General features: G+C 34.4%; 56 protein-coding genes (2 of these 56 cut by a window edge). 27 read left to right on the forward strand and 29 right to left on the reverse strand.

Translation table 11 applies throughout. The annotated features are described in order from the left end of the window. The 3 genes in view from tsf to AS161_RS07085 are tightly spaced (at most 37 nt apart) and all read right to left on the reverse strand, a layout consistent with a single transcriptional unit that may run on beyond the window. Positions 1-96, reverse strand: partial view of a translation elongation factor Ts gene (gene tsf, locus AS161_RS07075; protein ID WP_011993389.1) — the start only. It extends 498 nt beyond the left edge of the window; the window shows 96 of its 594 coding nt (coding positions 1-96); the start codon lies at positions 94-96; the stop codon falls past the left edge of the window. A gap of 37 nt (positions 97-133) precedes the next feature. Further along, positions 134-856 carry a PHP domain-containing protein gene (locus tag AS161_RS07080; protein WP_011993388.1) on the reverse strand — a complete coding sequence of 241 codons (723 nt, stop codon included), beginning with the start codon at positions 854-856 and terminating at the stop codon, positions 134-136. Then, positions 856-2,433, reverse strand: a complete 1,578-nt coding sequence (locus AS161_RS07085) for a CTP synthase (RefSeq protein WP_164542286.1) — start codon at positions 2,431-2,433, stop codon at positions 856-858. Before AS161_RS07085 ends, AS161_RS07080 begins: the two co-directional genes overlap by 1 nt. 139 nt (positions 2,434-2,572) lie before the next feature. Between AS161_RS07085 and uvrC the strand changes: the two genes are divergently transcribed. The 5 genes from uvrC to AS161_RS07110 all read left to right on the forward strand — a co-directional run bounded on the left by uvrC (position 2,573) and on the right by AS161_RS07110 (position 8,652). After that, the gene (gene uvrC / locus AS161_RS07090; RefSeq protein WP_164542287.1) at positions 2,573-4,264 is read left to right on the forward strand and encodes an excinuclease ABC subunit UvrC; all 1,692 of its coding nucleotides are present in this window, start codon (positions 2,573-2,575) and stop codon (positions 4,262-4,264) included. Positions 4,265-4,446: 182 nt separating this feature from the next. Beyond that, a complete protein-coding gene (locus AS161_RS07095) occupies positions 4,447-5,484 on the forward strand; it encodes an ABC transporter permease (protein ID WP_164542288.1) in 1,038 nt (345 codons plus the stop codon). A 14-nt stretch (positions 5,485-5,498) separates the two neighbouring features. Further along, on the forward strand, positions 5,499-6,431 hold the full coding sequence (locus tag AS161_RS07100; protein WP_164542289.1) for an ABC transporter permease: 933 nt from the start codon (positions 5,499-5,501) through the stop codon (positions 6,429-6,431). Further along, positions 6,431-7,462: an ABC transporter ATP-binding protein gene (locus AS161_RS07105; RefSeq protein WP_206518796.1), complete on the forward strand. Its 1,032-nt coding sequence runs from the start codon at positions 6,431-6,433 to the stop codon at positions 7,460-7,462. Before AS161_RS07100 ends, AS161_RS07105 begins: the two co-directional genes overlap by 1 nt. Then, positions 7,459-8,652 carry an oligopeptide/dipeptide ABC transporter ATP-binding protein gene (locus AS161_RS07110; protein ID WP_241241354.1) on the forward strand — a complete coding sequence of 398 codons (1,194 nt, stop codon included), beginning with the start codon at positions 7,459-7,461 and terminating at the stop codon, positions 8,650-8,652. Before AS161_RS07105 ends, AS161_RS07110 begins: the two co-directional genes overlap by 4 nt. Positions 8,653-8,708: 56 nt before the next feature. Here AS161_RS07110 and AS161_RS07115 read toward each other — a convergent pair whose 3' ends face one another. From AS161_RS07115 to rnr, 11 genes are all read right to left on the reverse strand, one after another. After that, positions 8,709-9,341 (reverse strand): TetR/AcrR family transcriptional regulator, encoded by a 633-nt coding sequence (locus AS161_RS07115; protein ID WP_164542291.1) that lies wholly within the window; start codon positions 9,339-9,341, stop codon positions 8,709-8,711. After that, complete coding sequence (locus AS161_RS07120; RefSeq protein WP_164542292.1) at positions 9,338-10,138, reverse strand: ABC transporter permease subunit; 801 nt, start codon at positions 10,136-10,138, stop codon at positions 9,338-9,340. Before AS161_RS07120 ends, AS161_RS07115 begins: the two co-directional genes overlap by 4 nt. A gap of 41 nt (positions 10,139-10,179) precedes the next feature. After that, positions 10,180-11,070: an ABC transporter ATP-binding protein gene (locus AS161_RS07125; RefSeq protein WP_164542293.1), complete on the reverse strand. Its 891-nt coding sequence runs from the start codon at positions 11,068-11,070 to the stop codon at positions 10,180-10,182. Positions 11,071-11,227: 157 nt separating this feature from the next. Next, the gene (locus AS161_RS07130; RefSeq protein WP_011993378.1) at positions 11,228-12,490 is read right to left on the reverse strand and encodes an ABC transporter substrate-binding protein; all 1,263 of its coding nucleotides are present in this window, start codon (positions 12,488-12,490) and stop codon (positions 11,228-11,230) included. 85 nt (positions 12,491-12,575) lie between these two features. Then, positions 12,576-12,821, reverse strand: a complete 246-nt coding sequence (locus AS161_RS07135; RefSeq protein ID WP_164542294.1) for a hypothetical protein — start codon at positions 12,819-12,821, stop codon at positions 12,576-12,578. A gap of 32 nt (positions 12,822-12,853) precedes the next feature. Further along, complete coding sequence (locus AS161_RS07140; RefSeq protein WP_164542295.1) at positions 12,854-13,534, reverse strand: phosphoribosyltransferase family protein; 681 nt, start codon at positions 13,532-13,534, stop codon at positions 12,854-12,856. Continuing rightward, positions 13,512-14,006, reverse strand: coding sequence for a metallophosphoesterase (locus tag AS161_RS07145; RefSeq protein ID WP_164542296.1), 495 nt, complete (start codon positions 14,004-14,006; stop codon positions 13,512-13,514). Before AS161_RS07145 ends, AS161_RS07140 begins: the two co-directional genes overlap by 23 nt. Then, complete coding sequence (locus tag AS161_RS07150; RefSeq protein WP_011993374.1) at positions 13,999-15,075, reverse strand: lysylphosphatidylglycerol synthase transmembrane domain-containing protein; 1,077 nt, start codon at positions 15,073-15,075, stop codon at positions 13,999-14,001. Before AS161_RS07150 ends, AS161_RS07145 begins: the two co-directional genes overlap by 8 nt. A gap of 16 nt (positions 15,076-15,091) precedes the next feature. Next, positions 15,092-15,823, reverse strand: a complete 732-nt coding sequence (locus AS161_RS07155) for an IspD/TarI family cytidylyltransferase (protein WP_164542297.1) — start codon at positions 15,821-15,823, stop codon at positions 15,092-15,094. Further along, the gene (gene ligA, locus AS161_RS07160) at positions 15,787-17,832 is read right to left on the reverse strand and encodes an NAD-dependent DNA ligase LigA (protein ID WP_164542298.1); all 2,046 of its coding nucleotides are present in this window, start codon (positions 17,830-17,832) and stop codon (positions 15,787-15,789) included. The genes AS161_RS07155 and ligA overlap by 37 nt, the downstream gene beginning before the upstream one ends. 44 nt (positions 17,833-17,876) lie before the next feature. Further along, entirely contained in the window at positions 17,877-20,177 is a 2,301-nt protein-coding gene (gene rnr / locus AS161_RS07165; RefSeq protein ID WP_164542299.1) for a ribonuclease R, read from the reverse strand. 218 nt (positions 20,178-20,395) lie between these two features. On the opposite strand from rnr, the gene AS161_RS07170 reads away from it, so the two are divergent. Genes AS161_RS07170 through AS161_RS07210 form a run of 9 tightly spaced genes read left to right on the forward strand, consistent with a single transcriptional unit; the run spans position 20,396 to position 28,400 of the window. Beyond that, positions 20,396-21,538 (forward strand): hypothetical protein, encoded by a 1,143-nt coding sequence (locus AS161_RS07170; protein ID WP_164542300.1) that lies wholly within the window; start codon positions 20,396-20,398, stop codon positions 21,536-21,538. Positions 21,539-21,562: 24 nt separating this feature from the next. Then, positions 21,563-22,168 carry an MBL fold metallo-hydrolase gene (locus AS161_RS07175; RefSeq protein ID WP_011993369.1) on the forward strand — a complete coding sequence of 202 codons (606 nt, stop codon included), beginning with the start codon at positions 21,563-21,565 and terminating at the stop codon, positions 22,166-22,168. A gap of 55 nt (positions 22,169-22,223) precedes the next feature. After that, positions 22,224-23,168 (forward strand): ribonuclease, encoded by a 945-nt coding sequence (locus AS161_RS07180; RefSeq protein ID WP_011993368.1) that lies wholly within the window; start codon positions 22,224-22,226, stop codon positions 23,166-23,168. A gap of 28 nt (positions 23,169-23,196) precedes the next feature. Continuing rightward, positions 23,197-23,766 (forward strand): Maf family protein, encoded by a 570-nt coding sequence (locus AS161_RS07185; RefSeq protein ID WP_011993367.1) that lies wholly within the window; start codon positions 23,197-23,199, stop codon positions 23,764-23,766. Then, positions 23,757-24,434, forward strand: a complete 678-nt coding sequence (radC, locus tag AS161_RS07190) for a DNA repair protein RadC (RefSeq protein WP_164542301.1) — start codon at positions 23,757-23,759, stop codon at positions 24,432-24,434. Before AS161_RS07185 ends, radC begins: the two co-directional genes overlap by 10 nt. After that, positions 24,424-25,605, forward strand: coding sequence for a hypothetical protein (locus AS161_RS07195; RefSeq protein WP_241241355.1), 1,182 nt, complete (start codon positions 24,424-24,426; stop codon positions 25,603-25,605). The genes radC and AS161_RS07195 overlap by 11 nt, the downstream gene beginning before the upstream one ends. 22 nt (positions 25,606-25,627) lie before the next feature. After that, positions 25,628-26,758, forward strand: coding sequence for a DegT/DnrJ/EryC1/StrS family aminotransferase (locus AS161_RS07200; RefSeq protein ID WP_164542302.1), 1,131 nt, complete (start codon positions 25,628-25,630; stop codon positions 26,756-26,758). A gap of 17 nt (positions 26,759-26,775) precedes the next feature. Further along, positions 26,776-26,994, forward strand: coding sequence for a hypothetical protein (locus AS161_RS07205; protein ID WP_011993363.1), 219 nt, complete (start codon positions 26,776-26,778; stop codon positions 26,992-26,994). Between the two features lie 50 nt (positions 26,995-27,044). Next, positions 27,045-28,400 carry an NCS2 family permease gene (locus AS161_RS07210; protein ID WP_164542303.1) on the forward strand — a complete coding sequence of 452 codons (1,356 nt, stop codon included), beginning with the start codon at positions 27,045-27,047 and terminating at the stop codon, positions 28,398-28,400. Positions 28,401-28,463: 63 nt separating this feature from the next. Here AS161_RS07210 and AS161_RS07215 read toward each other — a convergent pair whose 3' ends face one another. Next, a complete protein-coding gene (locus AS161_RS07215) occupies positions 28,464-29,156 on the reverse strand; it encodes a hypothetical protein (RefSeq protein ID WP_011993361.1) in 693 nt (230 codons plus the stop codon). Positions 29,157-29,269: 113 nt separating this feature from the next. On the opposite strand from AS161_RS07215, the gene AS161_RS07220 reads away from it, so the two are divergent. The 3 genes from AS161_RS07220 to AS161_RS07230 all read left to right on the forward strand — a co-directional run bounded on the left by AS161_RS07220 (position 29,270) and on the right by AS161_RS07230 (position 31,784). After that, positions 29,270-31,084 (forward strand): heme NO-binding domain-containing protein, encoded by a 1,815-nt coding sequence (locus tag AS161_RS07220; protein ID WP_164542304.1) that lies wholly within the window; start codon positions 29,270-29,272, stop codon positions 31,082-31,084. A 78-nt stretch (positions 31,085-31,162) separates the two neighbouring features. Then, complete coding sequence (gene rpmE, locus AS161_RS07225) at positions 31,163-31,375, forward strand: 50S ribosomal protein L31 (protein WP_011993359.1); 213 nt, start codon at positions 31,163-31,165, stop codon at positions 31,373-31,375. 49 nt (positions 31,376-31,424) lie between these two features. Then, positions 31,425-31,784 (forward strand): S1 RNA-binding domain-containing protein, encoded by a 360-nt coding sequence (locus AS161_RS07230; RefSeq protein ID WP_164542305.1) that lies wholly within the window; start codon positions 31,425-31,427, stop codon positions 31,782-31,784. Between the two features lie 78 nt (positions 31,785-31,862). Here the strand turns inward: AS161_RS07230 and AS161_RS07235 are convergent, their stop codons facing one another. Genes AS161_RS07235 through AS161_RS07245 form a run of 3 tightly spaced genes read right to left on the reverse strand, consistent with a single transcriptional unit; the run spans position 31,863 to position 35,132 of the window. Continuing rightward, positions 31,863-33,044 (reverse strand): MFS transporter, encoded by a 1,182-nt coding sequence (locus AS161_RS07235; protein WP_164542306.1) that lies wholly within the window; start codon positions 33,042-33,044, stop codon positions 31,863-31,865. A gap of 25 nt (positions 33,045-33,069) precedes the next feature. Beyond that, a complete protein-coding gene (locus AS161_RS07240) occupies positions 33,070-33,651 on the reverse strand; it encodes a TetR/AcrR family transcriptional regulator (RefSeq protein ID WP_164542307.1) in 582 nt (193 codons plus the stop codon). 32 nt (positions 33,652-33,683) lie between these two features. Beyond that, a complete protein-coding gene (locus AS161_RS07245) occupies positions 33,684-35,132 on the reverse strand; it encodes a radical SAM protein (RefSeq protein WP_164542308.1) in 1,449 nt (482 codons plus the stop codon). 223 nt (positions 35,133-35,355) lie between these two features. Here AS161_RS07245 and AS161_RS07250 point away from each other — a divergent pair, with 223 nt between their 5' ends. The 3 genes from AS161_RS07250 to AS161_RS07260 all read left to right on the forward strand — a co-directional run bounded on the left by AS161_RS07250 (position 35,356) and on the right by AS161_RS07260 (position 37,550). Further along, complete coding sequence (locus AS161_RS07250) at positions 35,356-35,619, forward strand: type II toxin-antitoxin system Phd/YefM family antitoxin (RefSeq protein ID WP_164542309.1); 264 nt, start codon at positions 35,356-35,358, stop codon at positions 35,617-35,619. A 42-nt stretch (positions 35,620-35,661) separates the two neighbouring features. Further along, the gene (gene ugpC, locus AS161_RS07255; RefSeq protein ID WP_164542310.1) at positions 35,662-36,771 is read left to right on the forward strand and encodes a sn-glycerol-3-phosphate ABC transporter ATP-binding protein UgpC; all 1,110 of its coding nucleotides are present in this window, start codon (positions 35,662-35,664) and stop codon (positions 36,769-36,771) included. Between the two features lie 92 nt (positions 36,772-36,863). Then, positions 36,864-37,550, forward strand: coding sequence for a 16S rRNA (uracil(1498)-N(3))-methyltransferase (locus tag AS161_RS07260; protein WP_241241356.1), 687 nt, complete (start codon positions 36,864-36,866; stop codon positions 37,548-37,550). On the opposite strand, the gene AS161_RS07265 is transcribed toward AS161_RS07260, so the two are convergent. Genes AS161_RS07265 through AS161_RS07315 form a run of 11 tightly spaced genes read right to left on the reverse strand, consistent with a single transcriptional unit; the run spans position 37,528 to position 49,997 of the window. Further along, positions 37,528-38,937, reverse strand: coding sequence for a radical SAM protein (locus tag AS161_RS07265; protein WP_011993351.1), 1,410 nt, complete (start codon positions 38,935-38,937; stop codon positions 37,528-37,530). The genes AS161_RS07260 and AS161_RS07265 overlap by 23 nt on opposite strands. Before the next feature lie 35 nt (positions 38,938-38,972). Next, positions 38,973-39,371 (reverse strand): hotdog domain-containing protein, encoded by a 399-nt coding sequence (locus tag AS161_RS07270; RefSeq protein ID WP_011993350.1) that lies wholly within the window; start codon positions 39,369-39,371, stop codon positions 38,973-38,975. A 52-nt stretch (positions 39,372-39,423) separates the two neighbouring features. Continuing rightward, positions 39,424-41,268 (reverse strand): ATP-dependent zinc metalloprotease FtsH, encoded by a 1,845-nt coding sequence (gene ftsH / locus AS161_RS07275; protein ID WP_011993349.1) that lies wholly within the window; start codon positions 41,266-41,268, stop codon positions 39,424-39,426. Beyond that, the gene (gene tilS, locus AS161_RS07280; protein WP_164542312.1) at positions 41,258-42,598 is read right to left on the reverse strand and encodes a tRNA lysidine(34) synthetase TilS; all 1,341 of its coding nucleotides are present in this window, start codon (positions 42,596-42,598) and stop codon (positions 41,258-41,260) included. Before tilS ends, ftsH begins: the two co-directional genes overlap by 11 nt. 4 nt (positions 42,599-42,602) lie before the next feature. After that, positions 42,603-45,938, reverse strand: a complete 3,336-nt coding sequence (locus AS161_RS07285) for an LptF/LptG family permease (protein ID WP_164542313.1) — start codon at positions 45,936-45,938, stop codon at positions 42,603-42,605. A gap of 30 nt (positions 45,939-45,968) precedes the next feature. Beyond that, positions 45,969-46,667 carry a phosphate uptake regulator PhoU gene (locus AS161_RS07290; RefSeq protein ID WP_164542314.1) on the reverse strand — a complete coding sequence of 233 codons (699 nt, stop codon included), beginning with the start codon at positions 46,665-46,667 and terminating at the stop codon, positions 45,969-45,971. A 24-nt stretch (positions 46,668-46,691) separates the two neighbouring features. Beyond that, positions 46,692-47,483, reverse strand: a complete 792-nt coding sequence (locus AS161_RS07295; protein WP_011993345.1) for an NAD(+) kinase — start codon at positions 47,481-47,483, stop codon at positions 46,692-46,694. Continuing rightward, positions 47,484-47,780 carry a YggT family protein gene (locus AS161_RS07300; RefSeq protein ID WP_011993344.1) on the reverse strand — a complete coding sequence of 99 codons (297 nt, stop codon included), beginning with the start codon at positions 47,778-47,780 and terminating at the stop codon, positions 47,484-47,486. Position 47,781: 1 nt separating this feature from the next. Beyond that, the gene (locus AS161_RS07305; RefSeq protein WP_011993343.1) at positions 47,782-48,489 is read right to left on the reverse strand and encodes a YggS family pyridoxal phosphate-dependent enzyme; all 708 of its coding nucleotides are present in this window, start codon (positions 48,487-48,489) and stop codon (positions 47,782-47,784) included. Beyond that, positions 48,467-49,477: a Holliday junction branch migration DNA helicase RuvB gene (ruvB, locus tag AS161_RS07310; RefSeq protein ID WP_187146497.1), complete on the reverse strand. Its 1,011-nt coding sequence runs from the start codon at positions 49,475-49,477 to the stop codon at positions 48,467-48,469. Before ruvB ends, AS161_RS07305 begins: the two co-directional genes overlap by 23 nt. Before the next feature lie 16 nt (positions 49,478-49,493). Beyond that, positions 49,494-49,997 (reverse strand): hypothetical protein, encoded by a 504-nt coding sequence (locus AS161_RS07315; RefSeq protein WP_011993341.1) that lies wholly within the window; start codon positions 49,995-49,997, stop codon positions 49,494-49,496. A gap of 223 nt (positions 49,998-50,220) precedes the next feature. Here AS161_RS07315 and AS161_RS07320 point away from each other — a divergent pair, with 223 nt between their 5' ends. The 7 genes from AS161_RS07320 to AS161_RS07350 form a co-directional block, all read left to right on the forward strand. After that, entirely contained in the window at positions 50,221-50,685 is a 465-nt protein-coding gene (locus AS161_RS07320; protein ID WP_011993340.1) for a MarR family transcriptional regulator, read from the forward strand. Beyond that, a complete protein-coding gene (locus AS161_RS07325) occupies positions 50,679-52,433 on the forward strand; it encodes an ABC transporter ATP-binding protein (protein WP_011993339.1) in 1,755 nt (584 codons plus the stop codon). The genes AS161_RS07320 and AS161_RS07325 overlap by 7 nt, the downstream gene beginning before the upstream one ends. 11 nt (positions 52,434-52,444) lie before the next feature. Then, the gene (locus AS161_RS07330; protein WP_164542315.1) at positions 52,445-54,331 is read left to right on the forward strand and encodes an ABC transporter ATP-binding protein; all 1,887 of its coding nucleotides are present in this window, start codon (positions 52,445-52,447) and stop codon (positions 54,329-54,331) included. Between the two features lie 247 nt (positions 54,332-54,578). Further along, a complete protein-coding gene (locus AS161_RS07335; protein WP_164542316.1) occupies positions 54,579-55,187 on the forward strand; it encodes a uracil-DNA glycosylase in 609 nt (202 codons plus the stop codon). Positions 55,188-55,210: 23 nt separating this feature from the next. Further along, complete coding sequence (locus AS161_RS07340; protein ID WP_164542317.1) at positions 55,211-55,729, forward strand: metal-dependent transcriptional regulator; 519 nt, start codon at positions 55,211-55,213, stop codon at positions 55,727-55,729. Beyond that, positions 55,722-56,657 carry an SDR family oxidoreductase gene (locus AS161_RS07345; RefSeq protein ID WP_164542318.1) on the forward strand — a complete coding sequence of 312 codons (936 nt, stop codon included), beginning with the start codon at positions 55,722-55,724 and terminating at the stop codon, positions 56,655-56,657. Before AS161_RS07340 ends, AS161_RS07345 begins: the two co-directional genes overlap by 8 nt. 16 nt (positions 56,658-56,673) lie before the next feature. Beyond that, positions 56,674-57,671, forward strand: the 5' portion of a protein-coding gene (locus tag AS161_RS07350) for a replication-associated recombination protein A (protein WP_241241358.1). The gene runs 175 nt beyond the window's last position; the window shows 998 of its 1,173 coding nt (coding positions 1-998); its start codon is at positions 56,674-56,676; its stop codon lies beyond the right edge, outside the window.

Raw genomic sequence — 57,671 nt, forward strand, 5'->3', positions numbered from 1 at the left:
ATCACCGTTTGCTTCAGCAAGTGCGTTTTTACAATCCATCATACCTGCGCCAGTTCTTTCCCTAAGTTCCTTAACCATTTGTGCACTAATTTCCATAGAACATACCTCCTCTATTGTGATTTATAAAAATTTTTTATTTTATCTTAACCTCACGCCATTCAGTGTCTAACACCAAGATATAATTGTAACCTAATTCCGAAAGTATTTCAATACCTTTTTCTATTCCTTTGCCAATATCTTCCAACTTATGCGCGTCAGAGCCTATCGTTATATTCCTCCCACCAAGCGATTTATACAACTTTAGAATATCGATACTTGGATTTGGTTCACCGTACAATTTGATAGGTGAAACGTTAACCTCTAACATTTTTCCATTTGATATAACTATTTTTAGTATTTCGGTTATTATATCGTACAATTCTTTTGAAAATTCTTCTCTTTGTGGATGATATCTTCTTGGAAAGTCTAAATGTGCCAATGCATGGTAACTGTCGAATCGTTTTACAATATCTAGCAACCTTAATAAGTAATTCTTATAACTTTCCTGCGTTATAGGTTCTTCCACGTAGTGATGTGCAAGTAATACATAATCAAATTTTGTCGTATCTATGTTGAGTTCTTTTATGCCATCCCAACCAAGTTCTACGCCAACAGGTAGCGAGTATTTTTCCATTTCTTTTCGATATGTCTCAATATCTATAACGTTGAAATGGCTATCGGCTAACTCATAATGGTCGGTAATAATTATATGTTCAATCCTCTTTTCTCTTGCCGTTTCCAATATTTCTTCTATAGTGCTATTGGAATCCGGTGAATAATTACTATGAATGTGATAATCAGCAATTATTTTTCGCATTAACTATTAACCTCCTCAATAGCCCTTATCAATTCTAAGAAAATTTGGTGTGGTTGTCCAACTTTTGATTTGTATTCTGGGTGGTATTGTACGCCGATAAAGAATGGATGACCTTCAATTTCTATCGCTTCAAGGAATTCGGATTCACCAGATATTACAAATTTGTATCCTTCTTCACCAGGTCGTTTAAACATCTCTGAAAATCTCTCTGTATCAACTTCATATCTGTGCCTGTGTCTTTCAAAAACTTCCTCTTGGTTGTAAATGTTATAAAGTTTCGTACCTTTAAGCACTCTCATCTTTTGCGCACCAAGTCTCATCGTACCACCAAGGTTCATTATTTTCTTTTGCTCTTCCATCATATTTACAACCGGATAAGGAGTCGATTCATCGAATTCTGTAGAGTTTGCGCCTTTTAACCCCATAACATTCCTTGCAAATTCGATAGCCATGAGTTGCATACCTAAGCAAATACCTAAAATCGGTTTTTTGTTCTCTCTTGCATATTTTATTGCCTTTATTTTTCCTTCTATTCCCCTTCTTCCAAAACCTCCTGGAATTATTAATGCATCAAATGTGCTCAATTTCTGAGCAACGCCATTATCATCAAGCTCTTCTAATTCTTGTGCATCGACGACAACCGGTTTTTGAACTCCTGATAAAAATATCGATTCAATTATGCTTTTGTATGCATCGTCTGTCCCGAGATATTTACCAATTAGTGCTATCCTATATGGTTTAAATGACTTTGGATATACCCAATTAAGTGGACCTTCATTTATTTCAATTCCCAGTTTTTTTGCGACAAGCTTGTGCACGCCTGCTTCGTACAACGTTTCTGGAATTTGGTAAACATTTCCGATGTCTGGAAGATTTATAACCATTTCTCTTGGCACGCCACTGAAGAGAGCTATTTTATACAAACTTTGAGAATCAATTGGTAATTCGCTCCTGACAACTATAATGTCCGGTTGGATACCTATTTTTCTTAAAAGCTGAACAGATTGTTGGGTAGGTTTAGTTTTGAACTCATTCGTTACTCTCAGATATGGAACATACGTGACGTGAACAAACAGGAAATCATTTCTATTTTTTTCAAACGCGAGTTCTCTGACAGCTTCTAAGAACACTTCACCTTCGATGTCTCCAACAGTTCCACCGATTTCTATAGATAGTACTTTTCCTGGCATTGTCGTTATTCTTTCTTTTATCTCCGATGTAACGTGTGGAACAACCTGAACTGTTGAGCCTAAGTATTTTCCCTCGCGCTCTCTTTGAATTATAGTAGAATATACCTGACCTGCGGTGATGTTGTTTTTTCTTGTCATACTGACACCTAAGAATCTTTCGTAATGTCCCAAATCAAGGTCAGCTTCGTATCCATCATCAGTTACGAAAACCTCACCATGTTGATTTGGATTCATCGTCCCAGCATCCACGTTTAAGTACGGATCTATCTTGAGAACATTTATATCAACTCCAACTTCTTTTAATACTCTTGAGAGTGATGCGGAAAAAATACCCTTACCTATACCGCTTAAAACACCACCAGTAACAACTATGTATTTCTCGGGCATTTTAATCCCCCCAAATCGAATTTTATTTTTGAATTTTCTAGCTGACAATTAACTGAAAGTAGTTTATAATTATTTCTGACAATTTTCAAGCAATATCATATGAAGATAAAGTTAAAATTAGATACCTGGGGTGTTTTTTATGTTAGATTTTAAAATTTTGGAAAAAATACCGAACAAATCTGGAGTTTACATATTCAAAAAAGGTGAAGAATTCATATACATTGGCAAAGCAAAAGAGCTGAAAAAAAGATTAACCTCACATTTTAAAGCTAAAGATGGTAAAAGCAAGTTAATAGTTGAAGAAGCTGATGATTTACAAGTTATATTACTTGATAATGAGAAAGAAGCACTAATACTTGAAGCTAATATGATATACAAATACAAACCAAAATACAACGCCATGTTAAAAGACACGCAGGTTTATCCATATATAAGGATAAGCAATGATGAAATTCCATATCTTGAAATTGTTCGCAATCGCAAAGGTGATGGTGAATTTTACGGACCTTTTACAAATGTATATTTTACAAGGCAACTCTTCGAAGTGCTGAGAAAAGTATACAAATTCAGAACGTGCAAACGTGATATTACAAAATTGAAAAAAACTTGCATGGATTATCACTTAGGTTTGTGTTCTGGCGTATGCATCAACGAAGAGAGTCCAGAAGATTATAAAAAGAAAATTAACGAGGTTAAAAATGTTCTCAAAGGGCAATTTAGCGCTGTTATTTCTTTTATAAAGTTAAAAATGGAGCAACATGCCAGATTACTCGATTTTGAAAACGCGGCAAAGTATAGGGATATATTGTTGAATTTTAATAAAGTCATGGAATCTCAAGGCGTAGTTTTACCAGAATCTGTAAACATCGATTTAGTCGTTGGGAAACATAAAACTTTCCTCGTTTTCAAAATACGCTCCGGATACCTTATCTCTAAGCTTGTGTATGAATACGATGGTCATATAGTAGATTTCATAGAATTATTCTATACACAAAACACTTTAGATATACCAGAAAAGATAATCGTCGAAAAAGAGAATAAAGAGCTTAAAAACATAGCCAAAATATTAGGAATAAAAGTATCCCAAGCTAAAGAAGATGTTGAAATGCAATTACTCAACAAAGCTATAGATAACCTAAATTATGAGATAGGACTTATTTTGACTAACAAGAGTATTCTAAAACAAATGAAGGAATTACTTGGACTCATGAAGTTGCCAAACAGGATAGAGGGAATAGACATTTCGCACTTGGCTGGCAAAAATACGGTGGCTTCGCTTGTTGTTTTTGAAAACGGTGAAATCAAGAAGGAAGAATACAGAAGATACAAACTTGGTGATATTTTGGACGATTTTGAAAGTATTCGTATCGTTGTCAAAAAAAGATATACAAAGCATAACGTCCCAGATTTACTTTTCATAGATGGTGGAATTGGGCAAGTAAATGCCGCTTACCAGTCTCTAAAAGAAATTGGAAAAGAAAAAGAATGTGATGTAATAGGCTTGGCCAAAGAAGAAGAAACTATAGTAACTTTGCACGGAGAAATAAGGTTGGCTTTCGACCATCCTGTTTTAAGGTTACTTGTAAAGATACGCGATGAAACGCACAGGGTAGCAAATGAGTTTACAAGGAATTTATCCACAAAAAAATCACTTAGAAGCATTCTAGATGAAATAAAATGGATAGGTCCCAAAAGAAAAAAGACGCTGCTTGAACGTTACACTTCTATTGAAGAAATACTCTCGGTGTCAAGGAGCGAAATTGAGCAATTAATTGGGAAAAAAGCCGCTGAAAGTTTGTTAAATGAACTATCGTATCGTAGAAACCTTTAAATTCGTGTTAAATAAGTTGATAAATGTAATTTGAGCGTTATAATTTTCCTTAGGACATATAAAATATTAACCTTATTATAATTAACATACATATTTAAGAAATCTTCTTTAAGAAATCTTCTTAAATCAACTTTTTCGAGCGTTCAATTATTTATTTAGATTATCACAGGAGGTGGAGGTAGTTGACAACCTTTATCATCAGAAGACTGCTTTTGTTACCACTCATAGTCTTAGGAGTCTCACTGATTATATTTAGTTTGTTCCAGATTTTGGGTCCAGATAAACTTCTTGCTTCATACGTAAACCCAAACGTATTTGATAAGCTTTCAAACGCAGAGCTCGACGCTTTAAAAGAAAAGTACGGTTTGAACAAGCCATTTGTAGAAAGATATGGAAAATGGCTTTTTAACGCTTTAAAAGGAGATTTAGGTTGGTCACAGGTTGGTAAAGAACCTGTATTAAAAGCTATTTGGAGTAGGTTTCCATATACATTTGAACTTGCTTTATACGCTCTCTTCCCAGTTGTTGGAGTTGGTATATGGCTTGGAGTAATGGCTGCAGTTAAAAGGGATAAATTCTTAGACCACTTTATAAGAATTGTTGCTATAATCGGTTGGTCATTCCCAGACTTCGTCTTTGGACTTCTCGTATTAATGGTCTTTTATTCAGTGCTCGGTTGGTTCCCTCCGGGAAATCTTTCACAATGGGCTGAAGAAGTAGTTAAATCATCATCATTTATTAAGGCAACGCATCTTTTAACTATCGATGCGCTCATAAATGGTAGACTTGATATATTTTGGGACGCATTAAGACACATAATTGGACCCGTTATGACACTTTCATTCTTGTGGTGGGCATACTTACTTAGAATCACAAGGTCAAGTATGCTTGAAGTTCTTTCAAAAGAATACGTCAGGACTGCTCGTGCAAAAGGTGTTCCTGAAAAAGAGGTTATTCACAAACATGCAAAGCGAAATGCTATGATTCCGGTAGTTACAGTTGCAGGTGCAATGGTTATCGGTTTACTTTCTGGTACAGTTATAATCGAAGTTATATTCAACCGAACAGGTATAGGAAGATTGGCGGCAGAAGCGGCTGTTGCACTTGATTATGCAACTGTTCTGGGAACAACTCTGTTCTATTCAACGTTACTTGTACTTGGTAACCTCATTATAGATATCTTATACGCAGTATTTGACCCAAGAGTCAGACTTGGTTAAGGAGGTGCCAAAAGATGAGTGAAAATAAAAAGCAAAATACAGAATTTAAACGTGTAATGCGCAAGATTTTTAGAAATCCTTCTGCAGTATTGGGATTTTCTCTGTTAATATTCTTTATAATCATTGCTATTCTTGCACCTGTTATAGCTAAACCAGTTAACCCAATGATGTTAGACGATAACGGTAACCCAACGAAATTAGATAATCCTTACATTATGCCCATTATAACTTGGAGTTCTGAGCCAGTTCCTCCATCGGCAGAGCATCCATTTGGTATGATCCAAGGTAGAGATATATTCTACGGTGTTGTTTGGGGTACAAGAACAGCATTTTACATCGGGCTTACGGTTACAATTATTTCTACACTATTTGGTATAATAATCGGTGCAATCGCCGGGTATTATGGTGGATGGATAGACGAGATTTTGATGAGGATTACAGATGTGTTCATGTCTATTCCATTTTTGCTTGCCGCGATGGTTTTAACAACTATCCTTGGTAACGGCTTGGATAAAGTTATGATTGCAATGACCGTTTTTGGTTGGATGGGTGCTGCAAGGCTTATAAGGGCAAATATTTTACAAGTTAAAGAAGAGCAATTTGTCTTGGCTGCAAAAGCACTTGGAGTAAAAGATTTCTTTATAATTATTAGGCACATATTGCCAAATACAATTTTCCCAGTCTTGATTCAAGCATCAATGCGTATGGGTTCGCTTGTTATAACCGCTGCTGGTTTATCATTTTTAGGCTTAGGTGCTCCACTTGGGTACGCTGACTGGGGTTCAATGCTTAACTTCACACGTAACTGGATACTTGGTACAAGTGGTTCAACATTCTCATACTGGTACGCAGTCTTTTATCCAGGTATGGCTATGGTGTTATTTGTTCTTGCGTGGAACCTCGTTGGCGACGCTCTCAGAGACGTATTCGACCCAAGGTTGAAGTAATGGAGGTGGACAAGTTGGATAAAAAACCGCTATTAACTGTTAGAAATTTGAGAACATATTTTTATACAGAAGATGGTGTCGTAAAAGCAGTCGATGGGGTAGATTTTGAAGTATATGAAGGCGAAACATTAGGTATCGTTGGTGAATCTGGAAGTGGAAAGAGCGTCACTTCGCTAACCATATTAAGATTACTTGACCCAAAGGGCAAGATAGAAGAAGGTAGCGAAATCATATTCAACGGAAAGAATTTATTAGAACTCAACGACGATGAAATGCGTAAAATCCGTGGTAACGAAATAGCAATGATATTCCAAGAACCAATGGTTGCACTTAACCCTGTCTTTACTATTGGCGAACAGATTATGGAAGCTATTTTGCTACACCAAGACGTTGATAAAAAAACAGCAAGGCAAATGGCTATTGATATGTTAAGAAAAGTCGGTATTCCTGAACCAGAAAAACGTGTTGACGAATATCCACATGAACTCTCCGGTGGTATGAGACAAAGAGCAATGATAGCGATGGCTCTTTCTTGTAGACCAAAACTTCTCATAGCAGATGAACCAACAACAGCCCTTGATGTCACTATTCAAGCACAAATACTCGAACTAATGAAAGAATTACAGAGAGAATACGGAATGGCTATTATACTTATCACACACGATGTTGGAGTTATAGCGGAAAATGCTGATAGAGTAGTTGTTATGTACGGTGGAAAAGTTATGGAAACAGCCGATGTAAAAACTGTCTTTAAAAAGCCTAAACATCCATACACATGGGGACTGTTGAACGCAATCCCAAGGTTGGATATTGAACAAGACAGGCTTTACAGTATACCGGGTATGGTTCCAGACCCATTACACTTCCCACCGGGATGCAGATTCAGTAATAGATGTGAATTCAAAGAAGAAAAATGTACTATAGAAATGCCAGACCTTGTACAAGTTGAAGAAGGGCACTATTCAAGGTGTTTCTTCTACAAAAAAGTTGAAGAAGCACAGAAAATAGCAAAGGCTGGTGAAGGCGCATGAGCGAAAACAAAATAACACAAGCTGTTCAAAATACAACTTTCCAAAATCAAGACACACAAAAAGAGGTTATCTTAAGGATAGATAATCTTGTTAAACACTTTCCTATCAAAGCGGGAGTTTTTAAAAGAATAGTTGCTTGGGTAAAAGCTGTTGACGGTGTAAGTTTTGAAGTTTACAAAGGCGAAACGGTTGGCCTTGTCGGTGAATCTGGCTGTGGAAAGACAACAGTTGGTATGACACTTTTGAGACTTTACGAGCCTACGTCAGGTAGAATTATAGTGAATGGTGAAGATACAACACACTATTTCTTACCTTCATGGAAGGCTAAAAAATATGTACAAAAAACATACATCGAAAAATTCAGAAATAGCAATTTCGTTCCTAAAGACGATGTTGATGCTAAATATTTAAAAATATTCAAGGAAAAAGGCGAAGAAGGGCTAATTAAATACCTTGTTGATAATTTGGAAGAAAAGCGTTTACAATTCAGAAGAGATATCCAAATAGTTTTCCAGGATCCATACAGCTCGCTTGACCCAAGAATGCGTATAAAAAATATCCTTGCCGAAGGTCCTTTAGCTCACAAAATGATTACGAAATCGCAGGCAATTGATAAAGTTGGAAAAGCGCTTGAAGAAGTTGGAATTCACCCAACACACATGTACAGATTCCCACACGAATTTTCCGGTGGCCAGAGACAGAGAATTGGTATAGCAAGAGCTTTGCTAATGAATCCAAAGCTTATAATCGCAGACGAAGCCGTTGCTGCACTTGACGTTTCAATCAGATCGCAGGTTATAAACCTTATGATGGATTTACAAAAAGAACATAACTTAACGTATCTTTTCATATCGCACGATTTGTCCTTGATTAAGTATATTTCCAGTAGAGTTGTTGTTATGTACCTTGGAAAGGTTGTTGAGACTGCGCGTAAAAAAGACTTGTTCGATGAACCTTTGCATCCATATACAAAAGCGCTTATGAGCGCTATACCAGTTCCAAACCCAGACTTTAAAAAACAAAGAATAATACTTCAAGGAGACGTTCCAAGTCCGGTTAATCCACCAAGTGGATGTCCATTCCACCCAAGGTGTCCAGTTGCAAAACCAATTTGTTCAAAAGAAAAACCTGAGCTAAGGGAAATTAAACCTGAACACTTCGTTGCTTGTCACTTCCCAGGAAGTTTATAATACCCAAAATGAAAAAACAATCGACCCAATTAATTGGGTCGATTGTTTTTTGTATATCAGAGAATTCCATATTTTATAAACTCTATAACTTTTTTTAACTCGTCCAAAATTTTGTTCATACCATCTTCCATATCTTTTTGGAGACTATATTTATTCAACAATAAATTTCCATATGATTTGAGCACAGTAAACGTGAACTCAAAAGCGGAGTTTCTATCAATACCATCTTTAAGTTTGATATTTGAAAACTTTTCCCATAAAATGTTGTAACTTTTCTTTTCTTCGTTCATCATTAATTCTATCAATTTCTTTTTCATTTCTGTGGTGAAAACTTTTGAATTAACGTTCTCTAAATCGTTTCTCAAGATTTCAAGAAATTTAAACTCAAGTGGATGTACGATAAAATATTCAATCTTTGATTTAGTCACCTCTATCAGTGAATCAAAAAAGTCATTACAAACTTCTATTTTAGGTAAAACAACTGAATATAATTCGGATATAAGTTGTTCAAAAACTGAAAAGTACAATTTTTCTTTACTTTTAAAGTATTTAAATATCAATCCTTTAGAAATGCCAGCTTTTTTTGCTATCCTGTTGGTAGATGCCGCCACAAAACCGTAATTAGCGAATTCTTCTAAGGCTATTTTCAATATTAAATCTTTCTTTGTTTCGTTTTTAACTTCTTTCATGAGTATATATCTTTCCTTTCGTAGTAATAAACTCCAAAAAATAAAGTAGTGATGTAAATTAGTATAATTACAACAAATGCAGTTACATTAAAATTTTTACCTTTTATAAGCATCGCTGGGTCAAATATTCCAAATGGCGTGAAATTTTTTATATATTCGTACTTTTCATACACACGTGAAATAAGTGAAAGTACATAGAAAAATCCAAGAACAAACAAAGAACCTGTATCGGCGATATTTCTTTTTCGAGTTATAAGCGAAAAGGCAATTCCTACAGCCGTCATAAATATATGCACTGCCCAAAAGGAGAATGCAATTTGCCAAAAAAGCGACAAATCAAAAGGTTTCACTTTGTATTTGTTAAACATTCCAAGGAGAGAAAATGTAATCGCAGAGTCGTAAAAAATTAAATATAGACTAACTGATAAAAATTTTTCCAAAACGTATTTTTTTCTACTTATAGGTCTTGATAAGACAAATTCTGCGGTTTTATCGTGCTCCTCTTTTACAAACATAGAAGAGGAAAGCTTTGTCAAATAAAAAGTTGCAAAGAGAAATATCCATATTTGGCCTTGCATCGCAAAGAAGTGAAGTATATCGCTGAAATCTATCTTTTCAACACCAAATATTTTTAAAAAGGCTTTTGGTAAAAGTTGCATCTTTGATGAAAACAAACCACCTTCACCAGCAAAAGATGGAAATAAAGCTGAGTACATAAATTGTATGGCTATTATAAACGCGGACCAAATTACAAAAGATTTAAAATTCCTCTTCATTTCCCATTTAAATACCTGCACATTTCTCCCTCCCGCTCATTTTATTTTTTAATTATTTAATATTAGGATTGATAAAGCTTCTCAAACACGTCTTCTAACGATAAATCCTCAATAAGAACGTCTGAACATTCAACTTTGTTTAATAAATCAATTAAACGTTTTACGTCTCCATCGAAAAATATGGTTATATCAGAATTGTTTCTCTTCAAATCAACAATTTCGTTGTAATTTTTAAAGACAGATTCGTCAAATATTCCATTGATAAGAGTTACCTTCTTCAAGGATTTTCTAAATACCTTAGGAACAACTATCTTTCCTTCCCTTATAAAAATTACCCTATCACAAAGTCTCTCAACCTCGTTTAATACATGTGAGGAAAGTAAAATACCAACTCCCTGCTGCTTAAGTTCTTCAAGTACGTTGTAAAGTTTTTTCTGGATAAATGGATCAAGTGCGTTGGTAGGTTCGTCTAATATTAAAAGTTTTGGCTTATGTGCAAGTGACTGAATTATGGAGACTTTCTTCTTATTTCCTAAAGACAATTCCTCAAATTTTTTGTTTAAGGGTATGTCAAAATTGCTGCACAACTTTTCACAGTAATCTTTATCAAAATCAGGATAAAAACTTGCATAAAAATCGAGAATTTTCTTTACAGTAACGTCTGGATAATAATTTACTTCTCCTGGAACGTAACCTACATCTTTAATTAGTCTATGTAAATTGTTTCTTGTAACTTCCTCACCAAAAAGGAAAATTTTTCCATTCGAAGGTTTTAAATATCCCATCACCGTTCTCATCGTTGTAGTCTTTCCCGCACCATTTGGTCCAACAAATCCAACTATTTCCCCAGAATCAACATAGAGATTAACATCTGAAATTGCCAACTTTTTTCCGTAGTACTTTGTTAATCCGATAATTTCAAGTAAATATACTCTTCCAGCTTTTTCTACCAAATCAACCACCTCCAAATAGGAAATAAGAAATAATAAAATAATAAGTGACCATGTGGTCACTTATTATTATATCAATTTTATTCAAAAATATCAAGGTTAAAATAAAATAAGGGCTCGATTTATAAATCGAGCCCTTATTTGTTTTTTTTAATTTAAATTATTTATATTCTTCAGCCAAATATTTCTTTATATCCGCATCCGCTTTCTTAATTGCTGTTTCCATGTCAACTTTTCCGTTGATGAAATCGTTGAACATTGTGCTAACAACGTTTCTAATTTCCGTCCAGACGCTAAGTTGTGGATCCATTTTTGCATTGTCAATCTGTTGTAGAGGAATTTCCAACAATGGATCAGACTTTGCTGCTTGTTTCCATATCGTTGTTTGAAGAGCGGCTCTTCTAACTGGCAAGTAGCCTGTGTTTATCGCCCAGTATGCCGTGACTTCTGGTGAAATTAAGTATTTCATAAATTCCCAAGCTGCTCTTTTTTCTTCTTCCTTAGCTGTACTGAACATAATTATATCTGTTCCTGCAAATGGAACATTTCTTGTCTTCCAAACAGGAACTGGTGCCCATGACCATTGGAATTTACCTTTAGCTGAACTTTCGACGTATGTTCTTCCAGCTATTGTATCAATGTACATTAATACGGTACCTTGACCAAATATGTCATTAAGATATCCACCTTGTGCGAATGCTACCTTGTCGTCGAGAAGTTTCTTGAAGAATGAGAGAACTTCTCTTGTTTCGGGAGAATCTATCGCAGAAACATATCTTCCTGTTTTTGGATCTTTTTTGACTATATCTCCGCCACGCATCATAAGGAATATTTGGAATGTATCAACAGTTGTTCTGAACGCAAAACCGTAAACATCTGGTTTACCATCTTTATTTTTATCCTTTGTTAGGGCTTTTGAAGCGTAAAGAAGTTCGTTTATAGATTTTGGTGCACTAATACCTGCTGCCGATAGTGCTGTTGCGTTATAGTAAAGTATGTACAAACTCTTGTTGAAAGGAACTGCGTAAACTGTGTTACCCCATGTACAGTTATCTCTAAATGCTTTAAAAACATCTTCCCATTCCGCTTTTGTCATACCAATCTTTGGATCGTTCATATACTTGTTAAGTGGCTCAACTATGTTACTTTGTAATAATTTGGCTGTCCAGTTCGCGTAAGCTTGTGAGATTGTTGGAAGTTGACCTGCTTGTGCACCTGCAAGTAATTTTTGTTGTAATGCGTTGTAGTTACCTATATAAACTGCTTCAACTACGATATCTGGATGAGATTCGTTAAAAGCTTTAACAATCTGGTTCAAAGTTTCGCCCTGTCCACCGCCCATAGCATGCCAAAAAACTACCTTTGTCGCACCAAAAAACAGTACAGATGTGATTAACAAAACAACCAAAAGAACTTTTCTCATATGTCTACACCTCCCAAAATTTGTGGTAAGAAATCACCGTAGCATATTATTTTACCATAAGTTATGTTTTTTTTCGTTAAGAATTTTAAAGGTCTAACTTCAAAGAGCGGACAGGACCACCGTTTTTTTGCGCTATTTCGTTTAATTCTTTCAATATATCTTCTTTTTTCAGTCCCATTTTTTCAATTTCTTCCCCTATGGTCCCCCATTTTACATCACCGCATACTATAACCTTTATCCCCTTTTCAAGAAGTGGCTGTATAAGATAAGGAAAATATTCAGCAATTTCCTCAAATGATGTGTTTTCGTTTATATACACATTTCCAGACATTTAGAAACCTCCTTTCTATTAAACACATTCATTTAACCTCTGTTCATAGCAATGACTATTGGTATCACTTCTTTTGGTTTTAAATATTCAAGAGTCTTTATAGCTTCCCTCATTGTACTTCCAGAAGTATACACATCATCAATAATCAAAATAGATTTTGTTGAAAAATTCGGCAAATTATCTAAGAGAATAAATTTCCCTTTAACTGCTTCCTCTCTGTTTTTGGCAATAAGCTGGTCCGTTTCTCTAACTGCTTTCATAGTCTGTACAAATGGTATGTCTAGCATCTTTGAAATTCTTTTAGCAATGAGATTCATATGATCGTACCCGCGTTTCTTTTTGGCACTCTTAGTTGCCGGAACGTACGTTATGTAATCAAAATCTAAATGATTAAACTTTATAGTCCTCGCAATCATCTGAGCAAATTCTTTATGAAGTGAATCATGGTTTTGATATTTGTAAGATAGAATAAAATCTCTCAAGAGTTCTTTATAAATCCCGAAATAGTATATTTCAAGACCTCTATGTATTAAAGTAACAGTAGAAGGTGGAGCATGCGTCAATTCAAGACAACGTTTGCACAATCTGTGACCGTTACTCTCTCTTCCACAGACAATACACTGCGTATTTGTCAAAAGCCGAGTGATATCTGAAATTGTTTCAATCGAGTTATAAAGTATTTCGATTATTTTACTGTATTTCAATGATTTCATACTCTCTCATTAATGGGTTTAAAATGACCGCAGTCGCTTTCCCTGTTAGATAGCCACATGATTCTCCAGGATTTATGATAAGGGTTTTTCCTTCTTGACGTATATCAATTTGATGAGTATGTCCATAAAAGACGAAATCGTAAAGTTGAGATTTTATAGCAGGTATAAGCGCATATGGTTCATGCATTAAGAATACTCTAAAACCGTCAATTTCTTTTTCATAAGGTCCGTTGTGGAGTTTAGATTGGAACTTTTGCATTAGAAATAACTTTTCACCATCGTTATTTCCAAATATGCCTAAGAATTCTATTCCATCGTGCAAAAAATATGGTGCAAGAAAAGGTGAAACGATATCTCCAAGATGAAAAATTTTGCTTATGCCTCTTTTTTTGGCTATTTCCACAATTTTATTTACATTTGGTATGTTGTCATGCGAATCACTTATTATCAACCAAAGACTTTCTTTACTCATCTTTTTTTCCCCCTTGATTACCCGTTGTATTAATTGAGTCATCTGTTAAATTTGTTGAACTATCATTCATCATTTCATCCTTGTGTCTAGCTACTCTCCAAATGAGAACAGTACCAAGGAAAACAATTAAATAGTAGGTTATAATTCTAAACATTAGAATTCCTACCATCGAAGATTTGCTATCGTACATGTGTGATAAAACTAATTGATAAAACCCCTCTATACTACCACTCGAACCCGGTGTTGGAACGTAATAAACAACGGTGTTTAACATCGTAAGAGTTCCCCAAATTACTGAAAGTGGTACACGGATAGTTGTTACAGCTTCTATTGAGAGTTTTAAAAGTAGTGGTGAAGCTACCGAAGCTATGACTCCCAACAACCAGTCTAATATAAGAGCCCAATAATTTTTCAAGAATAATGTTTTAGTTGAATCACTCATATTTTCTATCCACTTGAGTGCTGCTTCTTCTTTGTTTTTTAGTTTCTCTGACCTTGTGATTTTCCTAATCAATCTGAAAATTGAAAAGAGAAACTTTTTATTTGTAAAAGCTATAAAACCTAAAATGCTAATCGCCGTAGTAACGAAAAATCCAAGTAAAACTACCCCTAAACCCACCGTACCCCTCAAGATTCCTATAACTTTGTTGATAAAAATTATGTCTACTGTGAAAACAATCATTATTCCAACAAACATCCTGGAAATAGTTATGTTAGTTGCATCGTAAGTTGAAAGCCCAAGCCTTGTAAGATGGTATATCTGAAAAGGCTGTCCCCCGATAGACATTGGTGTCACAAAAGAAAAATAGATATTGAAAAACACATTTTCAAGTGCTTGAAAGAATGTTATTTTGTATCCCATACTTTTTACAACTATCATCGTCCTAATGGCATGTGCTAAATAATCAAGCGCTAAAATAACTAAAAATACAGGGACATATTTAAAAGGATAAGAAATCAAAGCCTTGTAAGGATTTTCCTTGGCAAAGAAAATACCAACAATATTTATAACGGATAAACTTACGACAACAGCTATTATTATGTTAATTATTATTTTCCTTAAATTCAAATAACTCTCCCCCTTACTAGTACTTTGTTTCTTCCGATTTTTCTATTAATTTTTTTGCTATTTCAATATCTTCCATCGTTGTTATTTTTATATTCGCCCTACTACCATTTACATACTTTACACTGTAGCCAGAATCCAAAACCATGGAAGCATCATCTGAAAATGAATGGAGCATATTTAAATGTTCTTCCATTGATTTTCTAATTATTCCGAATTTAAAAGTTTGAGGAGTTTGGTGGAGGTATATCTTACTTCTTGGAATTATTTCATCTATAAATTCACCATTTTCAGAATAACTTACAGTGTCTGTTGCGGATATTGCCGTTACAACAGCTCCAAATTTTCTGCATTCTTCCAAATTTCTTAAGATTATATCTTCTGTAATTAAAGGTCTTGCCCCATCGTGGATTAAAACTATATCTTCATCATACGCAAAGTCTTTTAGGAAAGAGATCGCATTCCATATCGAATGCTGACGTGTGTCACCACCAGGTAGAATTGTTATGCTATTTCTCGAAAAGTCGGATATTCCACTGATTATCCTCTTTGTTTCATCGATGTAATTTTCTGGAGACAGCAAAATTATTTTATCAAACAAGTCAAAAGAAATAAATTTTTCAACAATGTATTCTAATATAGTTTTATCGTTTTTTATAGGATAAAATTGTTTTGGTTTTACCCATCCAAATCTGTTACCTTGACCACCAAATGCTAAAACAGCGTATCTTTTGGTTTCGGCTTTTTCCACGATTCTTTGAGTTCAACTCCTTTCTTTTCAAGCATTTCTAAAAATTCTTGTTCATTCAAAACTTTAACACCAAACTTTTTCGCTTTTTCTAATTTGCTTCCCGGGTTTGTGCCTACTAGAAGATAATCTGTTTTCTTAGTAAGGTTATCCGTAAAATGTCCACCAAGTGATTCTATAAAGCGTTTTATCTCTTCCCTTGAAAAATTCTCCAAGGTTCCAGTTACACAAAATGTAAGTCCATCTAGAATATTTGAAGTTGTAGTTTCAGCACTTTCGAGATTTACTCCAGCTTTTCGTAATTTTTCCAATATTTCCTTTGTCTTTGGCGAATTGAAATATTCGACTATATTCTTAGCGATATCTTCTCCAATTCCTTCAATTTCACTCAATTCTTTTATATCTGCTTTTGAAAGTTCTTCCATGCTTTTATACTTTTTGGCAAGCACTTTTGCAATCTTTTCACCAACACCTGGTATTCCAAGTCCAACTAGCAATTTTTCAATTGGATTTTGTTTTGATTTTTCTATCTCACTTAGTATATTTGATATCATTTTTGGACCAAGTCCGCTTATTTGCGCTAAATCAAAGATATTTAAATAATATAAATCTGCTATATCCTTAACTAATCCAGCATCAACAATCTTAGAAATAATCTTTGGCCCAAGACCTTGTATATCCATCGCTTGACGTGATACAAATACTTCAATATGTCTTTTCAATTTTGCTGGGCAATGTGGATTCAGACATTTGTAAGCTACGTATTCTCCCGACTCTTTACCAACAGGTCCTCCACATTCGGGACATTTTTCTGGTGGAACAGTTTCTATTTCATCACCGTCACGTAATTCTTTTAAGACATACGAAATCTGTGGAATTATACCTCCAGCTTTTTCTATAAAAACATAATCTCCTACACGTATATCATTTTCTTTTATATAGTCAAAATTGTGCAAAGAAGCCCTCTTAACTATGCTACCTTCAAGTTCAACCGGTTCAAACTCCGCAACAGGTGTAATAGTCCCTGTTCTTCCTACCTGGAATGTGATATTTAAGACCTTCGTTCTAACTTGTTGCGCTGGAAATTTAAAGGCAATTGCCCAACGTGGTGATTTAGCAGTCCAACCAAGTTCGTTTTGCTGTTCAAAATCGTTAACCTTTACTACAACACCATCTATCCAATACTCAAGTTCTTTCCTTTTTTCGGTCCATTCTTTCCAATAATCTATCACTTCTTCTATCGAGCTTAATAATTTACTATGTGGATTAACTTTGAAATGTAATTTTTCCAAAAACTTAAGCGCATCCCATTGAGTTTTCAAATCGTATTGTTGTGGTTTTACAATATAGTACATGAAGGAATCCAATTTTCTTTGAGCAACTTGTGATGGATCAAGTAGGTGAAGCGTTCCCGCCGTTGCGTTCCTTGGATTAGCAAATGGCAGTAAACCCTCTTCTTCACGTTGTCGATTAAATTCTTCAAAATATTGAACTGGCATGAATATTTCACCACGTACTTCTATCGTTAGAGGTTCGGGAAGTCTAAGCGGAATTGATTTAACTGTTTTGACATTTGCAGTAACATCATCGCCTCTTAACCCATCGCCTCTTGTGATAGCCCTTACTAAAAGACCATTCTCATATCTCAAAGCAATAGATACTCCGTCAATTTTAAGTTCTGCAACGTATTGAACATCTCTAACAACTTTTCTAATTCTTTCGTGAAAATTCCTTATTTCATTTTCGTTGTATGTATTATCAAGGCTGAGCATTGGTTCGCTGTGTTCAACTGTCTCAAATCCCTCAATCAGCTGTCCACCAACTCTTTGTGTTGGTGAATCGGGAGTTTTTAACTCAGGATATTTTTCCTCTAACTCCATTAATCGTTTCATCAATTTATCGTATTCTTCATCACTTATGACTGGCTGAGCAAGAACATAGTATCTGTAATTATGGTACTCAATTTCTTTTCTTAGCTTTTCTACCTCCTGTTTTATTTTTTCAGAAACCATGATTACCACCTCGGAAATTTTCGAAATTTTCGAATATTTAAAAATTATTTCTGTTTTTTATCTTTCATTCCCGTTTTAGATTCTTTGCTTGATTTCTTTCTTTTTTGTACAGTTTGCTCATGGCTCTTTGACTTATTTGAAGCCTTTTTCGATGATTTCTCTTTTGATTTAGCCTTTATAGATACTCCGTATTCTTTTATTATCTGTTCAGTTTCTTCCATTAGTGCTAAATCTTCTGAAGAAGCTTCAACAAAATCTATTTCCATCCTTACCTTATCAGCTTTAACAACTTTTGCGTACAACACGTCACCTATTCTATAGATTTTTCCAGAGTGTTTCCCCGTTAAAATACTCTTTTGCTCATCATAAAAGTAATAATCATCCAAAGTGGAAATGTGTATAAGTCCTGAGATATATTTATCAGGTATCTCCACGAATAAACCAAATTTGGCAACAGATGTTACAACAACTTTGTACACTTCACCGATATGTTTCGATATGTAATCTATCTTCTTTAATGCTTCATAATCCCATTCGGCTTCGTCTGCTACACGTTCACGTTTACTACAATGTATTGAAGCTTTTTCAAGATATTTTTCAATATTTTTCATCTCTTTTTTAGAAATACTTCCTCCAGTTTCGAGGTATTTTTTCAACAATCTATGAACGATAAGATCAGGATACCTTCTTATCGGAGATGTAAAGTGCGTGTAAGCTTCCGACGCTAAACCAAAATGACCTATATTGCTTGGCGAGTAAATGGCACGTTTCATAGATCTAACCAAAAGCCTTTGAATACTACTTCTAAGAGGATGATCTTTTGTTTTCTCCAAAAGCTCTTGGAGTATCTTAGGATGAATCTGTTGGGGAAGTTTCATATTGATACCTATCGCACTTAGGTAATTTTTCAACTGGAATAATGTATCAAAGTCAGGTTGTTCGTGAATTCTATAAATAAAAGGTATATCGGCATTATGGAATATTTCGGCGACAGTTTCGTTAGCTTTTATCATAAATTCTTCTATTATTACCTCTGATTCTCCACGCTTTCGGGGTACTATATCAATTGCATGGCCTTTTTCATCTAAAATAATCTTTACTTCATCACCTTCTATATCCAATATAGCTCCCCTACGTCTTCTATTTTCTCTGAGAATATCTTTTAGCTCCTTCATAAGGTAAATGTGCTCAGCAAGGTCTTTAAGTTTATCACCCTCAGGACGTCCTTCTAAAAATGCATTTACGTCATCGTAAACAAGCCTTTTGTAGCTTCGTATAACACCATTCCCAACTTTATAGTCAACAACTTCCCCTGTTTTATCAATTTCCATTAAAAGCGACATTACCAATCTGTCTTCACCTTGTACCAAACTACACAAGCCATTAGATAGTTTAAATGGTAGCATCGGTATAACTCTATCTGCAAGGTATATACTCGTTGCACGATTGAAAGCTTCTCTATCGAGAGCCGTATTTGGTTTCACGTAATGTGAAACATCAGCTATATGAACGCCAAGCAGATAATTACCATTTGGTAACTTCTTAACATGTACTGCATCATCAAAATCCTTCGCATCCAAACCATCAATTGTTACGATGACTTCGTTCCTGAAATCCCATCTTCCTTCCAAATCCTTTTCAGAAACTTTATCTGGTAGTTTCGAGACTTCTTCCATCACCTCATCTGGAAATTGAACTGGTAAGTCATGTTTCACAACAACTGTTGGAAAATCTGTAGCAGGGTCTTCTACTTTTCCAAGTACTTCAACAACTTTTGCCTCCGGCCCTCTTTTTATACTTGGATACTTGGTAATTTCAGCCACTACTTTCATCCCAGGTTTAGCACCATTTATATCTTCTATCGGAACTTTAAATTCGAAAGGTAATTTTGGATCATCAGGTATGATATATGCAAATTGCCCTCGCGTTTCAAAAACACCAACGAACTTTTTTATTCCTCTTTCCAGTATTTTGACAACTCTACCCTCTGGTAATTCGTACCATTTACCTATAATCTGAACTTGGACTTTATCCTTATGCATCGCAAGATTTGTTTTCTCGATTGGTACCGCTATCTCTTGACCATCTTCTGTTGTAACAAAAGTTAAATTACCACTTCTGGTAAATTCTATTGTCCCAACAAATAAATTACCCTTAGAGAGCTGATACCTACCATTATCATCTTTAAATATATATCCAGCATTTATCAATTCGTTGAGTTGCTCTTTCAAAAGTTCTTTCTGATTATCCTCTACTATCCCAAAGTATCTGCAAATCTCCTTGAATGTCATTGGTGTGTATTCTTTTTGACTAAATAATTTTTTCAATTCCGTTTTCTTTGGCATTTATATTCCCCCTTTAAATATTATCCTAAAAGTTGCATACCGAAAGTAGCAAAAAAAACAACTGTCAATACTAAAGAATATTATATCATTAAAACATATATAGTTCAAAAACCTAATTTTTTACAATACAAAAAGTTTGACCAGTGATAGTGTCAATGATAAACTCTATTTGTAATGAAATTTAGCTAAATTTAAGCAAAAGAAGGAGGATATATTCTATGGGTAGGAAACCTTTATTTTCATTTGAAACTTTTGTATTTCTTTTCTTTCTTATAATATTTTTTTGGATTTTTACTTCAACAATGGGAAGCGCAAATTTTTTTAAGACTTTAATGTCAACTGCTCATGACTTATTGTTAAATACTGTATTCTTCATTATGGCAGTTGCAGTATTAACTGGTGCTTTCGCAGCTCTTTTGAATGAATTTGGAGTTATATACTGGATACACCTGCTTCTTGATAAATTGATGAAACCCCTTTACAATTTACCTGGAATTGCTGCAATGGGAATACTGTCAACTTACTTTTCTGACAACCCTGCTATAATTGCGCTTGCAAAAGATAAATCTTTCATCTCGCATTTTGAAAAGTGGCAGGAACCTTTATTATGTAATCTTGGTACAGCATTTGGTATGGGAATGATTGTATCTACTTTTTTCATTGCGCAGGGTGGAAGAGCTGGAGTTAACCTAGTTCCTGCAGTTATAGTTGGGAATATCGCGACAATTATAGGTAGTATAGTCAGTGTTAGACTTTTCTCTATATGGACTAAGAAAAAGCTTGGGAGCGTTCATAAAGAAGTTGAGAACGTAAATTTGAAACATAGAGAGATAAGAGAAGGTAATGCCTTTGAAAGATTCCTTGAAGCGATGTTAGATGGCGGGAAAACGGGTGTTGATATCGGTATAGGAATTATACCAGGCGTTCTTATAATAAGCACACTCGTTATGATGCTTACATTCGGCCCTAAGGACAACTCTGTCGGTTATCAAGGACTTGCATATGAAGGAATCGCACTTTTTGATAAAATTGGAAAATACTTATTTTGGCCATTGAAAATCCTTTTTGGCTTCGATTCACCACAGCTCATTGCATTTCCTATCACTTGTCTTGGCTCAACAGGCGCGGCCCTCGCACTTGTTCCAAGATTTATGGAACATGACCTTATAAAACCAAGTGATGTGGCTGTCTTCACCGCTATTGGAATGACATGGAGTGGATATCTGAGTACACACGTTGGAATGATGGATGCACTTGGATATAGATATTTAACAAGTAAGGCTATATTATCACATACAATCGGTGGTATAGTGGCTGGCTTCAGTGCAAATTTGATGTATAATCTTTTTATTCATATTTAAGTGTCAAAAAGAGGGAGAATAAATATGATTGAAAATCTTAAAGTGTTCAAAACATCTGGTGAATTACAAACAAACAGCTATTCTTTTACAATTAATGGTATAGATTACATAGTAGATCCAGGAAAAGGAATTGGTAACTATGTTGATAAAACAAAAACTTACGATGTTATAATTACACATGGTCATTACGACCATATCGCTGGATTAAAGGAAATAAATGTGGGAAAAATATACATATCGCCTGAAGATAGCGAATGCCTATCAAATCCATCTTTAAACCTTTCTATATTTTTCGACGAGATTTTCAGTATAGATTATAAATGGTATAATATCGATGAGTACTTCGAGACAATTTTAGCACCCGGTCACACTGCGGGCTCTCGAATAATTATCATAAATGGACATTTATTCACCGGAGATGTTGTTTTTTCAGATACTATAGGAAGAGTGGATCTTTATATAGATAAGGAAAAAGCCAAAAAAATGCGTGAAGAAATGAAAAAAACGATAGAAAATTTAAGGAGAATTTTTAAAACTTTTCCTGATGACTGGAAAATCTGTCCTGGTCATGAAAACCAAACGACAATAAAGAGATTATTTGAAATTAATCCATTCTTCAAATCTTTTTGATAAATCAAAGCTAATCAAAACTAACTAAAATAATTTAGAAATTAGGGGGCTTTATGTGGCTAAACTAGATAACAATAAGTATGTGGATATATACAGTCAAGAGTATCTCGAACGCATCAAATCCCTCGAAGTTAAAAGAAGAGTTATATTGGATATACTTAAAGAATACAAGAGCATGAACCAGCAAAAGATAGGAGTATTAATTAGAAACTTTGAAAGACCAGAGAAAGCGGATTTAAAGAAGATAAATCCTCTGACTTTTTCTTTTTTACTGCATAGTCTTTTTAACATTAATGAGAGCATTGAAAATAAAATAATTGAATTTGAAAAAAATAAAATTTCCAGATATGTGCTCTTCGAGATACTTTTTTGGGCAAAGCCTTCTTTGTATCCATTCCCAACTGATAACATAAAAAACTATAAAGACTTCCTAGTGAAACAAAAGAAAAAGTTGAAAGAATTAAACTTAGAAAATTTCGTCCAATTGTACGCACTCGAGAGTGCACAAAACGATACATTTATAAAAGATATCATCCAAAAAGCTATTTCAATAACTCCCGAAACGCTTGAAGAATATTTATGGATGCGGGATTTCATTAAATATTTAAATCCTATTGAGTCCAAAAGCTTAAAAGCAAGACTCCATCCATATGTTTGGAAGGTTTTATCCTCTAAGGAAAATACCATACCTGTTATAATAGATGGAAACAACATACTTATGTCTAAAAATATAAAAGGTCCTGAAAAAATAGATTCATTGCTTGAACTTATTGCTAAACTTGATAAAGTCTATTTTCCATTTTACATTGTTTTTGATGAGAACGCGAAATACAAATTTCACACAAAATACTTCAACTACAAGAAAACTTATTACCATTCACCCGCCGATGAGTTAATTATAAACCTCGCGAAAGAATATAAAGGAGTCGTATGTTCAATGGACAGGTTTAAAGAATACGAAATTAACATAAAAAACATATGGTACGAATTAAAATTGTGAAAATTATCAAGTATAGGAGGTATCATAGTTGATAATTCTCGGTTCATCATCCCAAAGAAGGATAGAACTATTAAAAACATTTAAAATAGATTTCGTTGCCATTTCCCCAGAAATTGACGAAAGCGAAATAAACTCAACCAATCCTGAAGATATCGTTATCGAACTTGCTTTAAAAAAAGCGAACGCTATAAAAGCTAAAGCAGATGATACAATCATATCGGCAGATACACTAGTTTGTACCAGTAAAAAAATTTTTGGGAAACCAAAAAACTCAAAAGAAGCTTTTGAAATGCTTAAAGAACTTTCGGGAAAATGGCATAAAGTTTTTACAGGTGTTTGTGTTAAAATAAAGAGCGAAGAAATATTATTTTATGAAATGACAAAAGTTAAGTTTAGAAAACTCGAAGATAGCGAGATAGAATATTACATATCCACTGGAGAGCCACTCGACAAAGCTGGAGCGTACGGTATTCAAGGATTAGGCGGTGTTTTTGTTGAAAAAATCATAGGTGATTACACAAACGTTGTTGGATTACCTTTACCTAAGCTTTGGAAAATTCTCTTCGATAGGGGGATAGTGGGTAAAACATGCCAATAGAATACGGTCCAAGGGAAAAGTTATTAAAAGAAGGCAGTGAAGCTCTTGAAACAAGTGAATTAATAGCTATTCTGCTCAGAACAGGAACAAACGGAAAAGATGTATTAGAAACTTCAAAAGAATTATTCAATAAATTTGGTGGAAGTTTATACAAAATGTCAAGAGCAACATTTGATGATTTCAAAAGTATTAAAGGACTTGGAGATGTGAAAATAGTAACTCTTATGGCAGCTTTAGAACTCGCTAAAAGATTAGTTAAGGAAGAAACAGTTATCTTAGACCCAAAATTGACTTCACCTGAAAATGTTTTTCAATATTGTATAGATATGCAAAGTTATCCCCAAGAAATAGTAAGAGTTATATTCTTAGATACAAAATTAAAAGTAATTGGAAGCAAAGATGTATCTAAAGGCACTATAAACTCTTCAATGGCACACCCAAGGGATATTTTCAGAGAAGCGATTTTGCGAAGTTCCACAGGTATAATACTTGCGCATAATCACCCTTCTGGAGATCCAACGCCAAGCAAAGACGATATAGAATTAACTAAAAAGATTAAGAAAGCGGGTGAATTATTGGGAATAAACCTCCATGACCATGTCATAATTGGTCAAACATTTTACAGTCTAAGACAAAAATGTAAAGAAATAGGGTGGGATGATGTTTGATAATGAAAATGAAAAGTTAGAAAATATAATGAAGTTGAAAGCGGAACTAGAAAAAGACCTTAAGAAAAAAGGTTTACTCAAAGATAAACCAAAAGATGCAAAAGAAACAAAATATGATGAAGAGGCTATAAAACGTCTCAAGGAAAATCTAACAGTAAGTGCTCATATTACAGAGGAAGAAAGTTTAACACTATACGATATAAATTCCCATGATTACGACGCAAGTATCGACTCAATCGAAAAAACCTTACGTATATTTCAACAAAGAACAAATAACATTAACCGAAAAAACATATTCGAGGGGTTGATAAATCTCCTCAATGGAAACATAAAAAATTCGATTGCTTCATTTAGCCAAGCTGGAGGCATTGAGGCGGAGTACAATAAATTATTAGCAGAAATGTACTCTGGCGAAGACATATCAAAAAACGCTGTTTTGCTTTTGAAAAAAAATCCAGATTCTTTGTATCCTTTGCTCTTACTTCTGGAAAGAGAAATGTTAAAGGGCTCAGCCGATGGTATGGATAAAATATTGCAAATATTGTCCAAAAAATCTGAATTTTGGAATTTAATACACAAACTTTTCGTTAACCAAGCCACCGAACAAGATATAATTCAAGCAGTCAGAGAAAGAATATTCGCGACTTTAATACTCTTACTAAATGTTTATGTAGATAGTACAAAAGAAATTCCCAATTTGTCTCACACATGTATCAATACACATAGAGCTTATTTGCGAGGAGAGACTGTTACACCACCTGAATGGTGTATTTATGGTCAACTAATTGCTGCTGCTAGAAAATATTTAGCAGGTTATAAAATAGAGATTCAAAATCTTAGAAAATTCGAAAAATCACCCGAATTCAAACTATTTTTGGGATTTTATCACTTCAACGAGGGAAATATTACCGTAGCAAAAGAATATTTTAAAATGTTCGAGTCCCAAGTTGGATTTTATGCTATATATACAAAACCACTGAAACAACCAAAAATAGGTATCGAACAGTTCATATCTATTCCAAATGGTTTTACTCCTTTAAAACAGGAAAATCCATCAATTATTGATTTCTTGCAGAAAAACACCGGTTACGATGTATATGTAAATTACAGAAAGTACGAATTCGTACGTTTAGTTTTTTCTGAAAAGCATTGTAAAATCAATTACAAATAAGGTTTAAGGAGGCTAAAGTTATATGATTCCACTTTTCGATATGACAAGGCAATATGAAAATTTACGTGAAGAAATACTCAAAGCGATTGATGATGTCTTATTAAGTGGGAAAGTTATACTTGGACCTGCAGTTAGCGAATTTGAAAGTGAATTTGCTATGTATTTAAATGTTAAACACGCAATTGGAGTTGCTAACGGCAGCGATGCCTTGGTTATTGCACTACATTCTATCGGTATAGAAAAAGGTGAGAAGGTAATCACAACACCATACACATTCTTCGCTACTGCATCGTGCATAGTTAGGAATGGTGGAGTACCAGTCTTTGTTGATGTAGATAAGGAAACTTACAACATAGATTTGAATCAAGTTGAAGATGTGTTGAAAAGAGAAAAAATAAGAATTGTTATACCAGTCCATCTTTTTGGTAGGTCAGTTGATTTTGAAAATCTACTCTTCCTAAAAGAAAAGTATCATGTTAAAATATTAGAAGATTCGGCGCAATCCGTAGGAAGTGAGGGAAAAATCGGCAATAAAATTTTAAAATCTGGAACAATCGGTGATATTGGTATTTTTTCGTTCTTTCCAACCAAAAACCTTGGAGCATACGGCGATGCCGGGATGATAGTAACAAACAATGATGAATTAGCAGAAAAATGCAGAATGCTTAGACAACACGGCTCAAAGAAAAAGTACTATCACGAAATGGTAGGGTACAATTCGCGAATTGATTCAATTCACGCTGCAATATTATCTGTTAAACTTAAGTACTTAGACGAATGGACGACAAGAAGAATAGAAATTGCAAAGGAATACCAAAGATTATTTGAAGATTATAAACTTCCAGTGAAATATCCAAAAGTTGTAGAGACTGGATATCGCAATCATGTATACCACCAATACGTTGTTGAGTTTGAAAATGAAGAAACACGAAATAGAGTTAAGGAGCATTTAGAAGAAAGTGGAATAGGGACAGCTTTATATTATCCATTACCACTACACTTACAAAAGTGTTTTTCAGAGTATGGTTACAAAGAAGGCGATTTCCCTGTTGCAGAAAGTTTATCAAAAACAACGCTTGCTTTACCAATTTTCCCAGAGCTAAGAAACGAAGAGATAAAAGAGGTTGTTGAAAAAATTAAAGAATCACTATAAACTAGGAGGTCTTTCATATGGATAACGATATACAAAATGAACAATTACTTCAAGCGCTTGAAAATTTCGTGAGAAGATATTTAAGAGTTAAAGATACAATAAAAGAATTAAACAAAGAGAAAAAAGACCTTGAAGACGCCATTATACAAATGGTGGAAGGCACAGACATAGATCATATCATAGTCGATGGCACAGTTGTTGAATTTGAAAATAGAACAAAGATAAAGCTAAAATAAAAAATATCCATCAATTTTTACCGAACATTTCGTGGGGGGAGTGATAAAGTATGGATAGGTACTTCGGTATCTCACAGTCAGGTTCCACAGTCCGTAAGGAGGTTATTGCAGGTATCACAACCTTTCTAACGATGGCTTACATCGTTTTCGTAAACCCGTCTATATTAGTTCAAGCAGTTCCTGGTATTTTTGACCAAACCGGGAAGATTATCGACCAATCACTCTACAACTCATACTACGGGGCTTTCATGGTTGCTACCATTCTTGGTGGCGCAACAGCAACACTCATAATGGGATTATTTGCAAATTACCCATTCGCCTTGGCTCCCGGTATGGGACTTAACGCCTATTTCACTTACACAGTATGTTTAAAACTTGGAATACCATGGCAATTAGCACTTACAGCTGTGTTTATTGAAGGTTTGATATTTGTTATATTAACTCTCACTGGCGCAAGAAGTTTCGTAGCGACAGCGGTACCACAACCAGTTAAAGCAGCAACAGGTGCTGGAATTGGTTTGTTTATTGCTTTGATTGGATTGAAAAATGCTGGTATAGTCATGCCAGATCCAATAACAGCAGTTACACTTGGACATATAAACAAGCCAGATACCTTGCTTGCAATAATTGGATTTTTCATAACCGTTGTTTTATTCGCATTACAAGTACCAGGTTCCATACTTCTTGGAATAATATTGACAACTATAATTGGAACATTCCCTGTGTTTAACGTCACACATTATCAAGGGATAATAGGGAAAATTCCCGATATATCTCCAACGTTTTTCAAAATACAATTCGATTCAAAAACACTTCTTTCGGGTGCATTTTGGGTAGTTGTTGCAACATTCTTCTTTGTTGATTTCTTCGATACTTTAGGTACACTTACAGGATTAGCTGAAAGCGCTGGATTTACAAAGAAAAAAGGCGAACTTGAAAGAGCAAAACCAGCCTATTTAGCGGATGCTATTGGAACAGTTGTTGGTGCCTTGTTTGGTACATCAACTGTAACAACGTATATTGAAAGCAGTACCGGTATCGCAGCAGGTGGGCGAACAGGTTTAACAGCTGTCGTAGTTGCACTTTTAATGTTAGCGATGTTGTTCTTCTCACCATTAGCGTTAACAATCCCATCGGCTGCCACAGCACCAGCACTTATATTCGTCGGCGTCTTAATGATTAAGAGCTTAATGTCTATAAAATGGGATGATATAACAGATGCGGTACCCGCGTTTGTCACACTCACTATGATCCCCTTCACTTACTCAATAGCAAACGGTATAGCATTAGGAATAATAACATACCCAATCGTTAAAACCTTTTCGGGAAAGAGAAAAGAAGTTCACTGGTTCACATGGGTCCTTGCCTTACTCTTCATAGCTTACCTCACATTCTTTAGAGAATAAAATAATCAAAAAATAAAAGCGGTCCAAAGTTTTTATTGGACCGCTTTTTTATACAATTTAATTTTAAATATTAACAAAAAACTTTTCCACTATGATACCATCGATGACCTTAATTATTTCACCATTTTTCATTGGTTGGAATTCATCAGAGAACTTTTCTGAATAAACGATGAACTTCTTATCAGACTTGTTATAGTAATAGTGCAACGTAAAATACTCTTTATTTCTTGATGTGTCTGTGTAAAGACAACATACGTATAAAGCGTTTTCTTTTTCATCAACCATAATAAAATTCATACCACTAAACTCATTTATTTTAGAATATTTCAAGATATTCTGAACAAGTTGACCAATCGAATTAAAATTGACGATATTTTCAAAATATTCGTAAGTATCACTCTCGTAAATATTTTCTCTTCTTGCGCTTTTTATTGTGCCGTTGTGCGCAAAATATCTCCCGTTTATGTAAAATGGATGAAGCTGCAATGTTGTCTTTGGAAGACCTTTCGAAGCAAGCCTTGCGTGAATTAAACCTAATTTAAATTTTTCTTCAGTTATTTTATTTATGTTATATGAATCTTCGTATATTGGTCTGAGTGACTTGTACAAAATATGATTAACATCATTTTTACAGAAACATCCCCAACCATCGTTATGTGGTGCCTCCATACCGTTAAGTGCCATAGATTTGACAAACTCAAAAATTTCAGATATATTTTGATTATCATCAAAACTAAAACCAGCCATTCTACACATATAAAATCCCTCCAAATAAAAATTGAATTTATAAATAGAGACTTTTGTGATATAATATATTATACCATTACAGTATTAAAATGCTATAGTAAAATGTGGGAGGTGTATTTTTAATGAAGAGTTTCGTTATGAATATCTGGTTATCCACGTGGAAAAAAATTTATGGAGAATCGATTGTTGATAATTTAGTTCAGGAATTCAATATCGACAGAACAAAACTATTAATCCCAACAAATGATGTACCAGACGAACTTGTTGTAAGATTTTCAGAAAAGCTTGCACAGAAAGTTGGGAAAAAATACGAAGAATTATGGGAAGAAACCGGTTATCACAATATCCGCTCATTTCATTCTTTCTATCCAAATTACTTTAAAAAAGAAGGTTGTATGTCGTTTTTAAGTGCTATGGATAGTGTACATAGAGCTCTCACAAGGCGAATAACCGGTGCGAAGCCACCAAGAATAATCTTTAACTACATAGATGAAAAAACTGCAATTGTTCGCTATGAGTCAAGAAGGGATTTTAGGTATTACTTTATGGGATTACTTAAAGGTGCATCTGAATTTTTCAATGATCCATTGAAAATCGAAGTACTAAACCAAGGAAAAACGGATTCTGGTTCTTTTATAGAAGTTAAAATCATTTCAACAAAACCTTACGGAAAGAAAGTAAATTTAAAATCGTACAAAATCTTCTCTTTTGGTTTGCTAAAATCTTTGGTTGAAACATATACTGTAACATTCCCAATTTTGACTTTCGTTTTGTCTTGGCTATTCACATCTTTATTTGGCCCATTGTTTGGTTCCATCGCCGTAGGTTTAGCGATTTTGGTTGGAGTTTCTTTCGGTTTGGTTGATTTTAAGAAAGGTTTGAGTGCGACAAAGGATATTGCAAAGGTTTACAAAAACAAAGATTTTAATAATTTACTTGTTATTGGTGGAGAAAAATCATTCGAGGAAGTATCAAAAGAACATATTGAAGCTATCTATGAATTGAGAGAATTTTTAATTTCTCTCCAAGGTGACACAGAAGAAATTATGGCGTTCGCAAAGAAAACATTGGAATCGTCCAGTGTAGTACAAGAACAGATTGATACAATGAAAGAATTATCAAGTCAAGTTGCCGATACAGCCGTTCAAATTAGTAACGATGCCGAACGAATATCAGAAGCGGTCTCATCGAATGTCGAAACTATCTCAAGAACAATAGGTCAACAAAATCAAATTATTCATGATTTAAACGTCGCTGTTGAAAAAATAATCACAGCTGCTAAGAGCGTAGAGCTTTCTGCCTCAGGTATGAACGCAATGAGTAAAGAATTTGAGAATATTGCAACAGAAAGCGAACAGCTTAGAACTCAAGCAAGCGCAATTATGGATATCGCAAATACAGTGATGAGCATTGCAGAACAAACAAATTTGTTAGCGCTTAACGCTGCAATTGAAGCTGCAAGAAGTGGGGAAGCTGGAAGAGGGTTTGCAGTTGTTGCAGATGAAATAAGGAAGTTGGCTGAAGAAAGCAAAGCATCTGCCGTAAAAATATCGCAATTCTTAGGGACAATTTCAAACGGTATTGATAAACTAAGCCAAAGTGTCGTAAAAGGTTATGAGGAACTGAAAGAACAAGCTAAAAACCTTTCGGATAGTGCAACAAAGAGTAAAGAATCAAGCGATATAATCTCCCATATCACAAATCAACTAAATGATTTGGTAAATTCTTTAAACAACGAAACGCAAAAACTGGAAGCAATAACAACAAGTATTCAAAACCTACTTGCAATTTCTGAAGAAAGTTCGGCAACAGCTGAAGAGATAAGCGCATCAATTCAAAGATTTTTAGATGAACTAAATAACGTCTTTGCTAACGTTAAGCAAACAATTAGTCTTCTCAACACGATACAAGAGAATTTCAAGGAAGTAAAAATATAAGACTTGAAAAAATTATAAAAAAGTGGTATCATATAACGTGATTAAAACGGACAAAAATTCAAGGAGAGGTGACGCACGTTGAAAAAAGGTATACACCCAGAAATGAGACTTTTAACAGTCAGATGTGCATGTGGTGCAGAACACAAGATTTGGACAACGAAAGAACAACTTAAGATCGATGTGTGTTCAAATTGCCATCCACTTTACAAAGGAAGTGGAGGTGCTAGCCTGATTGTAGATACTGAAGGACGCGTACAGAAGTTTAAGAAAAAGTTTGAAGGCAAGTATTAATTTTTAAACACGTATCTTTCAATCTAAATTTTCAGGAGGGTTATATTTTATGGAAGTTGGTCAAGTAGTAAAAGGTAAAGTAACAGAAGTACTCAAATTCGGAGCAAACATCGAATTAGAAAATGGGGAAAAAGGCTTTATCCATATTTCAAAAATTTCAAACCAGTACGTTCAAAAAGTGGAAGATTTCTTGAAAGTTGGTCAAGATATCGAAGCAAAAGTAATTGGAAAAGGTAGAGACGGCAAGTGGGAATTGTCACTCAAAGAAGAAACACAGGAAGACCAAGCAGAGGCAAAAAAGGAAGAATTCGAAAAGAAGCTTGCCAAATTCCTTAAAGATAGCCAAAAGACATATTCTGAATACAAAAAGAGATTGGATAAGAAACAAGGCGTTACAAAGAGAAGATAAAAATTTATAATGCAAAAAATAAAAGGGGATGTTTATCATCCCCTTTGTTTTTTTGTATATTTTAATTATTTTTAAACGTTAACTTTTTCTAATCGTTAAGAAAATAATTACAGCTGCAATTTCAGAAATAATGGAAACGGCAATTAAACTTTTTATACTTATACTGTACAAAATTCCAAGCAATGCACTACCTACAAACCAAGCAATTCCAAACACTGCGTTGAAAAATCCATATGCAGTTGCCCTTTTTTCTTTTTCAACAAGTTTTGCAACGGCTGCTTTCATAATAGATTCCTGAGCGCCCATACCGATACCCCACAGTATCGAACCAACCATAATAAAGGTCCCACTATTTCCAAAAGAAAAAATCCCGTAAAATGCAGAAATAAATGTTGAGATAGCTAAAACACCTATTCCTAATCTATCAAATAATTTTCCAAAGAAAAGCGCTGCAAACGCATCGACAATCATGGCAATCATGTATGCTATTGGAATCATCGCAGGTGAAAGAAGATTTAGCTTTTGAGCATGAAAACCAATCAATGCAAAATCCGCAAAGCCAAAAGCGATAAGAGATATACCAGCTAAGTACAAATAAAATGTCCTGTCGAGTTTTACATCTTTAATCGTTTCTTTAGCTTTTTCCATTTTTTCCGGATTTGGTACGAGCACTCTTGCGATAAAAATTATACCTATTGTTATAACAGCAGGAAAAACAAGAAACGCAAAAGCCTTCCTATAAGCATCAACAGTTTCGAGTTTTATGTTATTTGCGATAGTTAAACTCATGAAAAGAGGGCCTATTGTGGCTCCTATTTGATCCATGAATTCCTCAATGGCAAAACCTGTACCATAACCAACTTGACTACTTGCAAAAGACGTTATGGTATCTTTTGCGGGTTTTCTTAAAGCTTTACCAACTCTTTCAAGAATAACAAGTATTGCGGCAAGTATCCAATGTTTTGTCCAAGCCAAAGTTGGGATAACTAACAAATTAATTGAGTAACCAAGAATGGCAAAAAACCAATATTTTTTAGTTTTGTCAACGAGCTTTCCAGTAACAAAACGGAGAGTGTACCCCAATAACTCACCCAAACCGGCAATTGCGCTAACAACTACCGCTGACGCACCCAAAAGTCCCAGATAAGGTCCTACTAAACTTCTTGCTCCTTCGTAAGTTATATCACTGAAAAGACTTACAAAACCCATTAGTACAATAAAATATAAAGCTTTTTTCTTCATATTTTTCGCATCTTGCAATTAAATTTCACCTCGCTTAACACGATCACTTTTGAGGTTCAGGTTTATCTTTCAAAATGACCTTAATTAGAAATTCTTCGATACTCTTAAGTAAACCCCTTCTTGGTACAGCATCAACTGAAGATATAATCTCTGTAGCTGTTGATGGTTCTATATCATTCAAAACATTCTCGTTTTTACCCCTTTCAAAGATTTTCTCCACTCTTTGTAAAAGTCTTTCATACCTACTTTTTGCATTATGAAGTCCATTTTCACTTTCAAGCACATTCAGTCTTTCCCTTGCTATTAGTTTACTTATTTCCTCCTTGTTCATAGCGAATTCGACATACTTTTTTATCAATCTTTTTATAGCTCTTGATATACTACTTTCATTATCTACTTCCGAGAAAACCTCTTTTTCAAGTTCATCTATAACATTAATCCAGATTTCTTCAAAGAGGATCTCCTTGCTTGGAAAATAATAATAAATAAGGGACTTGCGCACGCCAGAGGCTTGCGCAATGTCCTCCATACTAACACCATCAAACCCTTTCTCAGAAAATAATTTACGTGCAGCACCTATAATTTTTTCCTTAGTTTTGTTACTTTCGCGGATTCTTTCACTCAAATTAATTTCCCCCTATAAGTCTCTGACAATAATTAAACATTAAGTTTTTTATCAACTTTAAGTGCTTCTTCTCTATTGGCATATCTCTTCATTCTTGTCTCATAGTTATAAATTCCTCTATTTACAGGATATCTTTCAACGTAACCATATTCATACCATAGTTTATCTGCATATTGTTTCCATTCTTCGGCAAGTTTATCAATTGCGGGCGCAAGATCGGTGATAGTCTTTTCAGAACCTTCGTGTTGTGGTATAGCATTAAAGTTCTTTACCATTGCTCTGAATACTTTTGGATTATCGATAATTGGACATGGCCTGAAAAGGTTATTAGAGAATGGAATTGCTCTCTTGTAAGATTCAAAGAATGGTGATTTGAATATTTCAAGCAATGTTTTTTCCCTTATACTATCCACTGCAAATTGTTGGAAAACACATGGTTCAACATAACCTTTTGCATTGACGTGGAAATATTTCGCACCCGCCGAGAGACAACCATGAGTCAAGAAACCATGGTTCCAGAAGTCGGCAACAAAAGCAAATCTTCCACTGAGTCTCATCTCATCAGTTTTGAAGAATCTTTCGTATCTCTGCTGAGGTGTTGGAACAAGATCCATTACAGGATCCTGACCTACAGGCATAAATTGATAAATCCAAACGTACTCAACCCCGTTTTGTTCTAAGAAATTCCAGAACTCATCTTTCATAATTATATCGTGGTTCATCCTTGTTGCAGTAACACTTGCTCCAAATGGCACACCGTATCTTCTCAATCTTTCCCATGTGTTCTGAATAGCTTTAAAAACTCCATGACCACGTCGCCAATCAGTTTCAGACTCAAATCCTTCAACAGAAATTGAAATTGTCGCATTGCCAAGCTCTGCAAGTTTTTTAGCTTTTTCCTCTGTTATTAGTATACCATTCGAGTAAATCATGAAGTAATGTTCGTTAAACTCTTCAAGTATTTCCAAAAGGTGTGGCCAGTAGAATGGTTCTCCACCGGTGATAACCCAGAAGTAAATACCAAGTTCCTCACCTTGTTTTAAAACACTTCTTACTTCGTCTTTTGTTAATTCGTATTTTCTTCCATAAAGTCCCGCATAGCATCCTATACAATTAAGATTACATGCGTAAGTTGGGCTTATGACTCCTAATTTTGGGAGAACAACCTTGTGTTCATGCATCATCTTTTGTCTTTGTGGTTCACCAATAGCAAATTCGTTAATTATAAGATTATTGATAATCTTTTCGACAGCTTGTGGAGAAGACTTTTGGAAAATCTCAATCCACTTTTTAATCATTGGATGCTCCTCTTGAGCCATGAGTCCAAGTTTTTTCAAACCACTTTTTGCTGGTTCTTTACTAAGAGCTGAGATTGTGAATAAAAGTTTTGCAAATGTTTGAGTATCTGCCTTTCTGATAACAGACGAAACAAGTTTTCCAGCTTGATGATAAACCATACCTTTTAATCCACCAACTGCCATAATACCCCTCCTCTAGATTCTAATTAAGTTTTATTTAACAGTATTGCATGATTTCACTATATTAGTCTAAATCTCAAATATCTATTTATTGACCGTTCAGTCAAATTTTACACCTGATAAACCTTATATGTATTTCAAAAATGTAACTTCTAGGTAACTTTTTATGTTCGTGTTTGCTTTTTTAGATAAATTTGACTATAATTGTAGTCAAGGAGGTAAACATATGAGATTTAAAACAGACTTTTATTCACTTGCTGATGCAAAGGCGAAGTTTTCAGAAGTTGTTGAAATTTCGGAAAATTTGGATGTAGTAATTACAAAAAATGGTAAACCCGCAGCAGTTATCATCAATTATGATAAATACAACAAAATACTAGATTTCATCGATAAGGTTTGGGATCTTTATCTTCTTGATGTTGGAGATCCTTCTGTTTTTAAAGATCTCAAGCTTGAAGATATATTTGATAATAATGAGAAAAAAGAATAAATAATTATGTCATACTGTTAATAAAAAAAGGAGGTTAAGTCTATGGCTCAGGTTGTACTTGAACATGTGTGGAAGATATACGAAGGCAAGGTTGAAGCAGTTAAAGATGCAAATTTTACAGTCGAAGATAAGGAATTTGTCGTATTGCTTGGTCCATCTGGTTGTGGAAAAACAACTACACTAAGAATGATTGCAGGACTTGAAGAAATTACGAAAGGTGAAATCAAGATCGATGGAAGGGTTGTAAACGATGTTGAGCCAAAAGATAGGGATATCGCATTCGTTTTCCAAAACTACGCACTTTATCCACATATGACTGTTTACGAAAATATGGCTTTTGGTCTTAAACTTAGAAAAGTTCCAAAAGATGAGATAGAAAAAAGAGTCAGAGAAGCCGCAAAAATTCTTGAGATTGAGCATTTGTTAGACAGAAAGCCAAGGCAACTTTCCGGTGGTCAGAGGCAAAGAGTCGCCGTGGGAAGAGCCATCGTTAGACATCCTAAAGTTTTCCTATTTGACGAGCCACTTTCAAACCTCGACGCAAAGCTTCGTGTTCAAATGAGGGCTGAGCTTAAGAAGTTACACGCAAGACTAGAAGCAACAATCGTTTACGTTACACACGACCAAGTTGAAGCTATGACAATGGCAGACAAGATTGTTATCATGAAAGACGGTGTAATCCAACAAATTGGCAGTCCATACGAAGTTTACAATAGACCAGCGAATATTTTTGTTGCAGGATTCATCGGTAGTCCATCTATGAACTTTATTAATGGAAAGATAATCAAGGGTGAAGGTGGTCTTTGGATAAAGACAAGCGGATTAAAATTGAAAGTTCCAGCAGAATACGAAGAAAAACTTTCAAAATATGTTGATAAAGATATAATATTTGGTATAAGGCCAGAAAATATATACGACAAAATGTTCGCAATCGCGCCAAAACCAGAAAATACCGCTGAAGTTACCGTTGATGTTGTTGAACCACTTGGTAGTGAAACATTACTACACGTTGTTGCTGGTGAGGATAGGCTTGTAGCAAGAGTTAACGCAAAGAGCCAGGCAAAGGAAGGCCAGAAGATAGACCTCGTTTTCGACATGACAACAATGCATGTGTTCGATAAAGAAACAGAAAAAGAATTACTCCACTGGTAATTAAATTTGAAATTTAATTAGAGAGTTTAGAAAACCTAATCACCGCCCTAAATAGGGCGGTGGTTTTCTAAATAAGCAATTAAAAAATGGGGGTGTTATCTTTGCCAAATATATATTTTTGCATTCCTAAGAATGACTCCGTTTATTTCGATGAGCATGAAGTTACACATATGAAAGTAATGAGGCTAAAAGAAGGTGAAATAATCGAAGCAACAGACGGAAACGGTGGAAAATATAAAGTTATACTAAAATCTATTGGAAAAAATGAAGCATACGGTAATGTTCTATCTTATGAATTCATTGAAATCACAAACAATAAACTTGTACTCTTCGCCCCTTCAGGTAGATGGGAAAGGCTTAGATGGACTATTGAAAAAGCCGTCGAATTGGGTGTAGATGAGATATACGTCTTCAACAATGAAAGGGCTTCACGACATTACGACGATAAGCAAGACAAGCTTGAGCTTATTGTAAGGGAAGCATCAAAACAATGTGTTAGGTACCACTTTCCAACAATAAAACCCATAGAATTTTTAGATATTTTCTCTCTAGCACCGGAGAGTACATATATCTTAGATTTTAAAGGAAGAAAAATTCCAAAGAGAATATCCAAGAGTGTTGGTATAATAGCTGGACCTGAAGGAGGATTTTCAAAAAGCGAATTAAAATTGCTTAAAAGCAAATTCAAAAGTATCTGTTTAGGAAAAAAGATATTGAGATTCGAAACAGCTATAATACTCTCAACCGGTTTTTTTGCTATGAAATTGGGAAAAATTTAGCTATGTAATAAATCACATCTTCGCCACTCAAATACGCTATTTCGTACTGTATAAAACTTTCCTTATAGCTTTCAAAATCTGCCTTAACATTTTTTGGAAGGCTTTTCTTGATTTTTAACATTCTATTTTCATACTCTTTTTTTGAAATCATATTTCTTTTTTCAAATGGTGTCATTGGTTTTGGTACAAGAGGGTTTATACTTAATGTTATGTTCTTATACCCCATTTTTTGTACTTCTTTAATAAATTCAAAAAAATCATTGTAATCTTTCTCATCTTCTTCTTCAAGCCCTATTATGTAGTAAAGCTTTACACTATCAAATCCAACTTTTCTACCTAAAATTAGTCCGTTTATTATATCATCAGTCGACATATCTTTCATCATAACATCTCTTATTTTTTGAGATATACCTTCTGGTGCAACTGTAAATGAGTATTGGTTTGTCTCCTTAAGAACCCTCAACAATCTTTCGTTAACTTTGTCTATTCTCATGGAAGAAACAGAAAATTTTACTTTATTCTTCTCGACATAATCGAGTAGTTCATCAAGATACGGGTAATCTGTAATGGTAGCACTTATTAATCCATACTCAATTTCATTGTTTTTGTATTTTTCAAAGATTTCTACAATGTCGTCTATCTTTGCAAATTTTACGGGTTTCTTTGTGTATCCTGTAACGCAAAATGCACATCTCCAAATACACCCTCTTCCAATTTCGATAAGCATTTTGTTCTTAAACGATGACATGCTACTAACATAATGTGAGTGTGGAACTGGGAAAAGGGTGCCAAAACATTTTGAAAATTTAATCTTACCAAATTTCTTTGAGTAAATCTCATTAACATCCAAGAATTTATCAACTAAACGACTATCAATATAATATTTAAGCGCTTCTGAAAATTGAGTTATCGAACATTCTATGTCACCTATGAACACCAAGTCGGCGATTTCTTCGACAATTTTGTAATTGAAAAGTGTAGTTGGTCCACCTATTATTATAAGTGGGTGATATTCGTTTCTTTCATTAGCCTTCAGTGGTATACCTTTTTTTATAAGTATATCGGCTATATTTAGTAAATCATTTTCAAATTGGAAAGTAATTAACCACACAGGAAATTCATCGATAGGTATCTGAGATTCTAAAGAATAAAATTTCTTAAACCATTTTTCATAGAAAAAACGTTCCACACCTATTCCCTGCTGAGACAAAAGCTGTTGAATCCAACTCCAAGCAAGTGAACCACTTGCAATTTCGTAATTGTTTGGGAAAATAAAGGCAACCTTGGGAAGGTTGCCTGAAATATCTTTTAAAATTTTTTCTGATTTTTTGAATTTCAAAATGTATTCGTATTCTCTAAATGATTCCGCGTCTCTTGGTTTTCTCATTAAATACTCAAATCCTCCCAAAAATTCATTGAATTTCAAATCTGTTCAAGGGCTTTTCTCCTAAGGTAATTTTTAGAAACGACAACTCTTTTTACAGTACCTTCTGCTATTTTTTCTGTTTCTCTCATAACAATCACCTTAAAAGTAACGATGTTATTTACAACCTCTGTAACTCTAATACCAACAATTAGTCTTTCGCCAATAACAACAGGTTTCAAATGAATTATTTCGTTGTAGTTCACAACTGATACATTTTCCTCTTCAAGAAACTGATTTAAAAATTCTCCGGTAACAAGATTTATTTCTTTGATTAATCCAGAAGTTGAAAGCAGATGTAAATGAGATAATTCTTCATCTTCGTCCCATACCATTGATTCATCTGGAATAACTTCTACAGATTTGCTCAATCCTAAAATTCTGCTTAATTCTTCCACAATGTTCCCCCCATTCCCTGTAAGAAAATCGTGAAAAAATTTGTAAGTTTCTTTACGCTTCTTGTAAATTAGTGTCTAATCCACTTTCGTTCCCATTAAGCATTGCTCTTAGTTCTTCACCACTCATTACTTCACGTTCCAACAAAACTGCAACTATTTGTTCCATTTTTTCCCTATTCTTAGTTAAAATATCCATTGCACGCTCATAGCAAGATTTTATGATATTTTGAATCTCGTGGTCTATCATTTTAGCAACTTCTTCACTGTAATTTCTTATCCTTGTCAATTCTTTGCCAAGGAATACTTCTTGTTCCGTCTTACCCCAAGCTAAAGGTCCAAAATTATCACTCATTCCATATTCACAAACCATCTTTCTTGCTATTTCGGTAGCTCTTTCAATATCGTTTGCTGCCCCACTTGTAAAATCGCCAAAAACTAGCTCTTCAGCTGCTCTACCACCTAAAAGTGTCGTTATATTATCGAGTAGTTCGTTTTTACTAACTAAGTACTTGTCTTCAGCAGGTAAATGTAATGTGTATCCAAGAGCTGCGTAACCACGTGGTGTTATTGATATTCTGTGAACAGGATCTGAATTTGGTAATGAAGAGCTTATTATCGCATGTCCTACTTCATGATAAGCAACTATCTTCTTCTGCTTTTCGGAGATAACTCTCGATTTTCTAGCAGGTCCGGCTATAACCCTATCTATTGCTTCCTCAAAATCGTTCATCTTAATGACATTTCTACCATCTCTTGCGGCTAACAATGCTGCTTCGTTTACCAAATTTTCAAGATCAGCGCCAACAAATCCCGTTGTGCGTTTAGCAAGTACAGAGACATCAACATCTTTATCTATAGGTTTATTTCTTAAATGTATTTTCAATATAGCTTCTCTTCCTTTTACATCTGGTGGATCAACAACAACTTTCTTATCAAACCTTCCAGGTCTTAACAGTGCAGGATCAAGTATATCTGGCCTATTCGTTGCGGCCATTACTACAATAGCTTGATTAACGTCAAAACCATCCATTTCAACTAACAATTGGTTTAGGGTTTGTTCCCTTTCATCATGACCTCCGCCAAGACCTGCACCTCTATGCCTACCAACAGCGTCAATTTCATCTATAAAAACTATACAAGGAGAATTAGCCTTCGCTTGCTCAAATAAATCTCTTACCCTTGCCGCACCAACACCGACAAACAATTCAACAAAATCAGAACCACTTATGTGGAAGAAAGGAACGTTTGCTTCTCCAGCAACAGCACGTGCAAGTAATGTCTTACCAGTACCCGGAGGTCCAACGAGTAAAATACCTTTCGGCATTCTTGCCCCAATTTTTGTAAATTTTCCAGGATTTTTCAAAAACTCAACGGTTTCTTTGAGTTCTTCAACAGCCTCATCTACACCAGCTACATCCTTAAATGTTACTTTTATTTTATTAGGATTGACCTTCTCCGCCCTACTTTTTGTGAAGGTAAATGCCTGGTTATTTCCACGTCCAAGACCGCGAATTATAAACGCAAAAAGTAATAGAGTAACTATAAAAATCGCGATATTTCCAATAACATTTACCCAAAAACTGCTATCTGTAACTCTTTCACCTTGAATCACTATTCCATATTCAACAAGCTTGTTAATTGTCTCTATATCGTATCTAAACCAAGGAGCATAAACAGAATACGATCTTCCTTGCTTTGTCTTTATACTCAGATTACCATCATCTTTTATAACCACTTCAGCTATATCCGTTTCACTGTTACTGACTCGTTTTATAAAGTCACTGTAACTCATGTTAAGCTCTATTGCACCCTTAGAATTTATAAAACCTTCGTAAATCCAAAATAAAGAGAGTGCAATTAGTATTAGAAAAATTACCGATCCAATGTTACGATTCAAAATGAAAACCTCCTTTCGTTTTTATAAAAACACCAATATCATTTAGATAGCTTTTTGCTTCATACAAAAACGGTATGTAAATAACTTTACTATCTTGCTCGCTTTCGGATAAAAACACAAGCGGTATCAACTTTCTTAAAAACGTTGGAACTTTCCTCTCTGAAAATAATTCTTTAACTTTTTTACCACTCAACAACCTATCACCATCTCTCCAATTGCGAACCTTAAAACACACATTTGTATGCTCTTTTTTATTAATTATATCATACTTTGCAAATTTTATAAAGTAACCGTTTGCTTCTATTAGCTCAAACTCTTTGCTTCCATCAAAGCATACAATCTTTTCAAAAACCGGATAATTTACTATATCTCCCATCATACACCACCCATAAGAAATCTCAATTCCAAGTGCTCCCCAAAAAGATATTTTATAAGACGGTTTTCCAGAGCTTCTTGCTTTTTTAAATCGTTCAAGTTTTTCGTAATCTAATGGTTTACCAAATAACAACAAAGAATACCTTCTAATTTGTTCAATCTGAAGGTACTCATCATTTACCAGTTTAAAAATAAAATTGTTTCCGATTTTTTCAAGATTACTCTTATCAATACCAATAGCTCTATCTACATAACTATCAAGTTCCCAGATATTTTTTGCCAGCTTTAAATAAGCACTTTCAACAGAAGGATTAATCTCTTTTAAGAGGGGGACTATTTTGTGCCTTACAAAATTTCGGTTGTACTCAATATCAAAATTCGTCCTATCGATAACATACTCAAGTTTTCTTTCTTTGGCATATTCTTCTATCTCTTTACGTGTGAAAAAGATAAGTGGTCTTATAAATATACCATTTATAGGCTTTATAGCCGCCAAACCAAAAGGTCCAGTGCCTTTTATTTGCCTAAGTATTATTGTTTCTAAAAGATCGTTGGCGTTATGTGCCGTGGCTATAAAGCTGTATCCATTTTCTTTAGCAGTACGTTTCAGAAATTCATACCTTAAAATCCGTGCGCCTTCTTCTATTGATAACTTATTTTGCTCGCAATACATTTTTACATCAGCTTCACCTGGAAAAAATGGAATTCCCAATCCTTCACAAAATTTTTGAACAAAAATCACCTCATCATCCGCTTCAGTTCTCAACTTATGGTTGAAAGTAGCAACTCCAATGTTTATTAATAACTCGTCCTTTGCTCTGTTGAAAAGATCTAACATGACAATAGAATCTACTCCACCTGAGACCGCAAGGAGAACCGATGAACAATTAGGAACATACTCTCTTATAAAATTTACAAACTTTTTAAAAAATTCATCTTGTGTATCTAAAGCCAACGTCTCACATCCCATTAAAATTAAACTGACCATTCTTCGGATCAAATTGGAAAAATTTATCTGGTATATCGGTCAAGTAAAATTTAAAATAAATCTTATCAATATTATCAAAAATGTTCGGAGAATTTCTATTTTTAAAATCAATTCCAGCATTTAATCTCCAACAATGCAATGATTTATCAAAGTTGAATGAGAAATAATCAAATGACATTGTTGAGGGATTAAATGTAACGCTGAGTTTGATATTTGGGTCAAGATTCTTTAAGTCCATTTCTAATTTATAGGTATTTTTATTATCTGTATTATAAGATAGAACATATTTTTCGTTCTTTTTTTCCATTGCATATGTAAAATTCCACGTCGGAGTAGCTTCTTTTGAAGTTTTATTGTAATTTGCTCTCAGCGTTGCTGTATAATCAAAAAGATTAAAAGAACCTGAAGCAACAATGTTTTTTATATAATCGTTTTGTTGGTATATGGTAGCATTTAGATTACCATAATTTATGACATGTACATAATTGTCTAAAGACATCCCCGGTCTAATAATAAATTGCAAAGCGTACCTTAATGAGAATGGGGTGTAACGCATTTCAAGTGTGATGTTCTCATTACCAAGTTTGCGCAAAGTGTTATCATACGTTGTGGATAGAGAACCACCAATATTGAAATCTCCAATTGTTTGGTTGTACTTTACTGTCAAAGTATCAGGTAGCTGATTATTTTTTATCAAATCGATACTTCTTGACGTCGAAAGTGTAAGATTTGATGAGTTAGCTTCAAGTGTAAACTTTAATAAATTCCTATCTGTAGATGTTGGTTCATCGAGGTAATTGTAAACTTGCTCCCAAGAAAGCGAAGTTTTAAGTGGACCAATATTGTACATTCCTGTAACGTTATACTTATCAGATGCACCCAATGATTGCTTTGAAGTGTTATTAGAATAATTGTACACATTTTTCAGCGTGAAAGTATAGTTGAAATTTAGTGAAAAATTATCCAACTTCCAATTCCAAGGCAATTGGTATGTGTAAGTAATATTTCTGTTTTCGATGTTATTGTACACTGATCCATTTGCTGAAATGTTATAGTTAATAACTTTGTTCGCCAAACTAAAATTGTAAATAGTTTGATTAAAAGTTTTCCAATCTTTTTCCGGTTCGAATAAGTATCCATCGTATTGCATTCTATAAGTACTGTCAACGGAATTAACTTTCAAGCTATTTTCTGGAAGAATATCAAAAGATAAGTTCTTTATTCCACCATTTAAAACAATTAAAGTATCGGTTAGTTTTTTATCGTACATAATATAAGGTCTAAAATAGACATTTTGATTTTGATAGTTGAGACCAAGTTTGTGGTAAAAATTATTATCATTGATGTACGTGCCCTCAACGTATATAGGTCCATCGTATTTATAATAAATATTCCCCTTTGAATACCTGTAAATAAAAGGTGATAGCATAAGTTCAAAACTATCCTTGGATTGATTGTAAAATATTTTATCTGATTTACTCTGCGTGTTTTGAGTTTCAAATGTAACTCCTTCTGTTCCAAATGATAATTTTACTGCCCATTTATTTACAGCAAAATTGAATGACTGAGATACAACTAAAGTATTTCCGAATGTAATTGAAAAAGAGTATGGAGGAACACCATCAAGGTTCATTATATAAAGAGGATACGGGAAAATGGGAGCACCCAAAATTACTAAAAACGAATTTTTAGCAACTATGTACTTACTTTCAAGTACATATACATCTGAGGAAAGAATCATATAATGCGGTTCTTCCAAATTACAAGTGGTTAAATAGGAGTCTTCAAGTTGGGTCAATGTTGATGTAGCTTCATAATTTATTTCAGAACTGTAAACATAAACCGGGATTTTTTTGTTGTTATAGTTATAATTGTAGACAACCTTAGCTTTGACTATCAACACTCTTTCGCTTTCAAAATCGTATTTAAAACTTTTAGCAGTGTACACCATATCTTTATCGTAAAATTTTATTTCACCAGCAGCTTGTATTGTCTTTATCTTACCGTCAATAATTGTCGCTGTTGCTTCATCACAAAGAAGTTTGTAATTATCCCAAGAAAAAGAAACATCTCCTTTAAATTTAACAGCATCTTCTGAAAAATAGGCATCCAAAGAGTTAACTTTTACAAGACTTTCTGAAAAACCAACGGAATTAGTAAAACTGAAAAAAGCCGTTATTACTAGGACAAACAAAAACAATCTTGACAAAAATTCCCTCACTTTAAAAGCTATTGGAGTATCAACAAAAATATACATAATAACCCCCACAACGGAAAATACGATATTTGGGAGCCACGTTGCAAGCATCGGATCCATTAACCCTTCCTTTCCCATACCAGACAACCATGCGCCTGAACCTTGATACAGTACAATTGTAAGAAACGTAAGAATAATGCTCCAAGCCCTGCTAATAAAACCAAACAACAGTGAAACAGGAAGACCTATCAAAACTATAACCAAAGCTCCAAGAGCATTTGCGTAACGTTGGTTAAGTTCAACAATCAAATTCGAAGCATTTATACCTAATTTCTTGTACGTTTGAAGTTGTTCTCTTAGCTCTTTTGAAGTTTTATCCCTTGTAGTTTTGTAAGCCCTCAGCATTTCTTCAATTTCGCCCGCAACATCCAATTTCATTTCCTTAAATTGCATGTCTAATTTGAGAAATCCTGTCTCCAACTCCACTATATACATCGATCCATCTATTAAAAACCAACCGTCTTTCCTTTTTATAACTTTTTTAGCTGTAAGAATCTGCTCGTTTCCCTCTTCATTTCTAAATAAGACCACATCGTAAAGTTCGCCTTTAGCTTTGTTGTGTTCTTTAACATAAAAATAAACATCCTTTTCTAATTCTACAAGCATATTAGTCTTTACAACACTTTCGGGTGATTGAAATATATATTGATTGAGTATCTGTGAAGATTTGTAATTGGCGGTTGGAACAACGTAATCACCAAGCAACCAGGAGAAAAAGCCTAAGATTAGTGCAAGAATGATAAACGGTGTAACTAAATGCTTAGCCGAAACACCGTGAACCAATAAAGCAGTAATTTCTCTGTTGTTGTACATATCGCTTATAACCCAGAATATTGAAAAAAGTACCCCAACAGGGATACCGAGAAATGTAAAGTAAGGTATGTTGTACATTACAAATAGTAGTAATTTATCTATTCCAACTCTATTTCTAATTATGTAATCTGAAATTTGATAAAGCCATTCTACGCTGACAAACACAATAAAACCAGCGAGTCCCATAAAAAATGGTTTCAATGCTTGCTTTAAAACATATCTTGTCAGAGTCTTCAACCTATTCACCCCAATGTATATTTTTATTTTTCAATTTTCACTTTTAAAGTTATCAACAGAAAATTGTTGTAATTCGTCATGGTGGCATGTGTAATAATCACCGGTCAAAATGTAAAAAGTAATCTCTATAATCTGAACAGCAAAATCTGAAATTTCTTCTAAGACTTTTGAAATATCTAGCAAAATTAAACCTCTCTTGATCAACCTTGGATTATTTTGTATGATTGTTGTTATATCTTCTTGGAATTTTTCAAACATTTTATCCATGACCTCATCTTGGTTACATATTCCATAAGCACCCTCGGTATTCTGATCAACATATATTCTCAATGCTTTTCTTAGCATTTTCTGAGCGAATGAAAACATTTCAGGAAGCATGATGCTTTGATTAAGCTCCGGCTCTTTTACCAAATTTTCTATATCCTCAGCGATGTCTTTAAGCCTTGAACTTATATCCAACAGTACTTTTGCGACAAGTACACTTCCAAAAATAAATCTCAGTTCGTAACCGCTTGGGTTAGATGTCCCAACAATTGTTTGAGAAAAATTTAGTATATTTAGGTACTCTTCATATATATCCCAATACTGATTTTTAACTTTTTTCGCTAATTCCAGATTGCGTTCTTTAAAAGCTTCCATTGTTAATCTAAGGAGATCTTCAACGTACCATGCCTCTTTTGTTAAAATTTTTTTCATTTCATTAATGTTAGTTTCAATAAGCCATTTCACATCGTTCACCTTCTTGATTGATTTTCACAAACCATTTTTCAGTATTTTTCTTCCGTAACCTATCTTTTCTTTTATCGAAGTGGAAAAGTCGTATGATTTTGGCCTTAAAATAATCACAGTTCTATTACACTTTTTGATTCTAAACTCATTTGTCTGCTCAACTAAATCCCCGTCTACTATCAAATTTGCAACTTCACTTGATCTTACTGCAATCCTTTCGTTACTTGGAATTACAAGACTCCTATTTGCTAAAAATTGTGGTGCCATAGGTGTAATTTCAAACGCCTCAACATTTGGAAGCATAATAGGCCCACCAAGTGCGAGAGCATATGCTGAAGAACCCGTTGGAGTACTTATAACCAATCCATCAGCGTGATAATAAAACGTACCGTCTGTAATTTTTACATCCAAATCAAGAATTTTTTGAGATACATCTTTTTGAATGACAGCATCATTTATTGCAAAATAAGTTCCTTTCTTTGTTTCAATTCGAAGAGTCCAGCGTTTGTCTTCAATAAAATTCCAATCTTTCAAATCTTGAATAAGTTTGTCAATTTCGTTAAGCAAGTATCCTGAGAAAAATCCTAATCTCCCTGCTTTTACACCTATAACGGGAGTATTTACTTTCTTTAAAGTCCTTAAAACCGTACCATCACCGCCAACAACGATGTTCACATCAACGGAAAACTTCTCCTCGTCAAAATCCAAAGAGGAATCCGTAAAGTGTTTTACTTCAAAATTTTTTACAATATTTTCAAGAACAAACTTCGCTGCTTCTACGTAATCTACGCGATAAAAAATACCTAACTTAATCATTTATTTCAATCTCCAACCTAAATCTATAAGTGATTGAGCCATGAATTGGTCTAGGAAAATCAAAATAAGAATTGCGATCAAAGGGGTTATGTCTATATAGCCTATCGGGGGTATATATTTTCTGATAGGTCTTTCCACAATTTCAGCTATATCCCTCAATATATGATAAAATTTGAAAGAATACATATTAGGTATCCAACTCAATATCGCGGTAATAATTATAACAGTCATTTCAAAATTCAAAAATATTCTCAAAACATAACCCATCGCATAGAAAAGATTACCAAGTATAAACACATTATTTCCCCCTTTCACCAAATATCGCAGTACCTATTCTAACTATCGTACTTCCTTCTTCAACTGCCACTTCAAAATCGTTACTCATACCCATAGATAGTTCTTTCAAATTCGGAAATCTCTTTGAGATACCATCTCTAATTTCACGCAACATCCTAAAATATTTCCTTGTAGATTCCGGTTCAACAAATGGAGCCATCGTCATAAGTCCAATAACTTGGACGTTTTTAAACTTTTCAGATTCCTTCAATAGATCTTCAATATTATTTGGACTAATACCACCTTTTGTTTCTTCACCTGAAACATTAACTTCTATCAAAATTTTTTGAATTTTTCCCATTTTCGAAGCTATTTTGTTGATTTCCTCAATTTCGTTTATCCTATAAACTGAATGAATGAGATAAGCAACAGGAACTATGTATTTCAATTTATTTGTTTGAATACGCCCTATGTAATGCCATTCAATGTCTGGAAAATTTAATTGCTCAGATTTATCACGAAGTTCTTGCGCGTAATTTTCACCAAAAATTCTTAACCCAACATCGTAAGCAGTTTTTATAATCTCAACAGGATGAGTCTTTGTAACAGCGACTATCTTTATTTCATCTGGCTTTCTGCCAACTTTCAGTGCATGTTCCGAAATTTTATTCATGACGTATTCGTAATTTTTCTTTATCATTGAATAACTATTCAATATTTCCGAATCCATCAAACAACCCTCCAGGTAGAGTGTTATAACCTAAGTATTTATAAGCCTTTTCAGTAGCAATCCTTCCGCGTGCTCCCCTTGCAATGAAACCACTTTGCACTAAAAAAGGTTCATAAACTTCTGAGATTGTGTCTTCAGTTATACCAAGAGAAGCTGCTAAAGATTTCAATCCGACAGGACCACCTTTGTAAATTTCTATAATTGTCTTCAATATTTTTCTATCCATTTCATCAAGCCCAAACTCGTCGACACCCAATAATCTCATAACTTCCTCAACTATATTGAGTGTTATATTTTCTGAGCCACGTACTGTACTCAAGTCACGAACTCTCTTGAGTAACCTTATAGCAATCCTTGGAGTCCCTCTCGACCTTTTTGCAATAGAAAGGGCTGCGTCATCATCAATTAAAGTACCCATAACTTCGGCTGCCCGAGTTATTATCATCTTAAGTTCTTCTTGAGTATAGAAATTCATTTCGAAAATCATACCAAATCTATTTCTTAAAGGGGAGGTTAAAAGCCCGCTTCTTGTTGTAGCACCTATCAATGTAAAAGGTTGTAATTCCACTCTTATTGACCTTGCCGCTGGTCCTTTACCTATCATTATATCAACTTGAAAATCTTCCATCGCAGAGTACAAGATTTCTTCGACATTCCTGTTCATCCTATGTATTTCATCTATAAATAACACATCACCTGCTTCAAGGTTTGTCAATATCGCAGCTAAGTCACCTTGTTTTTCTAATATTGGTCCGCTTGTAACGTGTATATTTGCATTTAGCTCATTCGCTATTATAGTTGCAAGTGTTGTTTTACCAAGTCCTGGAGGGCCAGCAAGTAAAATATGGTCAAGCTGTTCGCCACGCATCTTAGAAGCTTGGATAGCAAGCTTCAACCTTTCCTTTATATTCTCTTGACCTATATATTCAGAAAGAAATTTAGGTCTTAAGGAATAACTATCGTAACCAGTCCTCTCCGGTGAGACTATCCTTTCACTACCGTATTCATTTATTTTTTCCAAGATTTAACACCTCTGCTTCCAACGGTACATTAATTCTTAAACCTTCTCGTCCCAAATTAATCCTTACCTTTGCAAAGCCTTGTATTTTAAAACTTTCAGTGTTCATATTTTTTAAATTTTTATTGAAAATTTCAACGGATGAGAAAACAATGCTTAAGCTATAAAGATCTTCATCTATCTTTGCTGGTTCACCATTCCACAAGCCTATAATATTCCATGCACTATCGTAAACTTTTAATTGTACAAGTTCAATTTCTTTCTCAATAGCAATTTTTTTATTTTGGCTTGGAGCATTGATTTTCAAATTAGCATTTATAATAAGATTTATTCCTTTTATTTGAGTTTCCGTGATTTCAAAATTAATCTTCAAATCACTAACAACAAAAAATGCCCTTTTCAGGTTAAAAAGGGATATAGATAAAAGAAACATTGCAATTAAACTTACCACGATAAGCCAAAACGTAGTATTCAAAAATAATTTTTTCATGACTTAAACCTCATTTACATATTACTTTGCAAAAATATTATACCACAAAGTTTAACCTTTTCTATGCATGTATCATCAAAGATTGTTCTAACAAAAATTCGGTTTGTTTTTTTATTTTTTGTATTGACAAAATATGTTATACGTATCATAATTATGCATATAACTATTATACGTATAACTATTTACAAAACATCAGAAATAATGTGCAGAGAGGAGTGATAAGTTGTTTACAGATAATAAAAAAGGTATTGTTTATCATGTAAGTACTTTGCAAAAGAGAATTTTCAAAATTATCCATGAACAAGTCTCAAAAGAATTCGGTATACACCCCGGTCAAGTCCCGATGCTGTTTATAATCGAAAAAAAACCAGGCATAAGCCAAAAAGAGATAGCAGACGCACTAAACATCGAACCGGGAACCGTTGCGGTTATGCTCAAGCGTATGGAAAAAAGTGGTCTGATATTAAGAACAACAGACGAAAGAGATAGAAGGGTTTTAAGAGTTCACTTAACTCAAAAGGCAAAAGACGCGCTTTTTTATATAAAAGATGTCTTAGCTAATTTGGAAAGTAAAATACTTTCAACACTTCAAGAAAGTGAGCAAGAAATGTTCTTGAAAGTAATTGAAAAAATAAACAAAAAGTTAGATGAAGAATTCCCACTAAAGGAGCGTGAAGTCAAATGCTGAGCAAGTATCTCAAAAAGTATTGGTTTCTAATAACCTTAACAATTTTATTAGTAGCTATTCAAGCAATAATTTCTTTATATTTGCCTGATTTGATGTCTGATATAGTTGATAAAGGTATAACAAAAGGTGATACTGATTATATCTGGCGTGTTGGCGGCAAGATGTTACTTGTCTCGTTTATAAGTGTTATTGCAGCGGTACTTGCCAGTTATTCGTCTTCCATAGTTAGTATGGGACTTGGAAAGGATTTGAGAGAAGCAATCTTCAAGAAAGTAACATCTTTCTCCTTGGAGGATATGAATAAATTCAGTACATCATCTTTGATTACCAGGACAACAAACGACGTTACACAGATTCAACAAGCCACAATTATGATTTTGCGTATGGTTGTTATGGCACCTGTAATGGCGGTTGGCGGAATATTCATGGCTATCCAAAAAGACGCTAAGCTCACAAGTATTTTGCTTGTTTCAGTTCCCGTAATGCTTTTAGGACTTGGAATCATAGCTTGGATAGTTGCGCCATTGTTCAAGAGTATGCAAAAAAAGATAGATAAACTCAATTTAGTTGTTAGAGAACGCGTTACAGGCATAAGGGTTATAAGGGCATTCAATAAAGAAGATTACGAAAAAGGAAGGTTTAGCGAAGCTAACAACGATCTGACGCGAACAGCTTTAATCGTAAATAGGATCTCTTCCGTACTATTTCCATACATGATGATAGTTATGAACTTTACAACAATTGCCATCATATGGTTTGGTGCTAAACAAATCGACGCTGGTACATTACAAGTTGGTCAGATGATGGCTGTTATGCAATATGTTATGCAGATTATGTTCTCTTTTATAATGATTTCGGTTATTTTTATCTTTTTACCAAGGGCAAGTGTTTCAAATCAGAGAATTAAAGAAGTACTTACGACTGAAACAAAAATCAAGGAATCAGAGAATGCAATTAAAGTAAAATCATCTCCAACTTGGTTTGAAGATATAAACAATAACTTCAAAGGTATCGTAGAATTCGATAATGTTACATTTAAATACCCCGGTGCAGCGGAACCGGTTTTGAAAAACATTTCGTTTAAAGCCTTGCCCGGAAAAATTACCGCTATAATCGGTTCAACCGGTTCGGGAAAATCCACTTTATTAAATTTAATAACAAGGTTTTACGATGTTACTTCAGGTAGTGTTAAGATAGACGATATTGATATTAGAGAAATCCCATTTGAGATTATGAGAAAAAATATAGGTTACGCGACACAAAAAGCCTTTATATTTTCAGGGACGATAAGGGAGAATATAAGATTTGGTAGAGAATGGATAACTAATGACATGGTTGAAAATGCTGCCGATATATCGCAAGTTCTGGAGTTTGCCTCAAAGTATCCAGAAGGTCTAGATTACCAAATTGATCAAGCAGGTCTAAACCTATCAGGTGGTCAGAAACAGAGAATTTCGATAGCGCGTGCAATTGCAGGTAAACCTAGGATATACCTTTTCGATGACACGTTTAGCGCCCTTGATTTTAAAACAGACGCAAAGGTTCGAACAAGGCTCTTTAAAGAAACAAAAGATGCAACAGTTATCATTGTTGCTCAACGTGTTGCAACTATAATGCATGCAGACCAAATAATTGTTTTGAAAGATGGAGAAATTGCTGGAATCGGAACTCACGAAGAATTAATGAAAACAAGTGAAGTTTATCAAGACATAGTTTACTCGCAACTTTCCAAAGAAGAAATCCAGTGAGGTGATAGAATATGGAAAAAAGAGAACAAACACAAAAACAAAGACTACCAAGACCAATGGGACCTGGAGCTGGAGGACCAGCATTTGCAAGAGGTGGCGAAAAACCAAAAGATTTCAAAAAAACCCTGAAAAAGCTTATGACTTACCTAAGACCTCACCAATATGCGATTATAGCTGTATTTGTAATAACAATAATTGCAACAGTTCTCACAATAAAAGCACCGAAAATTTTAGGAGAAGCAACAACAGAAATATTCCGAGTCATTATGTTAAGAAAAACACCATTCTCCGGATTCCTTAACACATCTATGGACTTCGATAAGATATTTAGAATTCTTTTGAACGTTGCTCTACTTTACGGAATATCTGCGTTGTTAAACTTTTCCCAAGGTTACATGATGGCAGGTATTACACAAAAAATAGTAAAGAAAATGAGGGAAGATATAAATGATAAATTGAAAAGACTCCCCCTAAGTTTTTACGACCACAGGTCACACGGTGATATCATCAGTAGGATCACCAATGATATTGATTTGATAAGTAACACGTTGCAGCAGAGTTTAACACAATTTATCTCTGGTATAGTAACAATTGTGGGTATAACATATATGATGCTAACTATAAATGTCAAACTCACACTTTTAACGTTAATAACATTGCCATTAAGTGCTATAGCAACGATAGTTATAGCAAAATATTCACAAAAGTACTTTGCAGCGCAACAAAAATTACTGGGAAAACTCACAGGACAAGTTGAAGAAGTTTATGGAGGACACATAGTTGTAAAAGCTTATGGAAGAGAAAAAGATGAGCTTGAGAAATTCACATATGTAAATACCGAATTATACAAGGAAAGTAAAAAAGCACAATTTTTAACAGGTATAATAATGCCAATGATGAATTTTATCGGTAACCTTGGCTATATAATTGTTGCAGTTGGCGGTGGTGTATTGGTAACTAAGAAAGCCATTACAATTGGTGATGTTCAGGCATTTATACAGTACTCAAGACAATTCAACCAACCGATAATCCAAATCTCAAACATAGTAAATATGATCCAATCAACCTTGGCAGCTTCGGAAAGAGTCTTTGAAATATTAGAAGAAAATGAAGAAGTTCCAGATAAAGAAACAGCTGTAGAACTGGATAAAGTTGACGGAAACGTGAAGTTTGAAAGTGTGAAATTTAGCTATTATCCTGAAAAACCGCTGATCGAGAATTTAAACATCGATATTAAGAGCGGTCAGATGGTCGCTATAGTTGGTCCGACAGGCGCAGGAAAGACAACACTTGTAAACTTGCTCATGAGATTTTACGAGATTCAAGGTGGAAGTATAAGAGTAGATGGAATAGATATACGCGATATTAAAAGATACAACCTCAGAAAACACTTTGGAATGGTTTTGCAAGACACTTGGTTATTCTCTGGTACAATAAAAGACAATATCGCTTATGGTAAAACAAATGCGACAGAAGAAGAAATAATAAAAGCAGCAAAGATGGCTCATGTGCATCATTTCATAATGGCATTACCAGACGGGTACAACACAACCATAGGCGAAGACTCAACAAATATCTCGCAAGGTGAAAAACAACTCATAACGATTGCAAGAGCATTTTTAGCTGATCCAAGTATACTAATACTTGATGAAGCTACAAGCAACGTTGATACACTTACGGAAGTATATATCCAAAAAGCAATGAACGATTTACTAAAAGGAAGAACAGCCTTTGTTGTCGCACATAGACTTTCAACTATCAGAAATGCAGATATAATTCTTGTCATGAACGAAGGTAAAATTATAGAAATGGGCAAACATGAGGAATTGCTTGAAAAAGGAGGATTTTACGCGGATATGTACAGAAGTCAGTTCCTTGGTGCGTTAGTCGATGCATAAATTAAATGAGAATACTCAATCTAAAAAAATTAACCAAATAAAACTCTTAGCCTGCTCTTTTATCGAGCAGGCTTTTTTTGATAATCTTTAAGAATATGTACTTTTTGAAAAAACTTGCATTTCATGATTGATTTATGTTATAATAATGTGGTAAAATGGTAATAGAAAACAATGTTAGCCTCATCATAAATATCATTAATCAGTTCTAAACATTATTAAATCCGTTTTTTGAAGGCTAGGTGATTCGATGAAAAAGGAAGAAATGATGGCGATAATTGAAGAAAGAATAAAAAATTGTCAAAGCTGCCCTTTGCATTTACTTAGAAAAAATACAGTTCCTGGTGAAGGAAATATATATTCACCTATAATGTTTGTTGGTGAAGGGCCTGGCGAAGAAGAAGACAATCAAGGCAGACCATTTGTTGGTAAAGCCGGACAACTTCTTACAAAGATTATAGAATCAGTTAATATAAAACGTGAGGATGTGTATATTACCAACGTTGTTAAATGTAGACCACCAAATAATCGTGTCCCGACAAACCTAGAAATTCAATCATGTTCTCATTATTTGACAGCTCAAATAGAGATAATTAACCCACGTATGATAATACCGCTTGGTAGTACAGCTGCAACGTTTTTCTTAGGAAAAGAAGAACCAATAACAAAAATTCGTGGGAAAAAATTCACTTGGAAAGGTGATATCATAATTTTTCCCATGTTCCACCCAAGCTATCTTTTAAGAAACCCGTCTAAAGAAAAAGGAAGCCCAAAAGATTTAACTTGGCAAGATATAAAAGAAGTTAGAAGATATTACGATCAGTTTATGGAAGAAATTACTGGTAAAATTAATAGATAATTAATAAGTAAGGAGGAAATTACGTGAAAAACGATTTTAAGCATGAAACAAAGCTTACACCAACAGTTATGAGTTACATCTCAGCAATTTACTCGCTCATAGAGAAAGAAGGCGTTGCAAGGATTTCTGATATAGCGAAAATGAAAGGCGTATCCTACGCAAGCGCAACTAACGCTGTTAAAAAGCTTGCAGAACTTGGTGTTGTCGAACATAAAAGGTATGGTTTTGTCAAATTAACTCTAAGAGGTTTAAAAATTGCTCAAATGCTAAAATCTGGTGAATCCAGAATAAAATATTTCTTCATATATGTTGTTGGAATACCAGAAAAAAAAGCAGAGCAAATAGCAAGCCTTATGGTATACGACTTAGACGCGGATACAAGAAGAAAATTGAGAAAGTTTTATTCAATTTTAATTGATTTTACAAAAGAAAAAGCAGAAGAGCTTGAGAAATTCATAAAAGAACAAAGAATGAATATGGAAATACCTGAGGAAGTATATAAGCTCAAAGAAAAAATAAAGGAGGATGAAGTTGATGAGTAAAGTTTTAGTAACAGGTGGAGCTGGTTTTATTGGTTCGCATCTAACTGACAAACTTGTTGAATTAGGTCACGATGTTGTTGTTATCGACAACCTTTCAACAGGAAAAAGAGAAAATGTTAATCCTAAAGCAAAGTTCGTAGAAATGGATATTTACGATGGTCAAAAAGTTAATGAGTTATTTGCGAACGAAAAATTTGAATACGTTTTTCATTTGGCGGCTCAAGCAAGTGTAGCTATTTCTGTCAAAGATCCAGTAAAAGATGCTAACTGGAACATAATAGGAAGTATAAATCTAATAAAAGCATCTATAGAAAATGGTGTAAATAAGTTTATTTTCTCTTCAACCGGTGGAGCAATTTACGGAGAAGATGTAAAGGTATTTCCTACGCCAGAAAGTGTATTTCCACAACCAATGTCACCGTATGGAATAGCAAAATTTTCAGTTGAAAATTATTTAAGATTCTTTAGCAAAGAATTTGGTCTTAAATATACAGTTCTCAGATACGGTAATGTCTACGGTCCTCGCCAAGATCCATACGGTGAGGCTGGTGTTGTTGCCATATTCACGTCAAGGATGCTTAAAAATGAAGACTGCACAATTTTCGGTGACGGCGAATACACAAGAGATTACGTTTACGTTGAAGATGTTGTAGATGCGAATATAAAAGCTATGGAAAAAGGTGATGGGCTCGTTATAAACATCGGTACAGCAACAGGGACAACGACAAATGAGCTATTCAAATTGTTAAAGAAATTGACCGGTTATAAAAAAGAACCAGTATATGGTCCACATAGGAAAGGGGATATTAGAAAAAGTTTGCTGTGCTACAATAGGGCTTGGATAGAATTAAAATGGGAACCTAAGCATTCTCTCGAAGAGGGGTTGAGGAAAACTGTCGAATGGTTTAAGCGAAATACTCAGGCCTGATTCTTTTGAAAATTTTATCGGTCAAGAGCACCTTCTCGGTGAAGGTGCTCTTTTGCGTATTTCCATTGAGACAAATAATCTTTTCTCCGCTATCCTTGCCGGTCCTCCAGGCACAGGCAAGACATCTGTTTTGAACCTTATTAAGAAGTACACAGATTACGAAATTGTCCAATTAAATGCTGCGTTTACCTCCGTAGAAGACATCAAAAAATGGGAAAAATACGCGTACAATATGAAAGGGATTAAGAATATCCTATTGTTTATAGACGAAATTCACCGATTTAACAAAAAGCAGCAAGATGTATTCTTACCAGGAGTGGAAACGGGTATATACACGCTCTATGGCACAACCACAGAAAGCCCACAACACGTACTTAACCCAGCTCTTCTTTCAAGGTGTAGAGTATTAAGATTTAAAAAACTTTCCGAAAAAGATCTTCGAATAATTTTGGAAAAAGCGATATCTTACGTTGGAATGGAAGTAACTGAGAATGTTAAAGATATGATAATAAGGTCATCAAACGGCGATGCAAGGTTTTTAATAAATACTTACGAAATACTATCAAACATTGCAAAAACAATTGGTAAAAATTTAATAGACGAAGAGATATTTAAAATGTACACTGCGGATGAGCTAACAAAATACACAGATACCGAACATTACAATCTGGCTTCGGCGTTTATAAAAAGTATAAGAGGTAGTGATCCAGATGCTGCGCTTTATTACATGGCAAGAATGATAAATGGTGGGGAAGACCCAAGGTTCATTGCAAGAAGGCTTGTTATCCTTGCAAGTGAAGATATTGGGCTCGCCGATCCATTTGCGTTAGTTTTGGCAACTGCTACTATGCAGGCGGTAGAAAGCGTAGGATTACCAGAATGCATTTTAAACCTTTCTGAATGTGTTATATACCTTTCGCTTGCTCCGAAAAGCAACTCAAGCTATGAAGCGATAAACAAAGCCCAACAAATTGCTCAAAAAACGATGAATTTGAATGTTCCAAAGCATCTATT

Origin of the sequence: Fervidobacterium sp. 2310opik-2, from assembly GCF_011057735.1 — a bacterium.
Classification (GTDB): Bacteria; Thermotogota; Thermotogae; order Thermotogales; family Fervidobacteriaceae; genus Fervidobacterium; species Fervidobacterium nodosum.

Coding starts and splice junctions, on each gene's coding strand:
- AS161_RS07080 (WP_011993388.1), bottom strand. CDS start 856: ATGCGAAAAATAATTGCTGATTATCACATTCATAGTAATTATTCACCG.
- AS161_RS07085 (WP_164542286.1), bottom strand. CDS start 2,433: ATGCCCGAGAAATACATAGTTGTTACTGGTGGTGTTTTAAGCGGTATA.
- uvrC (WP_164542287.1), top strand. CDS start 2,573: ATGTTAGATTTTAAAATTTTGGAAAAAATACCGAACAAATCTGGAGTT.
- AS161_RS07100 (WP_164542289.1), top strand. CDS start 5,499: ATGAGTGAAAATAAAAAGCAAAATACAGAATTTAAACGTGTAATGCGC.
- AS161_RS07105 (WP_206518796.1), top strand. CDS start 6,431: ATGGAGGTGGACAAGTTGGATAAAAAACCGCTATTAACTGTTAGAAAT.
- AS161_RS07110 (WP_241241354.1), top strand. CDS start 7,459: ATGAGCGAAAACAAAATAACACAAGCTGTTCAAAATACAACTTTCCAA.
- AS161_RS07115 (WP_164542291.1), bottom strand. CDS start 9,341: ATGAAAGAAGTTAAAAACGAAACAAAGAAAGATTTAATATTGAAAATA.
- AS161_RS07130 (WP_011993378.1), bottom strand. CDS start 12,490: ATGAGAAAAGTTCTTTTGGTTGTTTTGTTAATCACATCTGTACTGTTT.
- AS161_RS07135 (WP_164542294.1), bottom strand. CDS start 12,821: ATGTCTGGAAATGTGTATATAAACGAAAACACATCATTTGAGGAAATT.
- AS161_RS07140 (WP_164542295.1), bottom strand. CDS start 13,534: ATGAAATCATTGAAATACAGTAAAATAATCGAAATACTTTATAACTCG.
- AS161_RS07145 (WP_164542296.1), bottom strand. CDS start 14,006: ATGAGTAAAGAAAGTCTTTGGTTGATAATAAGTGATTCGCATGACAAC.
- ligA (WP_164542298.1), bottom strand. CDS start 17,832: ATGGTTTCTGAAAAAATAAAACAGGAGGTAGAAAAGCTAAGAAAAGAA.
- rnr (WP_164542299.1), bottom strand. CDS start 20,177: ATGCCAAAGAAAACGGAATTGAAAAAATTATTTAGTCAAAAAGAATAC.
- AS161_RS07170 (WP_164542300.1), top strand. CDS start 20,396: ATGGGTAGGAAACCTTTATTTTCATTTGAAACTTTTGTATTTCTTTTC.
- AS161_RS07175 (WP_011993369.1), top strand. CDS start 21,563: ATGATTGAAAATCTTAAAGTGTTCAAAACATCTGGTGAATTACAAACA.
- radC (WP_164542301.1), top strand. CDS start 23,757: ATGCCAATAGAATACGGTCCAAGGGAAAAGTTATTAAAAGAAGGCAGT.
- AS161_RS07195 (WP_241241355.1), top strand. CDS start 24,424: ATGATGTTTGATAATGAAAATGAAAAGTTAGAAAATATAATGAAGTTG.
- AS161_RS07200 (WP_164542302.1), top strand. CDS start 25,628: ATGATTCCACTTTTCGATATGACAAGGCAATATGAAAATTTACGTGAA.
- AS161_RS07205 (WP_011993363.1), top strand. CDS start 26,776: ATGGATAACGATATACAAAATGAACAATTACTTCAAGCGCTTGAAAAT.
- AS161_RS07210 (WP_164542303.1), top strand. CDS start 27,045: ATGGATAGGTACTTCGGTATCTCACAGTCAGGTTCCACAGTCCGTAAG.
- AS161_RS07215 (WP_011993361.1), bottom strand. CDS start 29,156: ATGTGTAGAATGGCTGGTTTTAGTTTTGATGATAATCAAAATATATCT.
- AS161_RS07220 (WP_164542304.1), top strand. CDS start 29,270: ATGAAGAGTTTCGTTATGAATATCTGGTTATCCACGTGGAAAAAAATT.
- AS161_RS07230 (WP_164542305.1), top strand. CDS start 31,425: ATGGAAGTTGGTCAAGTAGTAAAAGGTAAAGTAACAGAAGTACTCAAA.
- AS161_RS07245 (WP_164542308.1), bottom strand. CDS start 35,132: ATGGCAGTTGGTGGATTAAAAGGTATGGTTTATCATCAAGCTGGAAAA.
- AS161_RS07250 (WP_164542309.1), top strand. CDS start 35,356: ATGAGATTTAAAACAGACTTTTATTCACTTGCTGATGCAAAGGCGAAG.
- ugpC (WP_164542310.1), top strand. CDS start 35,662: ATGGCTCAGGTTGTACTTGAACATGTGTGGAAGATATACGAAGGCAAG.
- AS161_RS07265 (WP_011993351.1), bottom strand. CDS start 38,937: ATGAGAAAACCAAGAGACGCGGAATCATTTAGAGAATACGAATACATT.
- AS161_RS07295 (WP_011993345.1), bottom strand. CDS start 47,483: ATGATTAAGTTAGGTATTTTTTATCGCGTAGATTACGTAGAAGCAGCG.
- AS161_RS07305 (WP_011993343.1), bottom strand. CDS start 48,489: ATGGATTCGGAAATATTGAATAGTTATTCAATGATAAAGAAAAATTAC.
- AS161_RS07315 (WP_011993341.1), bottom strand. CDS start 49,997: ATGAAAAAATTATTTTTGAATACTACGTTTTGGCTTATCGTGGTAAGT.
- AS161_RS07325 (WP_011993339.1), top strand. CDS start 50,679: ATGCTGAGCAAGTATCTCAAAAAGTATTGGTTTCTAATAACCTTAACA.
- AS161_RS07330 (WP_164542315.1), top strand. CDS start 52,445: ATGGAAAAAAGAGAACAAACACAAAAACAAAGACTACCAAGACCAATG.
- AS161_RS07335 (WP_164542316.1), top strand. CDS start 54,579: ATGAAAAAGGAAGAAATGATGGCGATAATTGAAGAAAGAATAAAAAAT.
- AS161_RS07345 (WP_164542318.1), top strand. CDS start 55,722: ATGAGTAAAGTTTTAGTAACAGGTGGAGCTGGTTTTATTGGTTCGCAT.